This window comes from Streptomyces sp. NBC_00425 (assembly GCF_036030735.1).
Taxonomy (GTDB): Bacteria; Actinomycetota; Actinomycetes; order Streptomycetales; family Streptomycetaceae; genus Streptomyces.
This window is the reverse complement of sequence record NZ_CP107928.1, coordinates 172441-229289: the sequence shown is the minus strand read 5'-3', so window position 1 is coordinate 229289 and position 56849 is coordinate 172441. Positions and strand designations below refer to the sequence as shown.

General features: G+C 69.6%; 50 protein-coding genes and 7 pseudogenes (2 of these 57 only partly in view). 33 read left to right on the top strand and 24 right to left on the bottom strand.

Features of this window, described 5'->3' with window-relative positions; genetic code table 11:
- Window positions 1-843: the 3' portion of an MFS transporter gene (locus OHS82_RS00895; RefSeq protein ID WP_328432991.1), read on the top strand. It extends 501 nt beyond the left edge of the window; only the last 843 of its 1344 coding nucleotides appear in the window; the start codon falls outside the window, past its left edge; its stop codon occupies window positions 841-843.
- A 217-nt stretch (window positions 844-1060) separates the two neighbouring features.
- On the top strand, window positions 1061-1648 hold the full coding sequence (locus OHS82_RS00890) for a hypothetical protein (protein ID WP_328432990.1): 588 nt from the start codon (window positions 1061-1063) through the stop codon (window positions 1646-1648).
- Window positions 1649-1895: 247 nt separating this feature from the next.
- Here the strand turns inward: OHS82_RS00890 and OHS82_RS00885 are convergent, their stop codons facing one another.
- On the bottom strand, window positions 1896-2498 hold the full coding sequence (locus tag OHS82_RS00885; RefSeq protein ID WP_328432989.1) for an ArsR/SmtB family transcription factor: 603 nt from the start codon (window positions 2496-2498) through the stop codon (window positions 1896-1898).
- A 121-nt stretch (window positions 2499-2619) separates the two neighbouring features.
- On the opposite strand from OHS82_RS00885, the gene OHS82_RS00880 reads away from it, so the two are divergent.
- The 3 genes from OHS82_RS00880 to OHS82_RS43325 all read left to right on the top strand — a co-directional run bounded on the left by OHS82_RS00880 (window position 2620) and on the right by OHS82_RS43325 (window position 3874).
- Window positions 2620-3027 carry a hypothetical protein gene (locus tag OHS82_RS00880; RefSeq protein WP_328432988.1) on the top strand — a complete coding sequence of 136 codons (408 nt, stop codon included), beginning with the start codon at window positions 2620-2622 and terminating at the stop codon, window positions 3025-3027.
- Window positions 3020-3292 (top strand): hypothetical protein, encoded by a 273-nt coding sequence (locus tag OHS82_RS00875; RefSeq protein ID WP_328432987.1) that lies wholly within the window; start codon window positions 3020-3022, stop codon window positions 3290-3292. Before OHS82_RS00880 ends, OHS82_RS00875 begins: the two co-directional genes overlap by 8 nt.
- A 267-nt stretch (window positions 3293-3559) precedes the next feature.
- The gene (locus OHS82_RS43325) at window positions 3560-3874 is read left to right on the top strand and encodes a DUF6087 family protein (RefSeq protein WP_443041116.1); all 315 of its coding nucleotides are present in this window, start codon (window positions 3560-3562) and stop codon (window positions 3872-3874) included.
- Window positions 3875-3943: 69 nt separating this feature from the next.
- Here the strand turns inward: OHS82_RS43325 and OHS82_RS00870 are convergent, their stop codons facing one another.
- On the bottom strand, window positions 3944-4159 hold the full coding sequence (locus OHS82_RS00870; protein WP_328432986.1) for a hypothetical protein: 216 nt from the start codon (window positions 4157-4159) through the stop codon (window positions 3944-3946).
- A 229-nt stretch (window positions 4160-4388) separates the two neighbouring features.
- Between OHS82_RS00870 and OHS82_RS00865 the strand changes: the two genes are divergently transcribed.
- Window positions 4389-5672: a hypothetical protein gene (locus OHS82_RS00865; RefSeq protein WP_328432985.1), complete on the top strand. Its 1284-nt coding sequence runs from the start codon at window positions 4389-4391 to the stop codon at window positions 5670-5672.
- Window positions 5673-7416: 1744 nt separating this feature from the next.
- The gene (locus tag OHS82_RS00860; protein WP_328432984.1) at window positions 7417-8148 is read left to right on the top strand and encodes a DsbA family protein; all 732 of its coding nucleotides are present in this window, start codon (window positions 7417-7419) and stop codon (window positions 8146-8148) included.
- A gap of 378 nt (window positions 8149-8526) precedes the next feature.
- Here the strand turns inward: OHS82_RS00860 and OHS82_RS00855 are convergent, their stop codons facing one another.
- Complete coding sequence (locus tag OHS82_RS00855; RefSeq protein ID WP_328432983.1) at window positions 8527-8868, bottom strand: putative quinol monooxygenase; 342 nt, start codon at window positions 8866-8868, stop codon at window positions 8527-8529.
- Between the two features lie 95 nt (window positions 8869-8963).
- Here OHS82_RS00855 and pdxR point away from each other — a divergent pair, with 95 nt between their 5' ends.
- Together pdxR and OHS82_RS00845 are read left to right on the top strand one after the other, a co-directional pair.
- Window positions 8964-10382: a MocR-like pyridoxine biosynthesis transcription factor PdxR gene (gene pdxR / locus OHS82_RS00850; RefSeq protein WP_328432982.1), complete on the top strand. Its 1419-nt coding sequence runs from the start codon at window positions 8964-8966 to the stop codon at window positions 10380-10382.
- Between the two features lie 431 nt (window positions 10383-10813).
- Window positions 10814-11503 carry an SDR family oxidoreductase gene (locus OHS82_RS00845; protein ID WP_328432981.1) on the top strand — a complete coding sequence of 230 codons (690 nt, stop codon included), beginning with the start codon at window positions 10814-10816 and terminating at the stop codon, window positions 11501-11503.
- Here the strand turns inward: OHS82_RS00845 and OHS82_RS00840 are convergent.
- The 6 genes from OHS82_RS00840 to OHS82_RS00815 all read right to left on the bottom strand — a co-directional run bounded on the left by OHS82_RS00840 (window position 11439) and on the right by OHS82_RS00815 (window position 18210).
- On the bottom strand, window positions 11439-13253 hold the full coding sequence (locus tag OHS82_RS00840) for an ABC transporter ATP-binding protein (protein WP_328432980.1): 1815 nt from the start codon (window positions 13251-13253) through the stop codon (window positions 11439-11441). The genes OHS82_RS00845 and OHS82_RS00840 overlap by 65 nt on opposite strands.
- Before the next feature lie 142 nt (window positions 13254-13395).
- Window positions 13396-15159 carry an ABC transporter ATP-binding protein gene (locus OHS82_RS00835; RefSeq protein ID WP_328432979.1) on the bottom strand — a complete coding sequence of 588 codons (1764 nt, stop codon included), beginning with the start codon at window positions 15157-15159 and terminating at the stop codon, window positions 13396-13398.
- 140 nt (window positions 15160-15299) lie between these two features.
- Window positions 15300-15425, bottom strand: a complete 126-nt coding sequence (locus OHS82_RS00830) for a SapB/AmfS family lanthipeptide (protein WP_328432978.1) — start codon at window positions 15423-15425, stop codon at window positions 15300-15302.
- A gap of 103 nt (window positions 15426-15528) precedes the next feature.
- Entirely contained in the window at window positions 15529-16149 is a 621-nt protein-coding gene (locus OHS82_RS00825) for a hypothetical protein (RefSeq protein WP_328436004.1), read from the bottom strand.
- A 7-nt stretch (window positions 16150-16156) separates the two neighbouring features.
- Window positions 16157-17305 carry a phosphotransferase gene (locus tag OHS82_RS00820; protein WP_328432977.1) on the bottom strand — a complete coding sequence of 383 codons (1149 nt, stop codon included), beginning with the start codon at window positions 17303-17305 and terminating at the stop codon, window positions 16157-16159.
- The gene (locus OHS82_RS00815) at window positions 17275-18210 is read right to left on the bottom strand and encodes a class III lanthionine synthetase LanKC N-terminal domain-containing protein (RefSeq protein ID WP_328432976.1); all 936 of its coding nucleotides are present in this window, start codon (window positions 18208-18210) and stop codon (window positions 17275-17277) included. Before OHS82_RS00815 ends, OHS82_RS00820 begins: the two co-directional genes overlap by 31 nt.
- A gap of 954 nt (window positions 18211-19164) precedes the next feature.
- Here OHS82_RS00815 and OHS82_RS00810 point away from each other — a divergent pair.
- The 6 genes and pseudogenes from OHS82_RS00810 to OHS82_RS43320 all read left to right on the top strand — a co-directional run.
- Window positions 19165-19887: a hypothetical protein gene (locus OHS82_RS00810; RefSeq protein WP_328432975.1), complete on the top strand. Its 723-nt coding sequence runs from the start codon at window positions 19165-19167 to the stop codon at window positions 19885-19887.
- 1170 nt (window positions 19888-21057) lie between these two features.
- Window positions 21058-21714, top strand: a complete 657-nt coding sequence (locus OHS82_RS00805; RefSeq protein WP_328432974.1) for a PadR family transcriptional regulator — start codon at window positions 21058-21060, stop codon at window positions 21712-21714.
- Window positions 21715-21927: 213 nt separating this feature from the next.
- Entirely contained in the window at window positions 21928-22668 is a 741-nt protein-coding gene (locus OHS82_RS00800; RefSeq protein ID WP_328432973.1) for an ABC transporter ATP-binding protein, read from the top strand.
- On the top strand, window positions 22665-25532 hold the full coding sequence (locus OHS82_RS00795; protein ID WP_328432972.1) for an FtsX-like permease family protein: 2868 nt from the start codon (window positions 22665-22667) through the stop codon (window positions 25530-25532). Before OHS82_RS00800 ends, OHS82_RS00795 begins: the two co-directional genes overlap by 4 nt.
- A 957-nt stretch (window positions 25533-26489) precedes the next feature.
- On the top strand, window positions 26490-26957 hold the full coding sequence (locus tag OHS82_RS00790) for a MarR family winged helix-turn-helix transcriptional regulator (protein WP_328432971.1): 468 nt from the start codon (window positions 26490-26492) through the stop codon (window positions 26955-26957).
- 182 nt (window positions 26958-27139) lie between these two features.
- Window positions 27140-27325: pseudogene (locus OHS82_RS43320) on the top strand (IS5/IS1182 family transposase); the annotation flags it as partial.
- A 47-nt stretch (window positions 27326-27372) separates the two neighbouring features.
- Here the strand turns inward: OHS82_RS43320 and OHS82_RS00780 are convergent.
- A complete protein-coding gene (locus OHS82_RS00780) occupies window positions 27373-28344 on the bottom strand; it encodes a GlxA family transcriptional regulator (protein WP_328432970.1) in 972 nt (323 codons plus the stop codon).
- Between the two features lie 126 nt (window positions 28345-28470).
- Between OHS82_RS00780 and OHS82_RS00775 the strand changes: the two genes are divergently transcribed.
- From OHS82_RS00775 to OHS82_RS00765, 3 genes are all read left to right on the top strand, one after another.
- On the top strand, window positions 28471-29457 hold the full coding sequence (locus tag OHS82_RS00775) for an NADP-dependent oxidoreductase (protein ID WP_328432969.1): 987 nt from the start codon (window positions 28471-28473) through the stop codon (window positions 29455-29457).
- Between the two features lie 305 nt (window positions 29458-29762).
- A complete protein-coding gene (locus OHS82_RS00770) occupies window positions 29763-29984 on the top strand; it encodes a hypothetical protein (protein WP_328432968.1) in 222 nt (73 codons plus the stop codon).
- 146 nt (window positions 29985-30130) lie between these two features.
- Window positions 30131-30253, top strand: a complete 123-nt coding sequence (locus OHS82_RS00765; RefSeq protein WP_443041115.1) for a hypothetical protein — start codon at window positions 30131-30133, stop codon at window positions 30251-30253.
- 267 nt (window positions 30254-30520) lie between these two features.
- On the opposite strand, the gene OHS82_RS00760 is transcribed toward OHS82_RS00765, so the two are convergent.
- Window positions 30521-30988: a MarR family winged helix-turn-helix transcriptional regulator gene (locus OHS82_RS00760; RefSeq protein WP_328432967.1), complete on the bottom strand. Its 468-nt coding sequence runs from the start codon at window positions 30986-30988 to the stop codon at window positions 30521-30523.
- A gap of 102 nt (window positions 30989-31090) precedes the next feature.
- On the opposite strand from OHS82_RS00760, the gene OHS82_RS00755 reads away from it, so the two are divergent.
- From OHS82_RS00755 to OHS82_RS00740, 4 genes and pseudogenes are all read left to right on the top strand, one after another.
- Window positions 31091-32317, top strand: a complete 1227-nt coding sequence (locus OHS82_RS00755) for an amidohydrolase family protein (protein ID WP_328432966.1) — start codon at window positions 31091-31093, stop codon at window positions 32315-32317.
- Between the two features lie 119 nt (window positions 32318-32436).
- Window positions 32437-33209 (top strand): annotated as a pseudogene (locus OHS82_RS00750) (DDE-type integrase/transposase/recombinase); the annotation flags it as partial.
- A 352-nt stretch (window positions 33210-33561) separates the two neighbouring features.
- On the top strand, window positions 33562-34551 hold the full coding sequence (locus tag OHS82_RS00745) for a magnesium and cobalt transport protein CorA (protein WP_328432965.1): 990 nt from the start codon (window positions 33562-33564) through the stop codon (window positions 34549-34551).
- A gap of 700 nt (window positions 34552-35251) precedes the next feature.
- Window positions 35252-36559 carry a PP2C family protein-serine/threonine phosphatase gene (locus tag OHS82_RS00740; protein WP_328432964.1) on the top strand — a complete coding sequence of 436 codons (1308 nt, stop codon included), beginning with the start codon at window positions 35252-35254 and terminating at the stop codon, window positions 36557-36559.
- 666 nt (window positions 36560-37225) lie between these two features.
- Here the strand turns inward: OHS82_RS00740 and OHS82_RS00735 are convergent.
- A complete protein-coding gene (locus OHS82_RS00735) occupies window positions 37226-37459 on the bottom strand; it encodes a hypothetical protein (protein WP_328432963.1) in 234 nt (77 codons plus the stop codon).
- 488 nt (window positions 37460-37947) lie between these two features.
- On the opposite strand from OHS82_RS00735, the gene OHS82_RS00730 reads away from it, so the two are divergent.
- Window positions 37948-38166, top strand: a complete 219-nt coding sequence (locus tag OHS82_RS00730) for a hypothetical protein (protein ID WP_328432962.1) — start codon at window positions 37948-37950, stop codon at window positions 38164-38166.
- Between the two features lie 441 nt (window positions 38167-38607).
- A complete protein-coding gene (locus OHS82_RS00725) occupies window positions 38608-38811 on the top strand; it encodes a hypothetical protein (RefSeq protein WP_328432961.1) in 204 nt (67 codons plus the stop codon).
- 172 nt (window positions 38812-38983) lie between these two features.
- Here OHS82_RS00725 and OHS82_RS00720 read toward each other — a convergent pair whose 3' ends face one another.
- Complete coding sequence (locus OHS82_RS00720) at window positions 38984-39475, bottom strand: hypothetical protein (RefSeq protein ID WP_328432960.1); 492 nt, start codon at window positions 39473-39475, stop codon at window positions 38984-38986.
- Between the two features lie 314 nt (window positions 39476-39789).
- On the opposite strand from OHS82_RS00720, the gene OHS82_RS00715 reads away from it, so the two are divergent.
- Entirely contained in the window at window positions 39790-40098 is a 309-nt protein-coding gene (locus OHS82_RS00715) for a hypothetical protein (RefSeq protein WP_328432959.1), read from the top strand.
- 72 nt (window positions 40099-40170) lie between these two features.
- Here the strand turns inward: OHS82_RS00715 and OHS82_RS00710 are convergent.
- Window positions 40171-41209 (bottom strand): annotated as a pseudogene (locus tag OHS82_RS00710) (transposase); the annotation flags it as partial.
- Window positions 41210-42560: 1351 nt separating this feature from the next.
- Here OHS82_RS00710 and OHS82_RS00705 point away from each other — a divergent pair.
- Complete coding sequence (locus tag OHS82_RS00705) at window positions 42561-42896, top strand: helix-turn-helix domain-containing protein (RefSeq protein ID WP_328432958.1); 336 nt, start codon at window positions 42561-42563, stop codon at window positions 42894-42896.
- Between the two features lie 60 nt (window positions 42897-42956).
- Here OHS82_RS00705 and OHS82_RS00700 read toward each other — a convergent pair whose 3' ends face one another.
- Window positions 42957-43088, bottom strand: a complete 132-nt coding sequence (locus tag OHS82_RS00700; protein ID WP_328432957.1) for a hypothetical protein — start codon at window positions 43086-43088, stop codon at window positions 42957-42959.
- 99 nt (window positions 43089-43187) lie between these two features.
- Here OHS82_RS00700 and OHS82_RS00695 point away from each other — a divergent pair, with 99 nt between their 5' ends.
- Window positions 43188-43778, top strand: a complete 591-nt coding sequence (locus OHS82_RS00695) for an alpha/beta hydrolase (protein ID WP_328432956.1) — start codon at window positions 43188-43190, stop codon at window positions 43776-43778.
- A gap of 35 nt (window positions 43779-43813) precedes the next feature.
- Here the strand turns inward: OHS82_RS00695 and OHS82_RS00690 are convergent.
- A pseudogene (locus OHS82_RS00690) lies at window positions 43814-44359 on the bottom strand (ATP-binding protein); the annotation flags it as partial.
- Window positions 44360-44767: 408 nt separating this feature from the next.
- On the opposite strand from OHS82_RS00690, the gene OHS82_RS00685 reads away from it, so the two are divergent.
- Window positions 44768-45652 carry a helix-turn-helix domain-containing protein gene (locus OHS82_RS00685; protein WP_328432955.1) on the top strand — a complete coding sequence of 295 codons (885 nt, stop codon included), beginning with the start codon at window positions 44768-44770 and terminating at the stop codon, window positions 45650-45652.
- A 120-nt stretch (window positions 45653-45772) separates the two neighbouring features.
- The gene (locus tag OHS82_RS00680; RefSeq protein WP_328432954.1) at window positions 45773-46738 is read left to right on the top strand and encodes an SMP-30/gluconolactonase/LRE family protein; all 966 of its coding nucleotides are present in this window, start codon (window positions 45773-45775) and stop codon (window positions 46736-46738) included.
- Between the two features lie 228 nt (window positions 46739-46966).
- Here OHS82_RS00680 and OHS82_RS00675 read toward each other — a convergent pair whose 3' ends face one another.
- The 3 genes and pseudogenes from OHS82_RS00675 to OHS82_RS00665 all read right to left on the bottom strand — a co-directional run.
- Window positions 46967-47188, bottom strand: coding sequence for a hypothetical protein (locus OHS82_RS00675; RefSeq protein ID WP_328432953.1), 222 nt, complete (start codon window positions 47186-47188; stop codon window positions 46967-46969).
- A gap of 456 nt (window positions 47189-47644) precedes the next feature.
- Complete coding sequence (locus OHS82_RS00670; RefSeq protein WP_328432952.1) at window positions 47645-48025, bottom strand: VOC family protein; 381 nt, start codon at window positions 48023-48025, stop codon at window positions 47645-47647.
- Window positions 48026-48091: 66 nt separating this feature from the next.
- Window positions 48092-49295: pseudogene (locus OHS82_RS00665) on the bottom strand (PHP domain-containing protein); the annotation flags it as partial.
- 181 nt (window positions 49296-49476) lie between these two features.
- Here OHS82_RS00665 and OHS82_RS00660 point away from each other — a divergent pair.
- Complete coding sequence (locus OHS82_RS00660; protein ID WP_328432951.1) at window positions 49477-49722, top strand: hypothetical protein; 246 nt, start codon at window positions 49477-49479, stop codon at window positions 49720-49722.
- Between the two features lie 365 nt (window positions 49723-50087).
- Here OHS82_RS00660 and OHS82_RS00655 read toward each other — a convergent pair whose 3' ends face one another.
- Complete coding sequence (locus OHS82_RS00655; protein WP_328432950.1) at window positions 50088-51044, bottom strand: sigma-70 family RNA polymerase sigma factor; 957 nt, start codon at window positions 51042-51044, stop codon at window positions 50088-50090.
- 10 nt (window positions 51045-51054) lie between these two features.
- Window positions 51055-52264, bottom strand: a pseudogene (locus OHS82_RS00650) (NAD(P)/FAD-dependent oxidoreductase).
- A 490-nt stretch (window positions 52265-52754) separates the two neighbouring features.
- On the opposite strand from OHS82_RS00650, the pseudogene OHS82_RS00645 reads away from it, so the two are divergent.
- Window positions 52755-53171: pseudogene (locus OHS82_RS00645) on the top strand (transposase); the annotation flags it as partial.
- An 18-nt stretch (window positions 53172-53189) separates the two neighbouring features.
- Here OHS82_RS00645 and OHS82_RS00640 read toward each other — a convergent pair.
- Window positions 53190-53519, bottom strand: a complete 330-nt coding sequence (locus OHS82_RS00640) for a hypothetical protein (RefSeq protein WP_328432949.1) — start codon at window positions 53517-53519, stop codon at window positions 53190-53192.
- A gap of 218 nt (window positions 53520-53737) precedes the next feature.
- Here OHS82_RS00640 and OHS82_RS00635 point away from each other — a divergent pair, with 218 nt between their 5' ends.
- Both OHS82_RS00635 and OHS82_RS00630 read left to right on the top strand, forming a co-directional pair.
- A complete protein-coding gene (locus tag OHS82_RS00635; RefSeq protein ID WP_328432948.1) occupies window positions 53738-54055 on the top strand; it encodes a hypothetical protein in 318 nt (105 codons plus the stop codon).
- 26 nt (window positions 54056-54081) lie between these two features.
- Window positions 54082-54354 (top strand): hypothetical protein, encoded by a 273-nt coding sequence (locus tag OHS82_RS00630; protein WP_328432947.1) that lies wholly within the window; start codon window positions 54082-54084, stop codon window positions 54352-54354.
- Window positions 54355-55056: 702 nt separating this feature from the next.
- On the opposite strand, the gene OHS82_RS00625 is transcribed toward OHS82_RS00630, so the two are convergent.
- Together OHS82_RS00625 and OHS82_RS00620 are read right to left on the bottom strand one after the other, a co-directional pair.
- Entirely contained in the window at window positions 55057-55620 is a 564-nt protein-coding gene (locus OHS82_RS00625; RefSeq protein ID WP_328432946.1) for a hypothetical protein, read from the bottom strand.
- A gap of 838 nt (window positions 55621-56458) precedes the next feature.
- Window positions 56459-56849, bottom strand: partial view of a PadR family transcriptional regulator gene (locus OHS82_RS00620; RefSeq protein WP_328432945.1) — the 3' portion only. Its footprint extends 143 nt past the window's final position; 391 of the gene's 534 nt are visible here — the last part of the coding sequence; its start codon lies off the right edge, out of view; its stop codon occupies window positions 56459-56461.

Genomic DNA, 56849 nt, shown 5'->3' with positions numbered 1-56849 from the left:
CTGGCCACCCTGGTCTTCATCCCGGTCGCGGCACTGCCCGAGGACCAGCTGCTGTCGTGGGGCTGGCGGGTGCCGTTCTGGATGAGCATCGCAGTCGCCGCGGTCGGTTACGTGATCCGGCGGAAGCTGGAGGAGACCCCGGCCTTCGAGGCGCAGCAGGCCACCGGCGAGGTCGTGAAGCTGCCACTGGTCATGCTGCTGCGTGAGCACTGGGCGGATGTGCTGCGGGTGATCGGGGGCGCGCTGATCGCCTCGGTCAGCACCGTCTTCACCGTGTGGGCGCTGGCGTACGCGACGAGCGACGCGGTGGGCATGGACCGTTCCTCGATGCTGTGGGTCGGCGCGCTCGCCAATCTGGTCGCGCTGGGGGCCATCCCGGCGTGGGCCACGCTCTCCGACCGCATCGGCCGCCGGCCGGTGTACCTGATCGGCGCGGTCGGCAGCGCGGTGGCGATGTCCGGGTACCTGTGGGCGATCTCCACCGGCTCCTACCCGCTGATCCTGGTTCTCGGCATCCTCGCCTTCGGCGTGGTCTACAGCGCCGCGAACGGTGTGTGGCCCTCTTTCTACGGCGAGATGTTCTCAACCCGGGTGCGGCTGTCGGGCATGGCGATCGGCACCCAGATCGGTTTCGCCGTGGCCGGTTTCGCCGTCACCTTCGCGGCGCAGATCGCCGGCCCGGACGGGGACGACTGGTCCTCCGTCGCCCTGTTCACGGCGGCGCTGTGCGTGCCGCCGGTGATCGCGGCGCTGTCGGCCCGGGAGACCGTGAGGATCCCCACCGAGCAGCTCGGCGAGCGGGGGGCCCGCGAGGTCCCCCAGCCGGAGACGGTCACCGCCTGAGCGCACCCCCCGCCCCCCGTTATGTTTTCCGCGGTCCTGCCAGAGGGCCGCTGGCCTCCGGGCCCGGCATGGCTGTTCCCCCTGTCGAACCGATGACCTGAGGGGTGGTGTCACCGGGTCTGGGAGGCGCCGTTGGAGACGCTGATGGGAGGTCCGACTACCGCCCGGCCCGGCGCAATGCCCGGCCGCTTGCGGGCGGCAGGTCTGCATAACGTGGATGCGCGCATACGCCGCCAACGCCCTGGCCAGCACGGCACAAACCCCCCGCCACACCCTGGAGGGCGCCGCAGCGCCCAGAGCCCTCCTCGACCTCGTCCGCACCTCGGGCACCCGCCACGACCAGTGTCAGGCCGCTCGCGGCCTGACACTGGTCGTGGCGACCACGCTGGAGCCGCTGCGCGAGCACGGCCCGACCGGGCCCGCGTTCTGGCGCTTCGGCCGCGACGTCGACCAGAACCTCTGGGACGCGATCGGCAACCCTCGCCGGGATGCAGGCCTCGCCCGCCGTGCCGAAGTGGGGCGGCGCCGTCTCGCGCAGAAAGCCGCCGAACGCGAGGCTCAGCGCCCGGTGTGCACCGACTGCGGGACCAAGTTCACCGACGACCGGTGGAAGGCCAGCAGCGCGGTCGACTGGGGCCGCGGGGACAGCCACCCGCACCTGTGCGACGACTGCAAGGCGCGCGTCCACGAGGCGGCGCGACAGGCGGAACAGGCCGAACACGAGTGCCAGAAGCAGGAGTGCCAGGAGGCGGCGGCGGCGCAGGACTCGAAGGCCGGCGGCTGGCTCGGACGCTGGCGCAGCTGACCCCGGCAGCGCGGGGGTTTGCCCAGGACCATCTGGGCAAACCCCCGTTGTCGGTGGCGGCTGCCCCGACTCTATCGAGGCTTTGGAGGGCATCGAGGGGCCGGAACTGGCAAGCTCAGAGAAGCCTGCGTCAGGTACGACGAGAAGCGGCAGGCCGAACGTCTGCGAGCCCAAGACGGCCGAAGCGAGGGTGGTGTCATTGCCCTGGGCTGACCTCGCTGCCAGGACTCTGTGGTCTGGTGCGGCGCTAATCGTTGTCCGGCTCGGTTGGCAGGGTGGGCCGGGGGCCTTCGTCGGGCACAACTACCAGCCGTACAGCCATTTGCCGTGAGTCGGGTGGGTGGTCACCGGGCTCCGTCAGGTATTTGCGCAGAAGCGCCTGGTACTCCTCGACGAACGTGGCGACCTGCTCCTTCGTCATCCGCAATCCGGCGCGGTAGATCTGGTTCCAGCCTGAGGAGGAGTCGTACCCGGCGTACGCGCTCACGACCAGGCTCAGGTCATGGGTCATCTTGAGTGCGCCGATCTTCACCGCGGCCTCGCGTTCGTCGGCCGTCAACTCTAGGCCCGGCGGCGTGAAGATGTCCGTCATGAGCGACTTCCACCAGCGTTCCCGGCCGGCGGACCGCTCCTCGATCTCGGCGATCAACTTAAGGTCGGCGAGCTTGCGCAGGTGGTAGCTGGTGGTGCCGGTACTTTCGCCGAGCGCTTTGGCCACGCTGGTGGAGTTCGCTTCGCCGTGCTCTCCGAGGTAGCTCAGGATGTCGCGGCGCACCGGGTTGGACAGGGCCTTGTAAAAGGCTTTGAGGTCCGGGCCGGTGAGCACTCTCTTCTCACTGCGCTCGACCATGCCGACCAGCGTACTGCAGAGACTCTCTGCAGTCATTGCAGAGATTGTTTGCAGAATATCTCTGCAATCGCTACCTTGGTTCGGGAGGGCGCCAGCAGGTGCCCGGACGCTGGGGGTTGAGATGCGGGAAGACCTGGTCGGGAGGGCGTTACTGGCTGCGGGGGTGGCACTGGTGCCGTGGCTCGCGGTGCTGTGCACGACGCTGCCAGACGCCTATCCGGCGCAGCACTGGCGGGTCGCCTGGGTCGGCTTCGATGCGTTGGAGATCGCCGGTCTACTGACGTCGGCGGTGCTGGTGCGGCGTAGTGACCACCGGGCGCCGCTGGCGTCGATCGCGACGGCCGTGTTGTTACTGGTCGACGCATGGTTCGACGTCGTGACGGCCGGGCGAGACGTGGTCTTCCCATTGGCGCTGGCCTGCACGCTGGAGCTGCCCCTGGCGATATTGTGCGCTGTCGCCGCGCTGCGGCCGCCAGGGGTGGCTTCCGTTCAGCCAGCCGTGGTGCAACGGGCGGCCGTCCATGTCTGACTCGTTGGATGCCCGGACGCGGGACGAGATCGACGACCAGGTCGCGGAAGCCTTCGATGCCTACCTGGCCGACCGGCTGACTGAACCGGGTCCACTGGGCGCGTCACTGACATCGGGACGCAGCGTCGGGGTAGTGCTGGGCACCGTCGGGTTGGGTGCCCTCGCCACGGCGCTGACGCCGACTGGAGGCGCCGTCGTCTGCTGGATCTGGGGGGCAATCGCAGTGATCGATCTCGTCTGGTTGCTGACCGCGCGCCGTCGTTGACGGTCCGTGGACCAAGCTCTCGCCGACCCTCCGATCGCACTCGGCCCATAGAGTCCGGTCTCCGAGCAAGGCAGAGCTGAGAGCGAAGAGGGGCGTGGGCACTCTCTCCCACGCGAGCCCACAGCGGATAGACCAGTCACCTGCGCCGCTGGTTAGCGCAGAGAAGGGTCACGACCTCCTGCGGACAGGAGGCCTTCCTCGACGGCCACCAGCGCCCCCTCCCGGCGCTCGAGCGCTGGGACCAGCTCCTGCACCACCGACCCGGACGTGGATGACGAGCCGTTGGACGAGTGGGCTGCGCGCCGTGAGGCCCACCGGCCTAAGCCCGGTAACCGCAAGGCCGTTCCCCTTGGTGAAGGCCCCGAGCGCGGTGGCCATGTCGACCCGGGCGCCCCTCGTGGGACGCTGGAGTGGGACGGTCACCAGTGCGTCCCCCCGGGTGTAGCCGAGGATCACGCTGCGGCCGGGCAGGAGTCAGACTCGCGGGATGCGGCGGAGCGTGTTTCTCTCTCGCGGTTCTCTGTCCTGCCGCCCGCCCCTGAGCGGCCGTTCAGGCCCACGCAGGTGTTCCGCCGGCCTTGAGCCGGTATGGCAGCAGGCCCGGCTTCCAGAGGGGAGGGGGGAAGCCGGGCCCGCTGGTCTGGGCGGCCGTCAGCCGCCGGGGCGTGCTCGGTGGTCTCCAGGGGCTCGGCGTCCGCTGGATTCCGAGACGCGGAGCAGGTCGGCGGTCACGACGCGGTAGGTGCGTCCCGCCGGGATGACCTTGCACGGGAACTTCCCGGCCCGAACCAGCTCGTAGAACTTGGGGCGGCCCAACCCGAATGCTTTCTTCACCTGCCCGATGACGCGGCGCAGTCCGACCGGCACGACCCGTGTTCCGTTGCGCTCTCATAAATCCTCGTGCGCCGGTCTGAGCCACCTCGTACGATGCCGACGCTCGAACATCAGTGCATATCGGAGGCATTGGAGGTCACACTTGACTATGTGTTTCGGCACGCGATCGCGTGCCGTTCTCGCATTTCTGGGAGCCGTCGGACTGACCCTGGCCCTGACCGTCACCGCGTCGCGCGCGAGCGCGGTCGGCAGGACTCCCACGGTGCCCACTGATCTGTTCAACAGCCACAAGAACTGCTCGACCGACGCGGACCGACCCACATATGTCTCGGCAGCCACGGGTCTCGACGTCGAGGGCATCCCGGGAACCACCGACACCGCCGGCAACTCCCTCGTTACCGCGCAGTACCGGGTCTGGCCGGTCGTCAGCCCGAGCAGCATCACCACGGTCACCCGTCTCAACGCGCTCCCCGGCATCGAGGCCCCGGCCACTCTGCCGGCCGCTGTGCTCGCCGACGGGCAGACCTACGCGTGGCAGACACAGACGGTGGCCGACGACACGGCCTCGGACTGGTCGGCCACCTGCTACGTCACGATCGACAACACCCCTCCCGTGACCGGGCCCACCATCTCCTCGGCCAACTACCCGCCGGACGTGTCCAACCCGGGTGGCGCACCGGCCGAGTTCACCCTGAGCGCCGGCGGCGACGACGATGTCACCGGATTCGAGTACGCCTGGCTTCAGCCCCTCCCGATCATCGGCACTGTCAACATCGGCGATCACGGCATTCCGCAGGTCGTGGACCCGTACTCGAATCCCCAAAACTTCATGCGCGCCGACGTCCCCGGCGGTTCAGCCACGGTCAGCCTGGTGCCGCCGAGCGGCTCGGGTCCGAAGACCCTGTGGGTGCGAAGCCTGGACCGGGCCTTCAACACTTCGGAGATCACCAGCTACATGTTCTTCGTCGGCCCCACGGCACCAAGCGTCACCCCGGCCGTCCCATCGCCCGAGTTCGGAGAGCCGACCGAGTTCACGCTCCGGCCCGCGCCAGGACTCCAGTCCAGGAATCCGGTCGTCAGCTACTCCGTCGACACTATCGGCGGTCAGATCTACGGCAAGCCCGTCGAGGTGGCGGCGGAGACGGACGGCACGGCGAAGGTGACGGTGGTCCTGGACGGCATCTACGGCGAGGCTGTCCAAGTGACCAGCAAAAGCGCGGACGGCTGGGTCTCCGACATGGGCCGGTGGAGCAGCACCTACGACACGACTCCCACGGTCGTTTCGGACGTCTACCCCGAGAACGGTCCGGGTGGCGGAGCAGGTGTCCGGGGCTCCTTCACGTTCGCGCCCAAGGTCAAGGACGTCGCCGCCTACACGTATACCTTCAACGGGGGACCCGAGGTCACGGTCACCGCGGGCGACGACCTCTCCGCGAGCGTCGACTGGATCCCTGCCACCGACGGCTTCTACGACCTTATGGTCTACGCGACCACCAGTTCGGGCACCCAACTGGCTCCCTACGACTACTACTTCACCGTGAACTGAGACGGCGAACCGCGGTCAGAAGGACAGCGCGCCTGCCACGGCCGAACAGCGAGTGGCCCCCCACCCCTCAGGGGTGCGGGTCGCCCGAGCCGGCTCGCTCCTGAAACCGCTGCAAGGCGAACGGGCGCCGGCGCCGGACAGTACCGGCGCCCCCTACGGACCGCGGGCAGGAGGCAACTCGCTGGGACACGACGCTGGCTCCGCGACGTAACAGCACGCACCATGGCGGTGAACCGTCGACCGCGGAGCAGCCGCGTCAGTACCGCCCCGGTGGGGGCCACTGCCAGTCCGTCGGCCACTGCGGGTTCCCCTACGACCGTCTCCTCGAGCGCGGTCTTCCCGCCAGGGGGCCGTCGAGGGCGCCGCGGCCGCGAAGGTCGGACAGTCACTGCCCCACGGCCCGGTCGAGCGCCGTGAAAGGTTCGGCGGAACGCGGCTTTCCAGCTTGGCGGCACGGGCGCGCAGGTCGGTCGGTGAACTCATCGCCCTTGCTTTCCCGCCGGCCTAGCTAGCCGATGACCGCCTGGGCCTCGGCCAGGGTCATAGCGTGCCGGTCGCCGGGCTGCGCGATGACGATCTTCGTTGCTCTCGTTGGTCCAGTCGACGTCGGAACGGCGCTGTTCGGGCATGGTCGGTGCCTTCATTTCTCGGTGGAGCGTTCAGTGTGGGCAGCAGCGCTGCCCAGGAGCTCCTGCCGGCCCTTTTGGCCCGCGGTGCCTTGATGGGGGAGGTGATGCCGTTGGTGCTGCGGCCGGGGGGCGGCAACGGCAGCGTAGAAGGGGTCGAGCAGATCGCCCGGGTCCTCAGAACAGGGCTTCCAGTCGTCGGGAAAGCTCCGCGAGCCGTGCCAAGTCCGCGGTCGCGCATGGCAGTTCGGCCAGTGCCGAGGCACGGGACCACGACGAGTGACTGGTACGCCCGAACAGGGCCAGGCCGGGGCGGCCGTGAGCCCACAACCGCGCAGAAGAAGCCGGCGGTGCCGCTCCCGGCGTAGTGGTGCGGGCTAAACAGGCTGATGCCGAGGCGGAGGGGACGACCCAGGCGGATGTCTCCCGGACGGCTACTGGCCGGGGTGGACGGCTTGGACGCCGGTGCCCGCGTACGCCTTGGGCGTCAGCGTGAGGAGGGACCGCCCGGCCTGGTGGGCCCCCGATGGTGTCCCGAGTGGGGGAGCCGCGACGCCGGCGGCTGAACACCGCGGTGCTGCCGCACCGGCGTCGCCCTGGCGCCGTCCGACAGTGGCCGACATCGCTGACCTGCACGGCTGATGCGACTGTGCGCCGCCGCACCCCGCTTCCATGGGGCGGGGCCCTGGGCGGACGCATTCTGCCGGGCGGCGGGTATGCGCGATGCACGCGTCTGGTACGCGCGATGCACGCTCGACGTGCGGTGCACGAGGCGGCGCTGGGCGGCCGCAACGGACGGTCAGCGCTGTAGACGGTGGACACGGACGACAGGGGCGCGTGCCCGTCCCCGCCCACACCTCTGCCCGAGCTCCACCTCGCCCGGCGCCGCCTACACGGGGCCGTGGAAGCGACTTGGCTCCACCGTGAGCGCCGCCTGATGGGCCGCGACGACGGGAGCAGGGAAACCATCGCCCTCGCTGCGCAACCACACCAGACACGCGGACCGGAGACTGCGCCGGCAGAGAACCCGCGGGGCGGGCCTGGCGAGGGGTATTCCTGGTGCGCTTGTCGTACGGATGATCTAAGTTCGCCCTGTTCTCAAGGGGAGGGAATGACGCATGGTGCGTAAGGGGCGGTGGGCTGTGGCGTGCGCGGCCGCAGTGCTGATGTTGGTGGGGTGTGGGCAGCGACACGCGCGGTACGGGCCTGACTTCGAGAGCACAGAGGAACTGCCGGAGAAACTCGGTGCGGACGGCACCACCATCACGGTCGGAGATCCCGACGCGCCGGTGACAGTGCACCTGCATGAGGATCCCCGCTGTCCGTACTGCGAGGAGTTCGAGACCGCCGGCGGTGGTCCGCAACTGCGGGAAGCGATGCTCGACCGCAAGGTCAGAGCCGAGTACACCCTCGCCTCCTTCCTGGATGACCGGGTCGGCGGCACCGGGTCGAAGAAGGCGGTCAACGCGCTGCGGGCGGCGCTGGAGGAAGGCAAGTTCGTGGAGTACCACGAGGTGCTCTACGCCAACCAGCCCGAGGAGAGCACCGACGGCTACACGGATGCCTACCTGCTTCAACTGGCCGGCAAGGTCAAGGGTCTGCGCGGCCCGGAGTTCGATGCGGCGGTGACGTCCATGAAGTACCGCGGCTTCGTCACCGACTCCCAGAAGGCCTACGAGAAGGCCGGGGGAGTACAGGAGCCCGAAGGCCCCGGTACACCCACCGCGCTGATCAACGGCAAGCGGATCCCGCTGCAGTACAACGGCCTGCTCCTGGAGCGAGACGCCTTCGCCGAGCTGCTGCAGAAGATCTACCACCAGCCCGGAGAGTGGGAGGACACCAAGCTGTAACCCGCCACGCGCCGCCGGCTCAAGCGGCTCAGCACGCAAGAACGGCTATGCCGCAGTGCCGCCGGGAGCCCGTATACGGTGCCATGCCACCACAGGGTCACTTTGCAGAGACTGGCGACAGGTGGCGTCTGTGGCACAGCTTGTGCGAAGCCGCCCTGGGGTGAAGGCGCACGGCAGCTGCTGGGCCGCGGTACTGGAAACGCCCCTTACGGCAAACCCCGCGCACAGACCACCCTTGAGCGCTGGCACCAGATCCACAACTACCAGATCCTCCGGCGTTCGCGCCCGCACCAGGATCCGCTCCGCTCACCGGCCACGTCGTCGATGGCCAGCGGTGAGAAAGGGCCGTTGATCGGACACTCCTGTCCTGGGGACAAGTCAGCCTTGCATCACCGGACTCGCGGAGGCAGATTCCGCGATGCGGCGTAGAAATCTGACGTGAAGCTCACCATCGAGGAGATCGTCCAGTCGGGCCGCGAAGTCCTGTAGGTGTGCGGTCTCGAGGTTGGCCGCGTGCTCGGCACGGCTGCGCCAGATTTCGTAGAAGCAGAACGAGGCTGGATCGTCCACATCGACGTGCAGGTCGTAGGTGACGCAGCCCGGCTCGCACGACGTGGGTCTCACGAGCGCTGTGAGCGCCTCGCGAAGAGCCTCCTCCTTGCCGGGCCTGGCCCGCAACTGGGCGATGACTGTCAATGCGTCGGAGGTGGTGTGCTGCATTGGGGTGGTGCTCCTGTTCGTGGTGCGGGGGCTTATGGCCACCAGCGGTAAGGACGACGGTAGAGACGAATGGTCCGGTACTACAGTCCTTTTCTGTGGATATTCACCGGACCAATCAGGCGACGGGCCTCCTCGTCGAGCTGGCCGAGGCCAGGGGGCCGCTGCACGAGCGCTTGACGAGCGCGATCAGGGCCGCAATCGTGGAGGGCCGCCTGGCACCGGGCCACCTGCTGCCCCCGAGCCGCGCGTTGGCCGCCGAACTCGGCTGTTCCCGGTGGGTCGTCAACGAGGCGTACACCCAACTCGCCGCCGAGGGCCAACTGCAGACACGGCAGGGCTCAGGCACACGTGTCACCGCCCGTCCGGCCACGCGCGACCCGGTCCGGACAGCAGTACCCCGGTCGGCTGCCCCGCTGCCGGTGGTGGCCGACCTGCGGCCGGGCGCCCCGGATGTGGCCGCCTTCCCCGCATCCGCGTGGATCCGGTCCCTGCAGCAGGTCCTCACCACCTCCGACGGGACATCGGCGGTCTTCCCACCGGCGGCAGGAACGCAGCGGTTGCGGGAGGTCGTCGCCGCCTACCTGAACCGGGTACGCGGAATGAAGGCCGAGGCTGACGAGGTGCTCATCACCTGTGGCACGTCACATGGGGTGGCGCTCGTGGCGCGGGTCCTGGCCGCACGCGGGGTGCAGCACCTGGCCGTCGAGGAACCTGGCTGGTCCCGTCTGCACCAGGTCGCCGCCGCCGCAGGCCTGTCCACCGAGCCGGTCGCCGTGGACGCCGAGGGCCTCGACGTCGAGATGCTGCATCGAACGGGCACCCAGGCGGTGCTGTGTGCACCGGCCCACCAGTTTCCCACCGGCACGGCCCTGTCCCCGGCACGCCGGCGGGCTTTGCTCGCCTGGGCCGCGCAGCGTGACTCCGTGATCGTAGAAGACGACTACGACGCCGAGTTCCGCTACGACCGCAGACCCATCGGCGCGCTGGCCGGCCTCGACCGCAACCGCGTGATCTATCTGGGCTCGGTCAGCAAGACCCTGCATCCAGGGCTGCGCCTGGGCTGGATGGTCCCGCCGCCCGCACTGCGCCAGCCGCTGCTCGACGCCCTCGATGCCGCAGCCGCAGGCCCCAGCACCCTCGATCAGCTCACTTTCGCCAGGCTCGCCGACACCGGCGACTACGACAAACACCTACGCCGCGCGCGCAAGACCTACCGGGCCCGCCGCGACGCCCTCGTCGCCGCGTTGGGCAGCCACACCGTCATCCGGGACTGCGGTCCTGTACAAGGCATCGCCGCAGGCCTGCACCTGCTGGTCCCCCTGCCCACCGGGTTTCACGACCACAAGATCGCCGAGCACCTTGCGGGCCGCGGGATCGCCACCGTCGGCCTCTCCCGGTACACCACTCGGGTCCACTCGCCGGCCCTGGTCGTCGGCTACGGCCGGCTCACCCCGGCCCGGGCGCAGTGGGTTGCCGACCAGATCGCGGAGGCCCTCCTCGAACCTCGCCACTGAGCGCAAGCCCCTTGGGTTTCCATCCCGTCGATCCGCAAGGAGACGTCCTCGGGCTGCGGCACAGGCGAACACGCCCTCCTGGGTCCGCAACCGGATGCCGGCCGGTCGGGGACGGCGAACCCACGATCCGCCAGCAGCGGGGGGAATTCCCGGATCGCGCGGCCGATCGTGGAGGACCTCCACCTCGTAGCTGCAGGAACTGCCGCGTCCGGCGCGGGTCCTGCCCGCGGGCCAGGGCCCGCGCCTGGGCGACCTCGGTGCAGACCTCCTCCCCGGCCACCAAGCCGAGCAGCTGCTCGGCCAGGAACACCGCCCGGGTCAGGGGCCGACGCACGGCCACCGCCGACCGCGGCGGCGCCTGCTGCACAACGCACCCGCAACTTACCTACGCGGAAAGGGATGTGATGCTGATTTAGGGTATGTATCACTCTATGGGAGTTCACCTCATCACAGGTGCTGGTTCGGGGATCGGTGCGGCGGTGGCGGCGTCTTTCGCTGCCAGGGGGGAGGAGTTGTGGTTGCTGGCGCGGGACGAGGCGCGGGCGCACGAGCTGCGCGCGCGGTTCCCCGAGAGCCGGACGGTGGCGGCCGATCTGTCCGAACCGGCCTCGATCCGCCCCGGGTTGGCAGCCGGCGCGCTCCCTGAGCGTCTGGACTCGCTTGTGCATGTGGCCGGAGTGGTGGAGTCGGGTCGAGTGGACGAGTTGAGCCCGTCGGTCTGGCAGGAGACGCTGGCGGTGAACCTCGTCGCCCCGGCGGAGCTGACCGGAATTCTGCTGCCCGCGCTGCGCAAGGGGCGGGGGCATGTCGTCTTCGTGAACTCGGGCGCGGGCGTGCACGCGCCGGCGCGGTTGAGCGCCTACGCGGCGTCGAAGTTCGGCCTGAAGGCGCTGGCGGAGTCCTTGAGGGCCGAGGAGTACGCGCACGGTGTGCGGGTCACCACGGTGTATCCCGGGGAGACGGACACGCCGATGCAGGTCAAGCTGCACGATCAGTTCGGTCTGCCCTATGCGCCGCAGGATCATATGAGTCCGGCGTCGGTGGCGGCCGCCGTGGTCATGGCGCTGGATCTTCCGCAGGACGCGACGATGAGTGATCTGATGCTGCGTCCGGGGCGCTGAGCCGGGCGTCGTCGTCGGCACCGATGCGATCGGCGCCGACGGTGACGGCCGTGCCGGTTCGCCAGTGGCCCATCAGGTCGGCGTAGAGCGGGACTTCGGCCAGCAGCGCGTCGTGGGTGCCGATGCTCGGCCGGGTTCCGTCCAGGAGGAGGACCCGGTCCGCGCGGCGGGCCAGGGACATGCGGTGCGCGACGGTGACGACCGTGCCGGGCCTGCGGCGGAACGCCTCCTCCACCCGTCGTTCGAGCGTCGCGTCCAGATGCCGGGTCGCCTCGTCGAGGACGACCAACCGGGCGCTGGACAGGTAGGCGCGCGCCAGGGCGACGAGGGCGCGTTCCCCACTGGACAGGGCACCTGGGTCGATCAGGGCGTGGGCCCCTCCGAGCCGTTCGACCAGCGCGTCCATCCCCAGCTCCGTGACCGCTGCGGCCAGAGCGCTGTCCGTGGTGCCGGGCTCGAAGTAACAGAGGTTCTCGCGCAGGGTGCCCGCGAAGACATAGGGGCTCTGCGGTGCGAGGACGCGGGCGCGGGCCAGGTCGTGTGGAGCGATGCGTTCCAGCGGCGCGCCGCCCAGGACGACTCGTCCGCGGTCGGGCGGCAGCATGCCGGTCAGGACTTCGGCCAGGGTCGACTTTCCGATCCCGGAAGGCCCGACGACCACCAGGTGCTCACCGTCGTCGATCGTCAGATCCAGCCCGTCGAGCACCGGTTCGGCGTCCGTCCCGTACGCGAAGACGATCTCCGACAGCGTCACCGAGCCGTCGCAGGGCTGCTGGGCGGACCGGGGGTCCGGGCCGGGCGTCGGGCGGTGGGCCGCCTCGGCGAGCCGTTCCGCGGCTACTGCCAACCGCAGCCAGGATGCGCCGAGCCCCTGCACCAGCAGGCGGATCGCGGGTTCGAGGGTGGCCAGGACGTAGGCGAGGACGCCCACGATCTCGCCGGCGGTCACCCCGCCGGCATGCAGACGGGGCGCGGCCAGGACGACGAGCAGGAGGGGGCTGTGCGCCCCCAGGGCCACGATCAGCCGCCGCAGCGCGCAGACCGAGGCCAGAACCCTGGAGGCTCGAAGGTGCCCTCCGACCGCGTCGAGGACTCCTTGTTGCGCGTGCTCGTGCGCCCCGCAGGCGACCAGGTCGCGCAGGGCGGTGACGGTGGCGACCGCACTGCCGGCGAGTGTCTCCTCGGCGTCGAACGCCTCGCGCTGTCGGCGCACGGTGGCGGGGGCCAGGACGGCGAAGAGGACGAGGGCGACCAGGAGCGGTGCGGCGACCAGGGGCGCGGCGGCCGGCGAGAGGACGGCGGTGCCCGCGATGACGGCTGCGACCGTCAGGACGAACTGCCACAGCAGCATGAGCTGTCCGGCCAGCGCGTCGCGCACGGCCTCCACCTGCCGGGTGAGGCGGGCGACGACCATGGCCGCGTCGCCGTCGTGAGGGCCGCCCGGGACGACGGCGCGGTGGAGTACGCCCGTGACGACGTCCCGCAGCAGCCGGTCGCGCAGCGGTTCGACGATCTCGGCCAGCCACGGGTAGCTCTGCCGGCTCGCCCAGGCCCCCGCGAGGGCGCTCAGGGCGAACACGCCCAAGGCGATGGACGCTGTGCGGGGCCGGTCCATCAGGAAGCCGCGGTCGACGGCCCACGCGAGGGCCTTGCCGCAGACGAGCGCCGGGGCGGCGGAGAGCAGGGTCCACCAGGTCAGCCGGAGCGCGGCGGCACGGTCGGCGGCGAGGGCGTGGCGGAGCAGGCGCACGGCTGTTCCGTGGGCCGCGGTGAGGGAAGAGGAGGCCTGTGGGGGGTGCGGGCGGGGTCTATCGGCCCTATCGGCCGCGGTGGGAGTGCGTCGATGCGCCGCCGCCGGTCCTCGACGGCGTCCGGCGGGCCGGTGCTCCACGTCAGTCATTGGCGTCCTCCAGGCCTTCGAACAGGGTGCGATAGGCCGGCAGCCGCCAGAGTTCGTGGTGGGGGGCGAGGGCTGCGATGCGGCCTTCGTGCAGCCACGCCACCAGGTCGGCACGGGCGGCCGTGGCCGTGCGGCGCGTCACGACGAGCCGGGTGCGGTCGCCGTACGCGTCGTCCAGGACGCGAAGAACCGCGGCCTCCGTGGCGGAGTCCAGGCTGGAGGTGGCATCGTCCAGGACGAGCAGGCGGCTGTCCCGGGCCAGGGCGCGTGCCAGTCCGAGGCGTTGGCGCTGGCCGCCGGACAGCGGCGCGTCGGCGAGCGGGGTGTGGTAGCCGGCCCGCAGTCGGCGCACGAATCCGTCGGCCTGTGCAGCGCGTGCGGCCGCGTGGACCCGCTCTTCTGAGAGCCGCCCGGCGGGACGCAGGGCGTCCAGGATTGTGGCGCCGGTGAGCTCCGGGTCGCAGAAGGCGAAGGAGACCGCGGCGCGCAGGTCGGCCGGACGGATCTCGTCCAAGGGCATGCCGTCGAGGCGGACGACGCCCAGGTCCGGCGCTCTCAGGCCGCCTGCCACCGCTGCGAGCAGGGACGTTCCCGCGCCGGAGCGTCCGACGAGTGCGACGTACCGCCGTGCGGGCAGGACGAGGTCGAGTCCGTCGAGGACCGCGCCCTGCGGGGCGCGTACGGTGATGCAGCGCAGCTCGACGCGTCCGGGTCCCGGGGGCAGGCTGCGCAGGCCGGGCGGCTGTCGGGGAACGGCGAGCACCTCGAGGACCCGCCGGCGCCCCGCGCGGGCGCGGGCGAGGTCCAGGAGGCTCTGGGCGGTGCCGAATCCGCCGAGCCCCAGCGTCGCGTAACCGAGGGCGGCCACGAGGTCGCCGGGGCCCAGGGCTCCGGTGGACAGTTCATAGCCGGCGACGGCTATCACGGTGATCTGCGTCGCCGGGGCGAGCAGCCCGGTGGACCAGGCGACGCGGCGCTGGCTGTCCCACAGCGCGCGTCCGTGCCGGCCCAGCTCAGGCAGCGGTGCCAGGACCCGCTCGATCTCGCGTTCGACGGTTCCGGCGGCGGCGATGGTGCGATGGCCTGCCAGGGCGTCCAGCAGCCGGGCGGCGACGGCGGCCTGCGCGCTCTGGTAGCCCGCGCCTCGGCGCACGGTGCGCCGCAGGTGGCGGCGTAGCAGCAGCCAGCCCGCGGGCGCGGTGATCAGGAAGGCGGCGGCGAGTTCCGGGGCGAGCAGCCCGAGGGCGAGCACGGAACCGGCGGCCATGGCGAGTTGGGCGACGGCGTAGACGGCGGCCTGGGCGCTCAGGCCGGCCTCGCCGGCGCTCGCGGTGAGACGGGCCACGAGGTCTCCGGTCGAGGTCGGTCCGGCGGGGTGAGGGACGAGGTTCACGACGTGGCGCACCAGCGCGCGGCGCAGACGGGCGGTCGCCTCGGCGGTGGCTCGCGGGCCCGCGTACTGCGCGAGGATCTCGCCGGCTGTGAGCAGTCCGAGCACGGCAGCGAGCGTGAGGAGGCCGGGCCCGGTGCCGACGGACAGGGCCTGGTCGACGGCTGCGGCGAGGACGGCGGGCAGGACCAGCGCGGCGGCCGAGCTCACGGCCACCGCCGAGGCCAGGAGCAGGGACCACACCCACGGCCGTGCGCAGTCCGGCGTGCGGCCGCGCGGCTTACGGGCGTTGTGCGCGGCGGCGGCCCCGGACGTACGATCCGGGGTTGCGCTCCACTGCGGCCGGTGTCGGCGGTCCTGTCCCATGCTGGGCTCCTACGGGCGCTCGTCGTAAGGTCGGTGGGGCGCGCAGAACGCCGGCCCGGGCTGTCCCTCAGCCCGGGCCGGCTCTGTTCAGCGGGTCGGCTCACCCCACTGCGCGGAGGGGGACGTCCCGCGCGGTGCGGTCAGAGGCACAGCAGCGTGCTGACGGTGCTGTTGGTGCAGTTGACCGCCGACAGGGAGCTGAGGACCGACAGGTACTCGGTGGTCTCCTCGGTGGTCTCCAGGGCCTGCAGGCTGAGGATGGACATGGTGATCTCCTATCACTGTGATTGGTGCTTTCCGGCGATCGCCGGATCTGGGCCGCGACGTCGTGTGTCGCGGGTGCCGCGGCGGTGCGCGGCGGGCAGACCGTCAGGGAGACGGACCGCGGGAGAGGTCAGTGCGTCGGCAGCGGTCCTGCGTATGCGTCTGCGGCTGCAGCCGCGTCGGCGTCTGCGTCTGCGTCTGGAGAGCCTTGGGGGGTGCGGGGGCCGCGACCCGGTGACCGGTCCAGAAGGGCAGCGCAGGGGTGTCGGCGAGGGCCGACCCCAGGGCCAGCAGGATGCCCGCGGACCCGGTGGCGAGGTCCATCGAGAGGCGCAGCAGCTGCTCGCCGGGAAAGGCCGCGTGCCCTTGGTGGGGGATCAGATGCCACACGAGGCGACGGATGTGCCGTCGGATCAGCGGATCGTCCTCGCCGCTGCCGTCCCGGAGCAGCTGGAGCAGCAGGATCAGCCCCGCTCGTCCGTTGAAGAGGCCGGGTTGCACGATGAACTCGGGCTCCGCCGCCAGACGGATCTGCTCCAGACTGCGTTGCCGTCCGGGATCGGGCCGGTGACGCAGTGCCGCGTGCAGTGCCGCGGCGATGCCTGCGCTGCCCGTCTCCAGGTAGGGCAACACCCGGGTGCCCTCATCGACCTGAAGGGTTCCGTCTTCGCCCAGGACACAACGGGCCAGGTCGAGGCGCAGGGCCCGCTCGGCCAGGTCGAGCAGGCCGGTGTCACGGGTGCTGTCGTACAGGCTCAGGAAGAACAGGGCCGCGCCGGAGGGGGCCGTGCAGGAGACCTGGACGTGTGCCGGACGCGGCGACGGCTGCGTCGGCCGGCAGCCGGGCTGCGAGACGCTGGGCGACGTCGAGGGCGGTGGCCTGCAAGGAGGCGTCTGACATAGTGCCGGCGAAGTGCAGCAGTGTCAGGCCGATGCCCGGCAGTCCGCCCGCGAGGTCGCTGCCCAGAGCGTCGAGCGGCTCCTTGAGGAGCCGGTCGAGAAGGTTGTGCGCCTGTCGGGTGCACCCGAGTTGGTCCAGGGTGAACGCCACTCCGTGGGCTCCGGTGTAGAGACCGGGCCGACAGGGTCTGCGCGCGACGGCTTCCAGCAGCCATTCGATATGGTCGCCCGCGACGGGCGCTCCCACGGTGTGCAGGGCCCACAGCACGCCCGCGGCGCCGTATGCGAGGCCGAGTCCGTCGTGGGTGAACTGGGCGGGGTCACCTGGGAAGAGACGGTCGGTGCGCTCCGGGGTGGCGCTCGCCTTGATGGCCCCGGCGAGGGAATCCCTCAGAGCGGGCCAGTCCACGCGATCGCCGCTGAACAGTCTCGCCAGTCTGCCGAAGTCCGTTTCGGCCTGCGATGCCCCGACGGAGGGTGACCTGGCGGGTGTCGGGTCGGGCTCGCGCTGCCGGCCGTGCTCCGCCGCGGCCGGCAGCGCGAAGCGTCTCCATGCGGCGTGGGTCAACTGCTCGCGTTTTCCGGGGTCCAGCGCGGTGAGCTGGATGAGCGGCATGAAGATCCACAGCCGGAGAGCCTCGAGAGCGTGGTCGTCGATCGCGTACCCGGCGAGGTCGGCGGGGGCCGCGAAGCCGGCCGCACCGAGCCCCGGTCTGACGAAGTCGTCTGCGGGCGAGGCCAGTTCGAAGTCGACGAAGCACACCCGGCCGTCGGGACGGACTATCAGGTTACGCGGGTGGAGGTCTCCGAAGACGACGCCGCGGGCGTGAATGGCGCGCAGCCCTTCCTCGATCTTCGCGAGGACGTCCAGTGCCTCGTCCCGAAAGCGCTCGATCGCTCCGGGCCCGGGGTCGGGATGAATCAGGGGGTAGCGCTGGCCGAACCATCTGTTCAGCGGCTCACCGGGTATGTACTCCTGCACCGGAAGTGGTGCTCCCAGGCGATGTGGTAGCCGAGCGCGGCGGGAACGAAGGGCACGCCCTTCAGGCGGTGCAGGATGTCGCGCTCTCTGCCGAGCCGCGACACCGCGTCGTCGCCGCGCTGATCGAGACCTGCGTCCGGACGGGCCTCCTTGAGGACCACCTGGTCGCCGCCGGAGGTGTGTCGTGCGAGGTAGATGCCTCCGCCGTTGGAGAAGTGCAGGGCGCGTTCCACGGTGTAGGGGAGGTCGGCCATGCTCGTCGCGGCCCGGTCGGCGAGCGCCTGCGCCAGCACAGCGGGGACGGGGGCCCAGTCGGGCACCTCGAACACGGCGCGCCGTACGTCGGGGCGCAGTCGGCCGGACGGTTCGCGCAGGGCCAGGACGAGCTCGCCGCTGTCCGAGCGGCAGAACTGCTCGGTGAAGCCGCCGTAGCGCAGATACAGCGGCCCGTTGCGCCATCGCAGGTCGCTCAGGATGTACGGGCCTCTCAGGCCGGAGAGCGCCTCGTCCAGGTCGGTGAGACACCGTTCCAGTTCGGGTTCGTCGACCGGATAGAGGGTCATGAACTTGCCGCTGGACCCGCGTGAGGCGTATTTCGCGTTCTGCGTCTGCACCAGTGCGGGACTGCGCAGGAACTTGTAGGCCACGCCCTGCTGAAGGCAGTAGGAGCTGACGACGGAGAGGATGTGCTCCGCGTTGTCCAGGCAGGCCGACACATGGATCTTCCAGCCCTGGTCCGGCAGTTCGACGGCGGCGGGCGTGCGCCCCACCCACACCTCTCTCGCGGAACCGACCCAGCCGGCAGGTAACGGATCCCCCACCGCGGCGAACTCCTCCGAGGTCGCCCACCGCACCGGTGAGTCGTAGAACGTCTTGTCCGCGTACGAATACGCTTCATAACGCATGTCCATAACGCCCCCCAACTCAGCGAAACAGCCTTCTCGGACGAATGCAGTACCTACGGCGTACCTGCCCCACTTCCTTCAGAGGTGGTAGGGTGGCCGCTTTTTGTCCTGTGATGTGAAGGTAAGGTACGGCCGACTCCGCTTGGCAGAGCGCATTCGGCGCGCACCTCGGGGCGCGCGAAGCCCGGGCACCTCTTGGTCGCGCCCTCAATCACACCGCGCATATGCGTTCGAGCCCTGACGGGGGCAAAGGCCGGTCGAACGTGTTCTGACGCATCCAGGCTGCCGCCGGCGCCGTTGCAGTGTCCTGCGCAGGGCGAGAGCACCCGCGACGGCTGCGGCCAGCAGCGCACCGGCCCCCAGCACCGAACGCAGCACCAGCGGCCCGTCTCCCGGAGCCGACGCCGGCGTCTCGGACGCTGTGGCGCCGGGGGAGGAAGCAGCACCCCACTCCGACGCCACACCCGAACCCGGCGAGACTGCTGCTCTGACTGACTGCCGGGCACCGTGATCTGCTGCCCTGCATAGATGACGTCCGCATCGGTGATCGGCGGCAACCCGTGGGGCTGCGGTCTGCCCTGCAGATGGCGCAGGCGGTGTACCGGTTCTACGCATTCGTCGCGGCCCGGCACGGGCGGTGGGTTCAGGAAGCGATGCGCCGGCCGGTGCCGCCACGCTGCGGTATGCCATGCCCATGGACCGCCCGGGTCTGTCGGGCCAAGTCCTGACCTGTGCGAACGGCTGGGTTGCAGTCTCTGCGGGCTGGTTCGCTTTCACCGTGGTTCCCCGCTCGTTCTGGTGCGCTTGTGGTGCGGGCCCAGGCGCGCCCGTCGGCGGCTAAGATTGCCAGCCCCCGTCAGCAGGCCACGGCCTCGACGGGGCGGCGTCCGGCGGACCTGGAAGACAAGCCTGTTCCGGCGCCGCTGTATGGGCGCGGATGAAGGAGACAGTTGCGTGGACGCCCTATCGGTGACGCTGGTCTCGGCGTTAACTTCAGGTGCAATCTCCATGGGGCTCGTGTGGCTGACCAGCCGTCAGCAACGACGCGACAGCAGACGCACTCAGCGCGAGACCCAGAACCTCTCGTATCTCAACCCCCTCAGGTGGCACGCCGCTGAGGCTCATCACCGGCTCTCGCTCTACGCCACCTCTGTCGACCGGCATGGCTTCTACCGACCGGCTCAGGTCCTCAACGACCCCCAGGAGATGGACGGAAAGAGCCCCGCCTGGTTTGCCGGGGCGGGCATCGCGCTGGTTTCAAGCGTCTGGATGACTTCCTGCCTGTTCGCCCAGATGACTCGCACGCGTCGCGACATACCTTTCCTGCGTTTGCCGGGTAAGGACGACACAAGACTTTCCGCCTTGATGTTGAAGGTCCATGTAGCTTTCGCCGCCTGTGACGTCTACTACGCGACACAGTCAAGCATTGGTACCGACGTCATTCTTGAACCTGAAGGACGGCTCAGGAGCTACAGAGAATTTTGCGACATACTTTCGCAACCGGATCGGAGGGTGTGGGCAGACCCCCTCATCTGGTTCCACCTTGCCATCGCCAACGGGGAGCGCCGCCCCAACCTCCAGCGCGCCTTGGACGCCCTCCAAGAGTTATCTGGGTTCCTCGACGACAGCCTCGCCGGCGGCGCGTCCCTGCAAGCGCGCTGGGACGCGGAGAACTAAAGAACAGGCCGCGGTCAGTTCGTGATGATGGCCAACAGGCCCTTAGCTTGGCAAGCGACGGCGCTTGCGCGGTCATAGGGGAGCCGACCTGGGCAGATTCGTTGTCAGGCGGCAGGTGTGAGGGACTGGTCGCACCGATGTCGACCGTGGTTGTCCGCTCTGCAGGGCACGCTATGGGCACGGCGCAGGGATGGGGGAGATCAGGGCCTCCGGTTGGCCGCCAGAGACCGGGAGTGGCTCCGACTCGAACGGCAGCCGAGTGAGGCCGTCGCGACTGCACACATGGCGTCATTCGGATGCAGGGGCGCGCATCAAGCATCCTGCTGCGAGTTGAGGACTCCTTGGGCCTCGATGCGCACGTGGCCGATCCGCACGAGGGCGAGGGCGCTAAGCGCAGTGCGGAGCGCCGGCGCCTTCGGGCCGGAGGCCGCCGCCGAGAGGCACCCCTCCGGGTCGCCCACCGTCCCGTCCGTCCCGCGCCCGCCAGCTCCCTCGCGCCCGGCCACGGCGACGGTCTGCCCCCGCACCGCCCCCTCACGCCCCCGCTCCGAACGGTTCCGCGGCCACGAACGCCACACCCACCCCGCCCGATCGCCCGTCCGCCCCGTCGGCGTCGCCTTCCTCCGGACCCTCCGGACCCTCCGGACCCTCCGGACCCTCCGGACCCGCCCGTCCGGCGGCCCCGAGCCGTCGGGGCCGCCCGACGTGCCCGCGCCCAGCGACTCCGCCGCCCCCGAGGGCGCCGGCGGGGGAGGGCCGGGAGCGGCCCGGCCGACCGGCCGCCCCCTCCGGCTCGCCGTCCTCCACGAGCCCGGTGAAGCCCGCTCGTACTAAAACGGCAACAGAGGAGGAGCCCGCCGAGGAGTCGGACGAGGGGGTCGAGGCGGTACCCGAGATGGACGCCCCGGCCGCCGAGAGCTCGCCCGCGGGGCTGCCGACGTCCGCTCACCGGACCGGCGCCGATGCCCCCCTCGACCGCTCCGACCGGCGGATTCCCGTGTTCACACTGGGCGTGGGGCTGGCTCTGGTGGGCCTCGGCTCGGCTTCCTCGGGGTGCGGATGCGCCGCCGCTGAGCGGCTCGCGACGGCCCGGGTCCCCCTTGAGTCGGACCTCCGGTGTCCGCCTCAGGACACTTGTCCACGCGGGCTTACTCGGTATACATACTCGGTATGTCCATCCGTCACGGGCTTCTCGCCCTCCTCGAACGCGGCCCGCGCTACGGCTCACAGCTCCGTACGGAGTTCGAGTCCCGCACCGGCTCGACCTGGCCGCTCAACGTGGGTCAGGTCTACACGACGCTCAGCCGGCTCGAACGCGACGGCATGGTCGTGCAGGACGGCGAGGACGAGGCCGGCCACCCGCTCTACGCGATCACCGACAGCGGTCGCGTCGAACTGCGCAGCTGGTTCGAGCACCCCGTCGACCGCACCAGCCCGGCCCGTGACGAGCTGGCCATCAAGCTGGCCATGGCCGTCGGGGCGCCCGGGGTCGACATCCGTGACGTCATCCAGTCCCAGCGCCGGCACACCGTGAAAGCCATGCAGGACTACACCCGGCTGAAGGCGCAGGCCCTCGCCGCCGTGGAGAAGAACGGGGCCCGGGAGCGGGACGACATCGCCTGGCTCCTCGTCCTGGAGCAGCTGATCTTCCAGATTGAGGCCGAGGCGCGCTGGCTCGACCACTGTGAGTCCCGGCTGACCCGTCTCTCGTCGACCGCCCCGGCGGCGGGGCCGGAGCCGGCCTCGCCGGGGGCGGTAGCGCGAGCGGCGGGGACGGGGGCGCGGGCGAGGGCCGGGGCAGACGAGGCCGCACGCCACCGCTCGTGACGTCCGCCCCACACGACCGGCCCTGAGCACGCGAACAACCGGACCCACAGGGCCGACCGAGTCCACCGGCTCCACCGGCTCCACCCGACCCACCTGTAGCACCTGAAGACTCCGAACCACCCGACCAGACCCATACCGTACGCACGGCGTCGCCAACGACCGTCCGTCGCATCGACGTCCGGCCGCTCGCCGGCGTACGCCCGAGGGGGAACCATGTCCACACAACAGCAGCAGCCCGTGCTGAGTCTGCGGAACCTGACCCGCGTCCACGGCTCCGGCGCCACCGAGGTGCATGCCCTGCGCGGCATCGACCTCGACGTCCACCCCGGTGAACTCGTCGCCGTCATGGGCCCGTCGGGCTCAGGCAAGTCCACCCTGCTCACCATCGCCGGCGGCCTCGACAACCCCACCTCCGGGCAGGTCTTCGTCGAGGGCACCGACATCACCGCCCTCGGCATCAAGGGGCTCGCCGCCCTGCGCCGCCGCAGCATCGGCTACGTCTTCCAGGACTACAACCTCATCCCGGCCCTCACCGCCGCCGAGAACGTGGCCCTGCCCCGCGAACTGGACGGCATATCGGCCCGCAAGGCCCGCACCGAGGCCCTCGCCGCCCTCGCCGAGATGGACCTCGGCCAACTCGCCGACCGGTTCCCCGACGAGATGTCGGGCGGCCAGCAGCAGCGCGTGGCCATCGCCCGCGCCCTCGTCGGCGACCGCCGGCTCGTCCTCGCCGACGAGCCCACCGGCGCCCTCGACTCCGAGACCGGCGAGTCCGTGCTGGCCCTACTGCGCTCCCGCTGCGACGCCGGAGCCGCCGGCATCATGGTCACCCACGAGCCGCGGTTCGCCGCCTGGGCCGACCGGGTCGTCTTCCTGCGGGACGGCGACGTCGTCGACCAGACCATACGCAGCGACGCCGACTCGCTCCTGACCGGTCGGGCGGCCCAGCGGTGACGACCTGGTTCCACTCCTGGCGGGCCGCGCTCCGCATCGCCCGCCGTGACGCCTGGCGCTCCAAGGGCCGCAGCATCCTCGTCCTCGCCATGATCGCGCTGCCGATCCTGGGCGTGAGCGCCCTGGACCTGACCCTGCGCAGCGCCGAACTCACCCCGGCGCAGCGGATGGAGCGCACCCTGGGTGCCGCCGACGCTCTCTTCTCCGACGCCCGAACGGCCGGCGTGGCCATCCTGCAGGACCCCATCGGCGAGCAGCACACCCCGGCGGGGGACTACGACTCGCCGGGCAAGTCCTGGCCCGACGGCCCGACCGATGTCACCAAGGCCATCCCGGCCGGTTCGACGGTGCTGACCGACAGCATGGGCACCGCCAAGCTGACCACCACTCACGGTCTGCTCCAGACCGAGGTCCGTGAGCTGGCCGCCGCCGATCCCGTCGCCCGGGGCATCATGCGGCTGCAGGAGGGCCGCTTCCCCGACGAGAACGACGAGATCGCCGCGACCACCCGGTTCCTGGAGAGCAGCGGGTTGTCCGTCGGCTCCACCCTCACCGCCCGCGGCTTCGACCGCACCTATGTGATCAGCGGCTCGTACGAGTTGCCCAGCGACCTCACGGCACAGCAGGTCAACGCCCTGCCGGGGGCCTTCCTCGCGCCGTACGCCAAGGCGGTCGAGAAGGCCGGACTGCCGAAGCCTGACATCTCCACCACCTACCTGGTGAAGAAGGCCGGTGGTCTCACGTGGAACACGGTCCAGGCGATCAACGCCAAGGGCGTCCTGGTCACCTCGCGCGCCGTGGCCCTCGACCCGCCCGCCGACTCCGAGGTACCGCTCTACCAGAAGGAAGGCTGGGCCAACTACGAGCGCAGCGGGGCCGCCGACGCCGCCGATCTCGCCGCCGTGGGCACGGTCGTCGGTCTGGCGATGCTGGAGATCTGCCTGCTCGCCGGTCCCGCCTTCGCCGTCGGCGCCCGTCGTTCCCGCCGCCAGCTTGGCCTGGTCGGCGCCAACGGCGGTGCCCGCAGCCACATCCGGGCCATCGTGCTGAGCGGCGGCCTCGTCATCGGCGTCGCGGCGGCCCTGGTCGGCATTGTCCTCGCCCTGATCCTGACCGTCGCCCTCCGGCCGCTCCTCGAGGACTACATGGGGCAGCGGTTCGGCGGCTTCACCGTCAGGCCGCTGGAGCTGCTCGCCATCGCCGCGCTCGCCGTCCTCACCGGCCTGCTCTCCGCGATCATCCCGGCCGTCACCGCCTCCCGGCAGACCGTCCTGGCCTCCCTCACCGGCCGTCGCGGCGTGCGCCACAGCAACCGCGTGCTGCCGCTGATCGGCCTCGGCGCCTTCCTGCTCGGCGCGGCCGTCGCCCTGTACGGCTCGGTCGTCTCCGACCAGTTCGTCCTGGTCGCCAGTGGCTCGGCCATCGCCGAGCTGGGTGTGGTCGCCATGACGCCCGCCCTGGTCGGCCTGTTCGGCCGGGCCAGCCGCTGGCTGCCGCTCTCGCCGCGCCTCGCCCTGCGGGACGCCGTCCGCAACCGGGGCCGTACGGCACCCGCTGTCGCCGCCGTCCTGGCCGCCGTCGCGGGCACCGTCGCCGTCTCGACGTACGCCGCGAGCCGCGACGCCCAGAGTCTGGCCGAGTACCGGGCCAGCCTGCCGTACGGGGCCGGCGCCGCGCTCGTCACCGAGGAGGGAGGCCGGGACGTCCCCGCGGTCCGCGACGCCGTACAGCGAACGCTGCCCGTCGACGTCCGCGCCGACGTGTTCCGGATCGCCGTCGGCAAGCCCGGCTGCGCCCCGTATGGCGAGGGCGAGGGCTGTGGCCGCTTCGAGGTGGTCACCCCGCCGGCCAACGAGTGCCCGCTGTGGGGCAGCACCCCCGACGGCTCCGACCCGGCGGAGAAGTACACCAAGGAGCAGCGGCGCGCGTTCGCCAAGGACTGGCGCTGCCTCTCGCGCGACAGCAACGGCATCTACGTCGAGGGCGGTCTCCTCGTCGCCGACGCCCCGCTCCTGAAGGTCCTCGGCATCGACGACCCGGGCGCGGCCAAGGCCCTCGCCGACGGAAAGCTCCTCAGCTTCCACAAGCCCCAGGTCGACAGGAACGGCACCGTCGGCATCAAGCTGATCACCGACCCGAAGGCCGCCGACCGCGCCCTCGAGCAGAACAAGCCGGTCCCGGGCGAGCTGAAGTCGTTCCCCGCCTACCAGGTGGCCGGCTCGCCCGACTCCTACGGAGTGCAGAGCGTGCTCAGCCCCGCCGCCGCCAAGGCCGCAGGACTGACCACCGTCCCCCTCGGCGCCTTCTTCAGCACCGACCGGATTCCCAGCACCGAGCAGCGGCAGAAGCTCGACGCCGAGATCGCCAAGCTCGGCAGCAACGTCGAGCTGACCGTGGAGCAGGGCTGGGTCGACAAGAACGGGCTCGTCCTGCTCGCGCTGACCGTCTTCGCCGGCCTGGTCACCATCGGTGCGGCCGGCATCGCCACCGGTCTCGCCCAGGCCGACGCGGAGGCCGATCTCAAGACGCTCGCCGCGGTCGGAGCCCCGCCCCGGGTGCGCCGCATGCTCAGCGGCTTCCAGTGCGGTGTGGTCGCCGCGATGGGTGTGGTCCTCGGCTCGGCGGCCGGAGTCCTGCCCGCGGTCGGGCTGCGGCTCACCGAGGAGCGCGAGCAGATGCGCTTCTACCAGGAGGCTCTCGACAATGGCTGGGGCGGTGCCGGTGACGCCCCGCCGTACGTGCCGATCGTCGTCCCCTGGGAGACGCTCGCCGCCCTCCTGGTGGCCGTGCCCCTCGGCGCCGCCCTGCTGGCCGCGCTGGTGACCCGCTCGCGCGGGGCGCTGGCCCGCCGCGCCGCGCACTGAGCCTCCGTCGCCGGACCGTGCCCCTGGACGAGGGTGGATCACCCTCGTCCAGGGGCACACCGCGTGGGAAGCATGCGTGCGCGAGACGGCGGCATGGACATGCCAAGGAATGACAGGTCGCAGGAGAGCCCCCAGGTCCTCATCCTGGGTCAGGACGGGATGGTGTTCGCCAGCCGCCGCACCAAAAGCGTTGACCGCCGCGTCGGCCCCGTCAGCCGCCGGGCCGCGTTGGCACACCCTCTCCATCCAGCCCAGCCCGCCACCGCGCGTCGCCCCGGAGAGCCTCAGTCCCAGCAGCCAGTCTTCGCCCCGTCCGCCTCGGAGCCGACCTCGATCGCGAATCCGGAGCCGAGTCGAACTCCGGCCCGGCGTCGTAGTCGTACGCAAACTTCAGCTCGCGGGCCGTCGTGAACTGCACGGTCAGCAGGAGGGCGTCACCGTCCCCGCCCCTGGTGAAGCACAGTCCGCCCTCAGTGTCGGCGATGTCCGGGTCCACGGGGTCGGGCTGCAGGCGCCAGCCGTCCGCCTTGGCGGTGGTGCGGTAGAAGTCGACGACCTCCTGCCGGGAGCCGGGGAGGCATGGATACGTTCGGCGTACAGCCAGGCGCCGCCGCTGTCGTCGACGCATTCCGCGTACACCGAGGCAAGGTTCTTCGGGGCGGCCGCCCCCCTTCGGGACGGATTCCAGGATCGGTGGGAGCGCAGGTCCTTCAGCCGCGCCGCGGTGTCGTCACAGGTGTTGAACGGCGAGAGCGCGGAGCAGCAGGTCGGTCCGGCGGCGAGAAGGGCGGTGGCCAGGAGCAGTGCAGAGCTGCGGACCAGAGGCAAGGTTCCTTTTTTCCCGCCCCACGCCCGGAGGTCACCTGCTTGATCTCAACTGCACTTGAGGTCATACGGTCCCCCCATGACCTGCACGGTGTGCGGGCTCCACGCTGAAGCACCTTGAGGGGATACCCCATGACGACCCAGCAGTTCTCCGACATCGATCTCGCCGGACAGCCCGCCGCGTACTGGACCGGTGTCGCCTACGAGGCGCTCATCGCGTATACCCGGGCCCAGCAGGCCGAAAAGGGCTACACCCAACCCCAGTTCTGGCTGCTGCGCAACTTGTCGGCGAATGACATCTCGCCCGACGGCGGGGGGATGACCTTGCCCGAGTTGCGAGAGGTCATGTCTTCCTACATCCGTCCCGAGGACGACCTGGCGGCAGAGGCCGAGGGGCTCCTTGAACGTGGCTGGCTGACCCAGGACACCAATGACCGGCTGTGGCTCACCCCAGAAGGGGAGCAGGCCCGCGTCGACCTGGCCCGCAACGCCCCCGCGATCCGATCCGCCCTCCACGAGGGCATCGACGATGCGGACTACGTCACCACGGTGAAGGTGCTCCAGCGGCTGATCCGCAACGCGGGCGGGACGGTTGCCTGATGGACCGCAAGCCCGGAGCGAAGCGTCCCGGGCCGGATAATCAAACCGATCTTGGCGGGACAGCCTTAGACACCTGCGCGGCGCGCGTCTTCGGCCTCCATGCCAATATCGAGTAGGCGCGGTTCTCAAACGCGATCTCACAGTCGAATTCACGGATATCGATTACATCGAATCCGGATTGTCGGGGGTCACGCGGCGGACGGCCTCCGGGCTTCGACACGGCTCGATACAAAGCCCGGAAAACGGTGGGGCGGGCGGTGAACAAGCTGAAGCCGTTCAGGGCCGTCGCCACGCGGTATGACAAGCGCGGTTACGTCTACCTGGGCACTGTGATGGCAGCTGCGCTTCTGATCTGGTTGCGGAGCTGAACGTCAGGGCCTCAGAAAGCGCATAGCTGAGCCATGCGAACCGTCGGTCAGCCAGCTGCCTGTTGAGGGCGAAAGGTGCGGCGGTACGCCTGCGGGCTGACACCGATGGTGGCGTGGAGGTGTTGGCGCAGGGAGGCGCCTGTGCCGAATCCAGCCCGGTGGGCGACCAGGTCGACCGGCCAGTCGGTGGTCTCCAGGAAGTGGCGCGCGAGGTCGACGCGTTGCCGGGTCAGCCACTGTCCGGGCGTGGTGCCGACCTCGTCGCGGAAGCGGCGGCTGAAGGTGCGCACGCTCGTGTTGGTGTGGGCGGCGAGGTCGGCCAGCGTGAGCGGTTCGGCCAGGTGTTGCATGGCCCATGCCCGGGCGGCGGCCGTGCTGCCGCTGGACGGATCGGGGACGGGGCGCTGGATGTACTGGGCCTGGCCACCGTCGCGCCACGGCGGTACGACGCAGGAGCGGGCGACCTCGTTGGCGATGTGGCTGCCATGGTCGCGGCGGACGAGGTGCAGACACAGGTCGATGCCGGCCGCCACTCCCGCGGAGGTGAGGACATCGCCGTCGTCAACGTAGAGGACGGCGGGGTCGATGCGGGTGCTGGTGAACATCCGCTGTAGTCGGTCGGCTTCGCGCCAGTGAGTGGTGGCGGAACGGCCGTCGAGCAGGCCGGCGGCGGCCAGGACATAGGCGCCGGTGCAGATCGCGACGATCCTCGTTCCGGGGCGGATGGCGGCCAGGGCGCGACGTAGCGGGCCGGGCAGACGGCCCTCTTCCCGGATCGGTCCCAGTCGGTGAGAGGGCGGGACGACGATGGTGTCGACGGTGGCCAGCAGAGAGGCGTCGTGGGAAACGGAGAGGTCGTAGTCGCCCTCGGTGCGCACGGAACCGCCGTCCAGGCTGCAGGTGGCTACGGAGTACAGCGGGTTGCCGTCCCTGTCGCGGGCGGCGTTGAAGACACGGGCGGGGATGCCGAGCTCGAAGGGGACGACGCCGTCCAAGGCCAGAACGCCAACACGATGCATGGCCAGATCCTTTCAGTACATGGCCATCACGCCACCACCGGGGTCGCTGTCGACCAGCCAGTCTTGGGCCGTGCCGGGATCGCCGGCACGAGAACCCGATACGCCCCCCGGAGAAGGAACCCCTTCATGCCCCAGCCCATCACCGCCCCTTCGACCATGCGCGCCGTGTCCCAGGACAGGGCCGGAGCCCCCAACGTCCTCAAGGTCATCGAGACCGAGCGACCGGAGCCGGGCCGGGGCGAGATCCTGGTCCGTGTGCGCGCGGCGGGCGTGAACCCCGCCGACTGGAAGACCCGCGAGCGCGGCGTGTTCGCCACCGGAGCGACGCCTCCCTTCACCCTTGGCTTCGACGTGGCCGGAGCCGTCGAGGCCGTCGGCGCCGGCGTGACGATCTTCCATCCCGGCGACGAGGTGTTCGGGATGCCTCGATTCCCGCACCCGGCGGGCGCGTATGCCGAGTACGTCACGGCACCAGCCCGCCACTTCGCCCCGCGCCCACGCGGCCTCGACCCCATCCAGGCTGGTGCCATGCCGCTGGCCGCGCTCACCGCCTGGCAGGCCCTGGTCGACACCGCTCATGTCCAGCCGGGGCAGCGCGTGTTGATCCACGCCGCGGCCGGCGGTGTCGGTCACCTGACCGTGCAGATCGCCAAGGCCCTTGGCGCGTACGTCATCGCCACCGCCAGCGCCGCCAAGCACGACCTGCTGCGCACGCTCGGTGCCGACGAGCTCATCGACTACCGTACCCAGGACGTCGCCGGCACCGTCCGCGACGTCGATGTCGCCCTCGACAGCATCGGCGGACCCAACTGGACACGCTCCCTGCGCACCCTGCGCCGGGGCGGCATCCTCATCTCCCTGCTGCCGCCGGACCACACCTTCCCCATCCGGCAGGCTGAGAAAGCCGGAGTACAAGCCGTGTTCATGCTCGTCGAACCTGACCAGCAGGGGCTGCGCGAGATCAGCACCCTGGTCGAGGACGGCCGCCTGCGGGTGATCGTCGACGCGGCATTCCCCCTCGAACGAGCTGCTCAGGCACACGCGTTGGGTGAAACCGGCCGCACCACCGGGAAGATCGTCCTGACAGTCGCATCTGACCCCGAGCAACCCTGAGGATCTCTCCCAGAGCGTGCCGGGAACGGCGATCTGCTGATCGGGGAGACACTGCCCTAGAAGCTAAAGCGCGGCGTCCACCGCTCGGTTCAGGCCCTTGAACGCGACATCCGAGGCTGGCTCGCCGACTGGAACGAGCACCCCAGACCGTTCGTCTGGACGAAGTCCGCCGACGAGATCTTCGACAAAGTCGCCGCCTACTGCCGACGAATCTCTGACTCAGATCACTAGGAGCTGTCCGGCCGATCATTGGTCGGTGCGCACGGTCGGCGGTGGTTGTCTGCGCGGTCCCATAACCTGCGCCCATGACCACCGAGCAGTACCTCTCGACGATTGACGCGTTGGCCGTGCAGCCGTTCCCGGAGGTGACCTATGTCGACGCCTCTGGGGGAGGTGGCCCAGAGCATCATGTGCGCGAACTGCTGGTCAGTCAGGACTTCTGGGATGACGACGACGGGCAGGCCTGGGTTGAGGCAGAAGCCGAACTGCAGGCCTGCCTCGATTGGGCAGGCGTCCCAGCAGCATGATCGCCTAATCGAAAGTGGTGCCGGGCCTCAACAGCCTAGAGGTCTCAGTAGACCCGGCTGGCCGGAGGCATCGCAGCCTGATGCTCGAGCGTCGAGAAGCATCCGCTCCACCGAGACGCCCTTAACCCCGGATTAGGCTCCGTTCAGTGGAGACCTTCTGGATCATCGTCATGGCCGTCCTGTGGGGTGCGGGCGCAGGCCTGCTCATACCGCGCGCCGTGCCGGCTCTCCGTGCCGCCCGAGGAGCCGTGGCGGGCAACGTCTCCTGACGGACACCCCCTCGCGGGGATCGCCGGCGGTTGGCTGGGGCGGGCCCGGTGCACCGGTGGCGACTCCTGCGCCCCCAGCGCTTCCCCTCATCGCCGCCATCAGCTTCGGCCTGGTCACTTCTCTGAACTAGGTGTATTGACCACGAGCGTTGTTGACAGTGATCCAGGGCTGGTTTCGTCTACTTTTCGCGATCCTGCGCCAGGGTGTTGACTCGGCGGGCGGCGTAGCGGGCATCGTCGCCACCGTTCTCTGCGATCCAGTTCGCGTCAATCCTCGCTGCGACGGATCAGCCGGGCAGACCAGGCGCTGGCGTCCCGGCTGTAGCGGATGAGGTACTGGGCGAACTGGGTGCGCTCGGTCGGCTCCCATGCGGCGGTGATGTGTTCAAAGGTCTCGCGCTGCTCAGAGGCGAAGCGGTGGCGCTCGGTTTCGCCGGCCTGCGTGAGTTCAAGGACAGTGCGTCGGCCGTCTGCCTGGGATGCGGCTCGCCGCAGCAGCCCGTCGGCAATGCAGGCGGCAATGGTGCGGCTGGCGACGGGCTGGGTGACGCCCATCTCGGTGGCGATGCCCCCCACCGTCATCTCGCCGGGCGCATCCGCGACCACGTTCAGGACGAGGTTGCGGGTCAGATCCCCGCGCCCGCCCGGGGCGCGCCGCCGCAGTCGCGACAGGGCAGGTCCGACCTGATCGAAGAGGCCCTTGCCGGTCTCCGGAGGTGTTGACGAACTGCTCATGCCGCCATTCTAGGGAGTTTCGAACGGCACGCATAACCATGCCGCCATGCATGTGTATAGCGTTAGGTATACATTGGGAGTACTCCAGGATCGAGGTAAGCCATGTCCATAACCGCTATCACCGGTGCCCGGGTCTTCGACGGCGAGAAGACGCTGGGGGTGACCACCGTGCTCATCGAGGGCGGACGGATCGCCAGCATCGGCGGCAATGCCCCAGGAGGGGCCGAGATCGTCGACGGTAGTGGCGCCACGCTGCTCCCGGGCCTGATCGACGCCCACGTCCACACCAGCCGGGACGCGTTGGCGTTGGCGCTGCGGTTCGGTGTGACGACCGAGCTGGAGATGCAGGGCACCAATACGCGGGACAACCGGGCCCACATCAGCGAGGACGACGCCGTTGCCGACGTGCGTTCCTCCGGTTTCGGCATCACCCCTCCGGGCGGCCACCCCAGCGAACTGTTCCCCGAGGGCTTCCGTCCCGGCCCGCCCGCAGGCGCGAAGCCGACCGGACCGCCGCCGCTCATGCCGTTCTCCGCCACCCCCGAAGAAGCGGTTGCCTTCATCCCGCAGCTGATCGAGCGCGGCTCGGACTACATCAAGTTTATGGTTGACGACGGCAGTATCGAAGGACACCCCGGCCTGCCAATGCTCGACCAGGCCACTTTGAACGCCGGCGTGGCCGAGGCCAAGAAGCACGGCATGCTCACCATCGCCCACACTCTGACCGCGGATGCCACCCGCATGGCCATCGAAGCGGGCATCGACGGCATGGCCCACCTCTTCATGGACCAGCCCCACACCGACGAGATCATCGAGTTGATCACGAGTGCTGGAGTGTTCGTCGCTCCCTGCGTCGTCCTGAACGCTTCCATGATGGGCATCACCGGCAGCGACCTCGCCGACGACCCGCGCGTCGCCTCCCGCCTTGATGCCGACTGGGACAAAGCCCTGCGCTCCGCCTTCGGCCACTACCCCCAGGGCAAGATCGAAGACGTCCTGGCCACCGTCAAGGCCCTCGCCGACGCGGGCGTGGACCTGCTGGCCGGCACCGACGTCTCCTTGCCCCTGCCCTTCCTGGGCGGCCTCGCCCACGGCGCCAGCGTCCACCACGAACTGCAGTACCTGGTCCGAGCCGGTCTCACCCCCGCCCAGGCCCTCCGCGCGGCCACCGCCACCACCGCCCGCCGCTTCGGCCTCGAAGACCGCGGCCGCATCGCCGAAGGCATGCGCGCCGACCTCCTCCTCGTTGACGGCGACCCCACCACCGCCATCTCCGACTCCCTCAACACCCGCGCCGTCTGGCGCCGCGGCAGCCGCCTCGCGGCCTGATCTCACCTCCCTCACCCACCCCCACAGGCCGCCGACCATCCGGTCGGCGGCCTCATACATGGCCACACTCCCCGCCTGAGTCAGACGGCTGATCAAGCCGCACCACAACAGACGTCTTCGTGTCTCACCCCCATGCCCGACTGACCGTCCACGGCAGACGACTCCTGGTCGACCGGGCCCGGGCCGGCAGACCCGTCGCCCACGTCGCTGATGAGATCGGCATCTCCCGCACCACCGCTCACAAATGGGTGCGCCGCTGGCGAGCCGAGATCCCCGCCGACGTCGAGGAACAGGTCTGTGCGCTGCGGCGCAAGCGGAAACTCGGTCCGGCCCGGATCGGCCCGATCCTGGGAATACCCGCCTCAACGGTTCACCGTGTCCTGACGCGCCTCACGGCCTGAACCGGCTGCGCTGGATGGATCGGCCCACGGGCCAAGTGATCCGTCGCTACGAACGCGAACGGCCCGGCGAGCTCGTCCACGCCGACATCAAGAAGCTCGGCAACATCCCCGACGGCGGTGGCCAGTGGATCATGCCCCGGCAGCAAGCCCTCGCTAACCGGCAGGCCACCACCGGTGTACGCAAGGGCGGCAGTCCCGTGATCCGCTCCAGCCTCATCCACACCGCCATCGACGACCACTCCCGACTCGCCTACAGCGAGGTCCTGACCAACGAACGCAAGGAGACCGCCACAGCGTTCTGGCGACGCGCGAACGCCTTCTTCAAGGCACACGGCATCAACGTCGAACGCCTCCTCACCGACAACGGCTCCTTCTACAGGTCCAGGCTGTTCGGGCAAACTCTGGGCGCCGCAGGCATCGTCCACAAACGCACCCGGCCGTACCGACCGCAGACGAACGGCGAGGTAGGGCGCCTAAAACGCACCCTGCTCGCCGGGCCTCGGGGAAGACGATCGGCCCCGCCGTGATCCCGGCGGTGGCTCGGTTTCGCGGATGCGGACAGCGGTCGTTCCCGCTCGGCAGCATTTGAGCACGTCGGCGCGTCCGGCGCTCCACCTCAGGAACGGGCCCCACCTCCTCGGGCATGGGCAGTAGCAGCACAGCGCCGGCGATCACAGCGGACGATCCCCCCGGTCGGCGATACCTTGGCCGGGTTCCACTCGTGCTCTGGCAAGCAGCCCTCCCGTGCGAAGGTCTGGGGACCACCGGGGCGGACAGCTGCTCGCAGCCAGCCGTGGCACTTCCAAAAGCATGGAATGCTGCTGCGGAAGCATCCGTTAGGGCATGGAATGCGTGATCTACCAACTGCACACGGGGGCCTGCGAGCGGATCGACTGCCAGCAGGCGGACGCAGGATGCCAGGCCGTCCTGGACCGTCTGGCGGTGCTGAAGCCGGAGGAATTCGCCTGGGTCCGTATGGACGAACCCCGGCCGGAGGAACTTCAGCGGCTGGGCGAGTATGTGGAACTGCATCCGTTGGCCGTCGAGGACGCGGTGCAGGCTCACCAGCGGCCGAAGCAGGAGCGCTACGGCGACGTGCTGGCGGTGGCGGTGAAGACGCTGTGGTTCGTCGAGCAGACCGCGGATGTGGAAACCGGTGAGGTGATGATCTTCCTCGGTCCGTCGTTCGCGCTGACCGTGCGGCACGGCGCGAACGATCCCACCGCGGAGGCCGCCCGCCGCCTCGAGGAACAGCCTCACATGCGAGAGCTCGGACCCGTCAGTGTCCTGCACGCAGTGACCGATGTGATCGTCGACGCCTACGCCGAAGCCGCCGCCCAGGTCCGCACGGACCTGACACAGCTGGAACGGTGCGTGTTCTCACCCGCCCGTGATGACCTGACGGAGCAGATCTACTCGCTCAAACGGGAGGTGGTGGAGTTCGGGGACGCCGTCGGGCCGCTGCTCCCGGTCGTGCAGCCGTTCACGACGGCGCGGGAGGAATGGCCTCGGCAGGTGGTGCCGTACTTCCGTGACGTTGCCGACCACCTCACCCGCACCGACACCGAGGTCCGCGCCCTGGACGACCTGCTCGCCTCCGTTCTCGACGCCCATCTCGCGAAGGTGGGCACCTGGCAGAACGACGACATGCGGCGCATCAGCGCGTGGGCGGCCATCCTCGCCATCCCCACCATGGTCGCCGGGATCTACGGCATGAACTTCGCCCACGTGCCCGAACTCGACTGGCGCTACGGCTACCCCGGCGTGCTCGCCCTGATGGCTTTGGGGTCGGGCCTGCTGTACCGGGCGTTCCGCCGCAACGGCTGGCTATGACACCGAACCACGTCAGGCGCCGACCGCCCGCTCCGCACTTCGGCCGCCACCACGCAGGGGAGGCGCACCTGCACGACGGGTCTGCGAGGCCGGCTAACTGGTCGGGCGCAGCCGGTAGAAGGGAACCGAACCGGTGGTACCCGCCCGGCAGCGGAAGAGCAGCGGCACAACATGTGGGGCGCCAGGTGCAGACTGGCTGGCCTGACCGTGCAGAGTTCAGATGGCGCCGCCCTTTCCGCTTGTTCGGGGTGGTCGCAGTCGACTCGGGGAAGTTCGACCACGGCCACCCCGACGCCGGCATGCGGGGCGAGGCCACACCCACAGGCGCCGCCTCCGCCTTCCCCCACCACGCGACGGCATGCCGCCCCATACGGCTGACGATCCCAGACCCAGCCTCGACGATCGGCTTTCTCGTGGAGCCGACGAACGTGGCAGCGCCGCCCAGACGCCGTGCGCAAGACCATCCAAAAGCCCGGCAGTTGCAGGGTTGTGCAGCCGCTCTTGCTGCGCCGAGGTGATCAGGCTTTTGCTCTCCTGTAACTATGGTCAGAAAAGGTGCCAGCGGTCATCTGCGGCGCCGCCCGGGTGAGGGCTCCCGGTTCCCCCGACCCCGGAAGACGGTCGTCACACCGCCACTGAGCCCACCAGCAGTCCTGACAACAGACCTCCATAGAGGGAGATCTGGCGGGAAGGAGGGAGCATGGACGATTTCGAGGTGGACCAGGTGGTCCAGCGGGCTCTGGACCGGCTGACGCTGCTGGCGGAGACGACCACCGCCATGACCAGCACGCTCGACTCCTATGCCGCGGTGCAACGGGTGTGCCGGATCCTGGTGCCCCAGTTGGCGGACTGGTGCGCGGTCGACCTCCTCGACGACGACGGCCGCCCCCGCCGGGTCAGCGTCGTCCACCGCGATCCCGGCATACTGCCAGTAGGCGGCTTGTCCGGGCCGCTGCCCGCCATTCCGGAAGACCCCAGCGACCCGCTGTCACGCGTGCTCATCGGCGCCGGCCCCTTGCTGCTGACCGCAGCCGACATCTCCAGCCCCGACAAGGCCGCAGACCCGCTGCACGCCCGTCAGCTCGAGCTGTTCGAGCAGCTCGGCGCCCACACTGCCGTGGTCGCCCCGGTACGCGCCCGCCGGCAAGTCCTCGGCGCCCTGACCATCGGCCGCTCCGCCGACCGCGCACCCCTCACCCACGACGACCTCGCCATGGTGGAAGACCTGACCCACCGCATCGCCCTGGGCGTGGACAACGCCCGGCTGCACCGCGAGCCCCAGCACATCGCCGAACGCCTCCAGCGCTCCCTCCTGCCCAGCCTCCCCAAGATCGGCCCACTGCAGATGGCCGCCCGCTACACACCCGCCGCCACCACCGCCGAAGTCGGCGGCGACTGGTATGACAGCTTCCCCCTACCCGACGGCAGCACCACCATGATCATCGGTGACGTCACCGGCCACGACCTGCGTGCCGCGATCACCATGAGCCAGCTGCGCAACATGCTGCGCGGCATCGGCTGCGACCGCCAAGACGCTCCCGGACACATCCTGCGCCGCCTCGATGTCGCTCACCACTCCCTCTATCCCCACGCCACAGCCACCTGCCTCTACGCCCTCCTCGACCAGGACGACAACGGCTGGACGATCTCCTACTCCAGCGCCGGGCACCCGCCACCCCTGCTGATCACCCACGAAGGCGACACCCACTACCTCAAAGGCGGACGCGGTCTCCTCCTAGGCGTCGACCCCGACCTCCCACGCCATCACGCCACCCAAACCCTGCTCGCCCGCTCCACCGTGCTCATGTACACCGACGGCCTCATCGAACGCCGCGGTGAAGACCTCACGCACGGCATGACCCGTCTACGACAGCACGCCGCCGCCCTCGCCCGCGAAGACCTCGACACCTTCTGCGACGAACTGCTCGCCGGTCTGAGCACCGACCACACCGACGACATCGCCCTCCTCGTCGCGCGAACACCCGCCCGATCACAGCAACTCAGTTAGCCCGTGACCAGGCCGAGCCAGAGAGCGCCCGATCAGATGGCTCGAGGCGTGGAGGACACCCTTCGCACGCCGGCCTGCCCGCGGCCAGGGCACGATGCCGGGCGAATTGGTCAGGGCGGCGTAGAGATCGTCATAGCGGTCTCCCGGAGCGTCGAAGCGGGGCGGGAGCTCCTGGACGACCCTGACGACGCTGCCACCGGACTGGTCTCGCCGGCGGTGTAGTGGCGAACCGCGGGGAGGTGGGAACGTAGATGCCCACGCGCAGCAGGAAGGACCCTGGGGGGAAACCCCAGAGCCCTTCTGTGTCCGGACAGGTCAGCCGGTGGTCCGTACGCCTTTCCAACCGGGCCCCCGAGTCCGCGTCCACGCGGACGCCTTGAGCCCGGCGCGGGCACTTCGGCGACGTCCTCGATGGCGGAGTCGGCGGCGGTGCGGCGGTTGCGGCCAGCACCGCGGCGAGACCTCGCGGCGACCTCCGGGGCGATCGCCGCGAGGGCCTCGGCGAGCATGTCAATTGCATCGGCCGCGTCCTCGACGGCGCTCCAACTCCCCGCCGCGACCGCGTCTGAGGGCCTCGAACCCGGTTCTGGCTCCTCCGGACAGCGTGGCTCCCTCGTCGGCGGCCCGGCCGAGTGATCACGCTCCGGACCCGGCGTCAGCGTGGGCTCAGAACTTGATACAGACCGGGCCCTCGTTGACGTTGATCAGACCGTACTGCTGGACGAAGGAGTTGCAGGAGAGGGTGCTCTGGCCCTCGCCGTCGTCGTACGTCCTGCCGGTGCTCTGGGCGCCGGCTTCTGCGGAGCCGAAGTCGATGCACACGGGGCCCTGGTTGACGTTGATCAGGCCCACCTGAGAGGTGAAGTCGTTGCATCGCGCGTCCAGCACCTGCTGGACCACGTCGTCTCCGGAACCTTCGCCGGCCGAAGCCACGCCGGAACCAGCCAGAACCGCGGCGGCAGCCAGCACAGTGGCCGCAACAGCCGTACGTATACCCATCATGGTCTTTCTCCAGACTGTGGGGGACATGAACAGTGATCACTCCAGCAACATCTGGAGATAGCCGCACGCTGGGCTGCGCCATCTGGGCCACCATCTGGTCGGTGGACGACCCACACCGCGACCGACCTGATGGCGTGGGCGTCCGAGCAGCTGCTCACACACGAGGACTGGCGCCGCGACCTGCCGCTGCTCGCCGCCGTCAGCCCGGCAGCGGGAGCTGCTTCGATTGGGTCCGCAGCAGCCGATGACATGATCCGATTCCTTCGGGGCAGGCGAGGCGTGTGTTGTCCGTCCGTCTCCAGCTCGTTGGACGGGTATGTCATGCCCTGAAGCTGGCGGGCTTCCATGTCGTCGATCAGGGGGGCGACGCCGCGCCGGGGCAGAGGGTGAGCGAGGCGCCCGGAGGCGTGCTGGTGAGCTGGACGATGTCGCACGGGTTCACGGCGCTGGCAGCACATCAGCGTGGGGCGTCCCGCGACGGGATGCGGGTGGCGGTGCAGGCCGCGGTGGCGGGCCTGCTGGTCCAGCGGGGGCACACGGTGGTGGAGACGCCGGAGGGGAACGGCATCGTGGTGCTGGCGGACGGGCCGGCGGCCGGTGTGTGATCGCCTGTCCGAGATCTCACCCGGTCACAGCTGACGGCCGGCAGCGTCCCGCCGGGGTCGTCGGCCAGCACGATCGCCGTGGTGATCCGCTTGCCCACCGGTTCGCGGTGGATGGCGAAGCTCTGGCCGTAAGGCGTGCGATTGGTTCAGGAAAGGGCGCATGCCACGGCTCCGACCGCGAGGAGCAGGTCGAACGCAGGGCTGGGCCAACGTCTTGATCGCCGTGTGGGCGTGCTGCTTGTCCTCGGCGTTGTGGATGTCCTGGATGGCCTTCGTCGAGCCGTCGGCGCGTCCCCTGACCAGGGTGAGCACGCAGGCTTGGGCTCCTCCGGGCGGACGTTGAGGTGGATGCCGTCGACCCAGACGTACACCCGCAGCCCACCCGTCAGAGCATCCACCGCTCATCCGCCCAGCCCTGAGTCATCCTGCCTTCCAGCATCAGTGGCTCGGGCACGGCTGCTGCCCGACGGGGACGACGGCGGTTCCGGCGACGAGCGCGCGGCGGCTCTCAGCGTCTGGGCCACCACCCCGCCCAACCGCACGCCGGGGTTCTGCCTCACCGACGGCCGTGACCGCGCGGGCGCCTACGCGAATGCCGTCGCCGACCAACTCCCTTGCACGCAGGTGACCGTACCGACGACGTAAATCGAAGCGGACCAGGAGAAGGAGGAGGCGGAGGGGTCGGAGCGGCGCCGCGGGGACTCGGCGGAACCGTGGATTGCGATCGCCTTGTCGCCGACCATCGGCCCATCCGTTGCCGTCACTGCCCTGGTTCGGAATCCATCAGAGCGTCCCCGGCCCCGCCCCGAGCCGTCGATCAGAACCCGGAAGGCGCCCCGATGTTCGTGCTGATCTTGCCGTGCTGGGAGTGCGACCCGTAGGCGACCCTGATGAAGATGTTGGAGCTGCGGCCGTTCAGCGTGGCGGTCTTCGTCGTCCAGACACCGTCGCACTCGCTGAACGAGGCGCTCTTCCCCGAGTCGGATGCGATCGCGTTCGCCTTGGCACACACACCGTCGGTGTCGTCGTCGAGCAGCTGGAACTTCACGGTCTGCCAGTACACGTTGTCGTGGATGTTCTTGCCCCAGGTGACCGTGCAGTTCCTGGTCCTGGCGTGGACCGTGCCGCCGCTGTCCGACACGTACAGCGATGCACAGTCGACGGTCCTGGTGCGGTCGCCGGTGTCCGCGGAGGCCATTGTCGGCACGACGGCCGCACCGACCAACGACACGGTCAACGCCAGACCGGAGACGGCCGCGAGCCTCGGCCGTGACGGGCGGGGCGAGGATACGGACGAGGAAGCGGACATGAAAGTCCCCTTTCTGGAATCACTGATTACTGGGATCACCACGAAGGCCATGCCCGCGCGGGCTCTCAGAGGTCGCGCGGCACATACGTGCATCGTGCGGCCAGGACCTTGCGGAAACCTTGTGGCACGCGTGCCGCTCCCGGTACGGCGCCCAATGGCATCACTGACCTCGTGTGCCTGTACCGGCAAACGGTGGCTCAACGGAGCGAGGCCCGGCGGAGGACCGTCTTCGACTCCGACAGAGCTCGACTCGAACGGAAGGAATCCCCGTGCCCGCTATCCGCCTTCCCTGGCGACCGACCACGCCGCGGCTCATGGCCGTGACAGTCGCGGCCCTGCTCGGGCTTGTCGGCTGGTACCTGTTCTCGGGCCGAGGCGCAGGGCTGCTGCCCCAGGACAGCTGGGGACCGTGGCAAGAGAAGCGGGTGCACCACTGGTCGGTATGGGTGCGGGTCAACTCCTGGAGTGACGCCGCCGAAGCGGACGGGCACTACGGCAAGGCGGACGACTTCACGCTGAAGGCCTACGGCACCTCGGCCACCGCCACGACCGCGATGGAAGGCGTCCGCTTCACCCTGGCACCCGACGGCGAGCTCACTGTTGACGGGCCGCGCGCAAGCTGAGCGACGTGTCGACGCCGATGTCACAGAAAGGCTCCAGATCAGCGGATATGAAACAGCTTCTCAACTTGTTCTTTATGGTCTGAGTCGGTTTCGTTCGGTGATGCTCTCGGGTCGTTTCACGGTTTTGCCCACGTCGTAGCGGGTGGCGGGCCGCCGGTTCTTCGAGCCAAGTGTCCTGCCAGGGCCTGGGGTTGCGGGTTTCGGTGCACGGGCCGGGCAGTGCAGGTGCGGGCGGAGGTTCCGAAACCCCCGGCGGACTCGGGCCGGGGTGAGCCGGCCCTGCTCGGGCTTCTCCCACGGCCGCCGCAAGTCGGCGGCGGCCTCGCGCAGAAGGCGGATCTGGGTGTGCGCGGCGATGATCAGCCAGGTCCAGCGCTCGCCGGCGCCTCGGGGGTTCGCAGCTTCGGACGGGTCCACCCGAGAGTCTGTTTCATCAGCCTGAAGAGGTGCTCGATGTCGAACCTCTTCAGGAACGCCTGCCAACGCACGTCGACGTCCTCGCCGCTCAGGCCCGTGACGGACGACCAGAGCCAGAGCGGGAGCGGGTCTCCGCCGCCGGGAAGGCGGTCGACCTGGAGGCGGATCAGGGTGCCTTCGATGAGGGGGAGTCGCCGGTGTGGTCGATCCAGGCGGAGCGGGTGGTCAGGCGGGGGTGGATGTGGTCCCAGGCCATCGCGCGGGCGGTGCCGTACCGGTCGGTGACCTGCAGCGTGGCTGCGTCCGGCTCGCCCCAGGTCGCCGGCTTGGCGAAGCGGAGCTCCTTGCCGTGCTTCGGCGGTCGGCCGCCCTGGGGATAGGCCAGGGCGTACTCCTTGGGGGAGGGCGTCGGCCGTCGCATGACGCGGTCGAAGCGCATCCGTCCCAGAACCTCGATGGGGAGGCCGTCGAGGAAATGAGCCATGCGCGGGGCGTCGTAGCCGGCGTCGAAGACGATGAGGATGTCGCGGTCGCCGAGGTGCCAGCGGCCCATCTCGATCAGGTCCGTGACCACCCGGCGGAGCTGGGCGGCGGTGACCTCCGCGACGTCATCCTCGGGCCCGAGACGGACAGCATCCAGCAGCTGGCACCAGGACCTCCGGCCCGACTCAAGGGCGGCGACGAACGAGTACGGCGGCACCATCCCAGCCACGTCCGACGGCCTCCAGGGACCCGGTGTGGGGCTGCTCCGGCCCGGTCCCGGGGAGGTCCTGACCATCTCCCAGCCCCACCGGCACGCTCCCGGCGCCAAGACTACGGCCCGGCGCCCCGGCCCGCACGGTACCGGCCGCCCTGTTCAGCGACCCGCTGTCCGCCGCCGCACTCCCGCTGCCCGCCTCCCGCCGGCCGGCCCGGCCGCCGCTGGAGACACTGACCTGGCAGGCACCGCCCGCCGAGAGGCAGGAGGACGCCTCATGACGTCGGCCGAACTCATCCTCGCCGGGCCCGGCAGCGGCCCGGCCGTTCGGCGTCGGTGCCGCGCCGGACATCGTCTCCGCCGCCGGCGAGCGGATCTCGGCCTCCGCCGCCCGCACTCTCCCACGTCGTCCCGCGTACCTCCCGCAACGCCCGGGCCACCCGCTGGCCTTCGTACGCACTGTGCGCCACCTACGACTGGGCGGAGAACGGGCCGAACGCGGTCCTGTCCTACCTGTCCGACCTCGGCGACCGCGGCCACCCCGCGACCTCGATCGAGGCACACTTCAGCACCCTGCGCGCGGCGCGCCATCCAGAACGCGCCGCTGTCGGAGGGGCCAGGGGTCTGCTTGTTCGCCTTGGTTCGTGATCGACTACCTCGCGGCCGGACCCGCGAAAATCTGTGTTGGCTGGAGTAGACATTGGGTGTCGGGCCGGTTATGGTTTCTGTCGTAGACGAGATCGTGAAGGGCCCGGCAGAGATGAACTGCCGGGCAGCAGTACGCAGGACGGTGCGGCGGTGGAGTTCCGAAGCCAGGGTTGTCGCAGGACGGCGACGGGACTGACGGCCGGACCGGGCGGCCCGCAGTGATCAGGGGCCGCCATGAGCAGGACCGCAGTACAAAGCAGTGCAGTTTTCCAGTGGTTCCCCGGTAAAGGCGTCTGACTGCGGGCGCGCGTACCGGGAGGTTCGGCAGTGGGGTTCTAAGCCAGAGCAGATGCAGGACGGGCGACGGGGCTGGCTGCCGGAGAGTGGCGCTTGTTCCAGGCCACCAGCAGGACCGCAGTACCGGTTTGGCAAGTGAAAGATCAGAGGAAAAGGACGGAGGAGCCGAGCGCCATCAGGATCGCCCGGACAAGTAGTGGGTCCGGGTACCGCAGGACATCGATAGTGAGGTGGTCTCCGGTCACGCATCCGCGATCCCCGCATCCCCGGCAGTGCTCAGGCCGGGCGCGCGGTAACAGAAGGCCGGCGAATTACTAGGGCCGGCAGATGGTGTAGTCGTTCCTTCGGGGCCCTGGTGCGATATGGCACCAGGGCCCCTCCACGTGTTCCACAGAGAGGTGCAATGACAGCAGACGATTCCTTCGGGCGTCTCGATGACGACGACTACCCCGCCTACACCATGGGCCGGGCCGCCGAGATGCTCGGCACCACCCAGGGCTTCCTGCGCGCCGTCGGCGAAGCCCGCCTCATCACCCCGCTGCGCTCCGCAGGCGGACACCGCCGCTACTCCCGCTACCAACTGCGCATCGCCGCCCGCGCCCGCGAACTCGTCGACCACGGCACCCCCATCGAGGCCGCCTGCCGCATCATCATCCTCGAAGACCAACTCGAGGAAGCCCAGCGCATCAACGCCGAACGCCGCCGCGCAGCCGAAGCGTCCACACCACCCGCGGCCTGAGGCACAGCGCGGTCATCGCCTCAGATGACAGACAGGGTGTACGGGCGGGCAGCGCGTGCGTCAGCTGTCATGGTTCGCAAGGTTCCCCATCGCCCACACCTCGGACGTCAGATCGTCCCTTCCCAGGTCACGCCACGGCCCGGCCAGCTTCGCCGCGTCGGGGCAGTGGTGCAGGGCGTTGTCGACGGTCAAACAATTACCCAGGGCTCATGGTCACGTAATTCAGGTGGTGGTTGTGGCGGCGTTCGAGCACCGGGAGTCAGGTGATCTACTGACTAGTAGTCTGCGGCCATGTCTGATCCCGCCCCCTTCGCCATGCCCACCCGTTTCGACGGAGGCCGAGATCGTGTCGCGGTTGTCGTTCCAGGTGTCGGCTACTCGCCTGCCCGCCCGTTGCTGCACTTCGCCCGGAGCGTCCTGCTCCAGCACGGCTGGACGGTCCAGGAGCTGTGGTGGCAGATCCCCGATGGGTTTGCGCAGTTCACGGTGGACGATCGGATCGCATGGGTGGAACGGCAGGTCGCCGGGGCCATCGAAGCAGAGGCGGGGGCTTGTCGGCTCGTCGTCGGCAAGTCCTTGGGCTCCCTCGCCTGCGGCATCACAGCCGACAGCAACATCCCGGCAGCCTGGCTCACCCCGGTTCTGACCAACAACCACGTTGCCGCGGCTCTCCGGCGAACCATGGAGCCGACTCTCCTCATCGGCGGAAGTGCCGACAAGCTCTGGGATTCACGAATTGCTGCGTCTCTGCGACACGACGTCCTGGAAGTGCCCTTGGCGGACCATGGCCTGGAGCTTGTGGACGATGCCGCAGGATCGGTTGACGTCCTGCGGCAAGTCGTCTCTCGGCTGGACCGCTTCATCGGCTCGCTCGACAGCTGAGGGCATGTAGCACGATCGTCTCGGGGGAGTTCCGATCAGCAGCTGGCGGTGGTGTCCGGTTTGCCGGTGGGGCCCTTTGGTCGCTTGTTGGGGCGGTAGCTGGGGCCGTTCATGATGACCTGGTGGCTGGAGTTGATCAGCCGGTCCAGCAGGGACTCGGCGACGACCGGGTTGGGGAAGAGGGGATACCAGTCGCTGGGCGCCCTGTTGCTGGTGATGATCAGGGACCGGCCCTGTCGTTCGGAGACGAGTTCGTAGAGGTCGTCGGCTTGGGATGCGGACAGCTGGCGCATGGCGAAGTCGTCGAGGATGAGCAGGTCGGGGCGGATGAGTTCGCGGATGCGTCGGTTCCAGGTGCGGTCCGCGTGGCCGCCGGCTAGCTCGGCGAGGATGCGGCTGGTCTTGGCGAAGCGGGCGTTGGCGCCCTGACGGACGGCTTGGTGGCCGAGGGCGTGGGCAACGTGTGTCTTGCCGACGCCGACAGGCCTGAACAGAATGACGGACTCGCCGGAGTGGAGCCAGCAAAGGGCGGCCAGGTCGAGGATCTGGGTGGCCGGCAGCTTCGGGGAGGCGTTGAAATCTATGTTCCGACGCCCAGCGTGCCGAGCTCACGGGGGTGGGGCTGTTACTCACTTTCGAGTGACGGTCCGTGCCGTGCTGGGGTGGCGTGACCTGGCAAGCTCGAGGGCCTCGGTCAACGCCCCCAAGGGGGCCGGAGCTGTCGTGCCGTCAACATCACGCATCCGCGACATAGATGGAGAATACAATCAAGAGTTATAGAAATGGGGGCAGCAGGTAACACAGGCCATGTTTCCCTCCCAACTCCCACGCGAAGATCAACGCTCATGTCCACCGCGCCTGTCGCGAATCCCCGCCTACGTGCCCATACAGCAAGGCGTCCAACAACACGGGCCAGGGAGCCAGACCCGCTGGTGCCTATCCCAGACAGGGTGAGGCTGTGCAGTGCGGATCGGCTGATACTCGGAGCCATGAACGGGACATCACAGCTGGGAGATTTCCTGCGGACGCGGCGCGCGCAACTCCGGCCCGACGAGGCCGGGGTGCCCACCTATGGCGAGCGGCGGCGGGTACCGGGACTTCGTCGCGAGGAACTGGCGCTGCTCGCCGGCGTGAGCGCCTCTTACTACGCCCGGCTGGAACAGGGGCACTCGCTGGGCGCTTCACCGGAGGTGCTGGACGCAATCGCCCGGGCCCTGCGGCTCGAAGAGTCCGAGCGCCTGCACTTGCACGATCTGGCCCGGTCGGCCAAGCCCCGCACAGGGCGGCGCCCCGCGCCGGAGCGCGTGATCGAGGCGACTCGTCAGCTCCTGGACGCGCTGGCGGACGTTCCCGCCATCGTGATCGGCCGACGCAGTGACGTCCTGGCGTGGAACCGGCTGGGACACGCACTGTTCGCCGGACACCTTCCCCTCGGCGCCCCGGACACAGCGGCGGAACGCCCCAACATGGCCAGGCTGGTGTTCCTCGACGCCCACACCCGCGACCTGTACGTCGACTGGACGGGCAAGGCGAGCGCGGTGGTGGGGAACCTGCGTCTGGTGGCCGGCCAGTATCCGCAGGACGGCGCGCTGCACTCACTGCTAGGTGAGCTGAGCGCGAAGAGCACGGAATTCGCCTCGATGTGGGCTGACCACCGGGTCAAGGCCTGCACGGTCGCCGAGTACGAGATGCGGCACCCGCTGGTCGGCTCGCTCACCGTCATGCAGCAGACCCTGAGCCAAGGGGAGGGCCCCAGCGTCGTGGTCGCCACCACGACGGCGGGCTCGCCCTCGCGAACAGCCCTTGATCTCCTCGCCCAGGCCATCACCCCGCCCGGCCCGGCCCGTTCGGTCAGCCGGCTCAGCACCGGCTGACCCCACAGCACCAACCTTTCCCCACGGTCGGACCGCACCCGCGGGTGCTGATCCCTGCCAGATCCACCCTCATCCTTCGGCGTGCCGCTGCCGCATGCCCGAAAACAGTGAAGGAACCCCGTGTTCACCAAGCTCTCCAAGACCGCCGTGTCGGGGGCCGTCCTTGCCGTCGCGGTCGTGACGGCCACGCCGGTACCCGCGTCGGCCACCTCCGATCCGCTTCGGTGCGCCCGGGCCGCGGTGCACTTCGACCTGGCCACGGGCCAGACGCCGGAGAACATCGCACTGGCCCCGGACGGCACCGCGTATGTCACCCTCGCCAAGGCCCGCCAGGTCGCCGCGCTCTCCCCCGGCGGCAGCGTACGGATCCTGGCCACCCTGCCCGGAACTGCGGACGGCGGCGTCCATACCCCGGCGCTGGGCTTCCCACTGACCACCGGCATCGTCCGCGCCGACGAAGGCACCCTGTACTTCCTGTACGCCACCGGTACCGCGGACCTGACCGGCGTATGGCGCCTGCGCCCGGGCGGCCGTCCGCAGCGTATTGCTGCGCTGCCCGCCGCCGGCCTGCCCAACGGGCTGGCCCTCAACGCCCGCACCCGCAGCCTCTACGTCACAGACTCCGCCCTCGGCACCATCTGGCGCGTGCCCACCGGTGGCGGCACGGCCACCGCCTGGTCCACCGACCCGGCGCTGGCCCCCGCCGGGTTCCTCGGCGCCAACGGCCTGAAGATCCACAACAGGGCGGTCTGGGCCACCAACCTCGACAAGGGCACCATCCTCCGCATCCCGATCCTCGCCGACGGTAGTGCAGGAACGGCCCGGGTTACCGCCACCGGTCTGACCGGGATCGACGATTTCGCTTTCACAGGCCACGGCGACGACCAGATCCTCGCCGCCCTCGACACCGTCAACCAGGTCGCTCTGGTCCGGCCCGACGGCACCCACATCACCGTCCTGACCGCCGCCGACGGCCTCCAGGGCCCGACCTCCATCGCACTGCGCGGCAACACCGTCCACGTCCTGAGCGCCGCCTACCTCACGGCGAAGGACCCCAACCTCATCCTCGCCCGCCTCAACGACTGAGCCGCCTCACGGCACGGCCCCGGCAGACCGCATGCACCCCAAGCTCGGAGCCGCGATTCTCGTAGGGCTCGCAGTCGTCACGGCGCTCTACCTGATCTACGAGAAAGCCCCCACCGTCTACCCGCTGGGCAACAACCCCATCCCGCCGACGACGTCCTCCGCTTCGACCTCGTCGACATCGCCGTCTTCGGTGGCATCGCCGTCCCCGTCGACATCCATCGGTTCGCACTAACTCGCTGACGTCTCCTGCCCCCGGCCGCCCAGTTTCCGGCGCCGGGGGCCTGTCGGGGGTTCGGCTGGCACCGCCTCGCCGTGTTCCTGGTCCTCGTCGAGTTCTTCGTCGACGACGTCGGCAAGTTCGACGGGCAGAAGCCGCAGGAGCCGCTCCTCCTCCGCCGTGGTCCTTGTGCTCATAGGTCCGGTGCCGAGCGGACGGCGGGCAGTGCTCATGGCGGGCAGTCTGCCGGTTCGGCGGGTCCCTTACCTGCGACCCGAGGTACGTCTTCTTGGTGACCTATGGAGGGAGTCGGCAAGCTGCGAGACCAGACCCAAGTTGTGGGAGGTGCCCTCGGACCAGTGAGGAAAGTTCCGTGCCCTTGGCGTTCGACTCGCTAACCCATTCGGAGGGCAGCATGCGCGCCTAACCCCTCCCTCCGTCACTGTCCGGCCGGTGACGCCGTGGCGTACCCCGTGCTGATCCCGGCCCTGACGATCGCGCTCGCTGCCTTCATGGCGATCGCGTATTCCTGAAGATGTAATGCCCTGGGCTGGGCTCGGTCCCGTGTTCGAGGGGTCAGGCCGCGACCGGCCGGCACGGACATACCCCCGACATCACCCGCCGCGTCCTGTGCATCGAAGAGAGTGGAAGGGAAGCGCGGCGCTGGCCAGCAGGGCGAGCATGCGCAGTCAGCGTCTGACCAGGCAGAAGGGATGTCCAGCCGGATCAGTGAAGACCCGCGCCCTGGCCTCGTCATGGGGCTGATGATCAGGCTTGCCCGCACCCAGCTCCAGCAGTTGGGCCTCGGCCTCGTCCAGGTCGTCCTCGATCTCGATGTTGAAGCAGATATGAAGCTGCTGAGGAACGGTTTGGCCAGGCCAAAGCGGAGCTCTATATTCATCGACCCGCTGAAAGCCGATGAGGAGTCCGTCCTCACGGTGGAGACCAGCGAAGTCGGCGTCCGACTTCGGGTGAGGCTCGAGACCGGTGGCGTGCTGATAGAACGCCGCCAGAGCCAGCGGATCAGGACAATCGAGTGTTATCGCACCCAACTTCATCTGCAGAGGCATGGCATCTCCGGACCGATCGCTGGATCTTCTCGATGCACACCCTAGAGGTGCTTACCGCTTGCCGAGGGCGACGAACAGCGAATGGCTGACAATGCTCCCGGCGCCGGAGCCGCGCGCGGCAACCCGGATCCCGAGTGCCCGGCTGTCCGCGACGACCTGGGCCACGGCCAGGAAATAGCCCTCGAAGCCCAGTCGGCCGATGACGTCCAGCTCGTAGCCGAGCTGTCGTACGGCATGTTCGTCCCTGTCCAGGCTCCGGGTGACCATCCCGGTCTCACACCGCTGCGGCAGCAGCCGCGTTGCTGAACCACGCTCGGGGCCGGCGCCGACGACGGAGGGTTCGGGGAAGTGGGGCCGCCCGAGCCCAAGATCGGCCGGGGTGAGGGTGCAGGACTGGCCGGTGGCCTCGGTCTCGGCCAGCAAAACGGACCGCCCGGGCGGGGCCGTTGCCGACGGCCTGGGCGATGCGGTCGGCGGCCGCCGACATGGCGTCCGGGCCCTTCAGCCAGCGTTCGCCGGCATCTGGATGCCGGCGGTCGACGGGCCGCAGCAGCCGGGCTGAGTCGAGAACGTCGGCTAGTCGGTGCTGGTCGGGGTCGGCATAGCGGACCGCATTCGTCAGCACCGTACGGACGCCGAGCTGGTCTGCCAGGCCCACGGTGCGCGCGGCCAGCCGAAGCGAGCCCGCGCCAGTACCCTGTCGTTCCAGGTACACGGCTTCCAGCCGCAGCCGCTCTCCGGCCAGCCCCCGCCACGGCGCGAGCAGCTGCTTGGCGACGTCGGGGCGGCCGGCGGACAGGGCCCGTCCCGGTTCGGAGGCCGGGCCGAGCAGCACCACCAGGTCCTGGTTGGCGCACGCGCGCAGGGCGGCCCAGGACACGACCGGCGCCGCGCCGTCGGCCTCGCCATGTGCAGCGGAGACCAGGCGGCACAGCCGCGCCCACCCGGCCGCGTTCTGCGCGAGCAGCGTGATCCGCAGCGGCGGCTCGATCACGTGCGCGCCGCCGCGCACAGGCGTACGTGACGGGCCGGCGGTCGGGTCCTGGGGGGCGAAGGGGGCGACGTCGACACCGACGACGGGCCGGATACCGGCGGCCGCGGCGGCGATAGCGAAGCGGTCCGTGCCCGCGACGGTGTCTCGGTCGGTCAGCGCGAGCGTGGTCATCCCGCGCTCGGCGGCGCGCTGCACGAGAGCGCCGGGGAGGGAGGCTCCGTAGCGGGCGGAGTAGCCGGATGCGACGTGCAGATGAGTAAATCCACGACCCCACACCTCCAGCCTTTCGCTTGTCACTCCCTGACCTGCGGTCTCTTCAGGTATCCACCATAACTCGAAATCGCACACACGTGCGAATGGTGAAGGAAGGGTCTACCGCAGGGGATGCAGCGGGGTGCCGGCTGGCGAAGGCCGGACGGGCACTGGGCTGTCGGTGGCCACTGCCAGGATGGCTCGCATGACGATCAACGAAGTGAGCCGTCACGCCGTCACCCAACAGCGCATCGAGCAGGCACTCGACGACATGGGCGGCCGCGCCTTCGACCGGTGGCACGACATGGTGTGGAGCGCAGGCCGCTACGGCAAGGGCTCAGGGAACTCGGCGAGGAACCGGCCGAGCACCTCGGCGCACGCTCCGTGTCCGACCCCGCCCTGCAGACACCCGATTCGCGCACCGCCGCCGAGTGCGCCATGGGCGTGCTGAGCCTCGCCTGCTTCTCCGACGGCGACTTCGAGATCCCCCTCCCACTGACGATGAGGACCCAGCAACCAAGGGCTGCACTACGAAGAGAGGTACGAGCCGACCCACCCAGCCACCACGGCGCGAACGTGGATCGACGCGTTCGAATGGTCCGTCACAAGCGGACTGATAGGACACAACCCGGGTTCATCGGCCCCACACTGCTCCGGGACTACGCGCCGACCATCCGGGACGGCGCCCATCGACACCGGCGGCGAGGCGTGTCGCCGTCCATCCCTTGTGCACGCCGCCAGGGCGGGGTAGCAGCCGTTCAACGAGCTTCTGGCCGTGAACGTGGGCGCTGCGCCGGACGGCGGTCGGTGAGGGGCTCACCACTGGGTGATGAGCGGCGCGTCCGGTTCGTGCTGCCTCCAGTTTTCGGTGAGGCGGACGAGGCGGGCGGGGGCGGCGATGCCGCGCACCGATGCGATCTTGCCTCCTGCGATATCGAACGTCACGGCGCCGATGACCCGGTCGCCGATCACGAAGAGAATGGCCGGGGCGTTGTTGACGAGCGCGTAGTGGACGGCGGGCGTGCCGCCGGCGAGTCGCCGTTTCGCGGGGGTGGATTTGAAGCCGGCCCGTGCGACGGCGGCGATGCGCTGCGCGGTGTCGAACTGCAGCAGCTTCTCGGTCAGGCCGGCACCGTCGGAGATCGCGGTGGCGTCGTCGGTGAGCAGCGCGACCAGCCGTTCGGTGCGGCCCGAGGCTGCGGCGGAGAGGAACTCCTCGACGATCCTGCGGGCGGATGCCGGATCGACTTCCTCTTCGCCGACGCGGCGCGCACCGGTGACGCGGCGTCGGGCCCGGTGGAGGTGTTGCTGGCTTGTGGACTCGGTGAGGTCGAGGATCGCGGCGATCTCGGCGTGAGTGTGGGAGAACGCTTCGCGCAGGACGTAGACGGCCCGCTCGACGGGTGACAGGCGTTCCATGAGCGTCAGTATGGCGAGGGAGACCGATTCGCGCTGTTCGAAGGTGTCGGCCGGGCCGAGCATCGGGTCGCCGTCGAGGAGCGGTTCGGGCAGCCAGGCACCCGCGGTGCGTTCGCGGCGGGCCTGCGCCGAGCGGAGCCGGTCCAGGCAGAGGTTGGTGACGACCTTGGTCAGCCATGCTTCCGGCACCTTGATCCGCTGCCGGTCGGCGGCTTGCCAGTGCAGGAACGCGTCTTGCACGGCGTCCTCGGCATCGACTGCGGAGCCCAGCAGCCGGTACGCCAGCGAGGCCAGCCGGTTCCGGCTGGCCTCGAACTGGCTGGTGTCGAAGCGGTCGGTCGCGGTGTTGTCCACTTGGGTCACCCTAGGCGGCTACGCGAGGCGTTTTGTCGGCGGACGCGTGCGGCGCGGCGGCCAGGTGGTGCTTGCGCTTGGGCAGGCCGAAGGTCGGGTGTGAGGTGGTCCACAGCGACATCTTGAGGATGGCCGCTTTGATCCGGGCGGCCTTCCGGCCGCCCATGTACGTCGGCTTTGCCTGTCCTTCGGCGTCGACCATCTGCAGGATTCCGTCCCGCCGCCCGAGGCTGATGTGGTTGCCCAGGTACTCCAGCTTGGTGTTCGGGATCTTGCGGCCGGTCAGGTGTCCCACGATCGCGGCCGTGGCCTGCATGCCGGTGTAGCCGGCCGAAGCGCAGGACATCGGCAGGGGGCGGCCGTTGTCGCCGGCGGCGTAGGCGCTGTCGCCGGCGGCGTAGACGTTCGGGTGCGAGAGGGACCGCATGGTGCGATCGACGACGATCCGACCGTTCTCGGTGACCTCCAGCCCGCCAGCGGCGGCGATGCGGCTGACCGCGAACCCGGCCGTCCACACGGTGGCGTCGGACGCCAGGGCGGTGCCGTCGGCACACAGCACCCGCGCCGCCTCGACGGCTTCGACCTCGGTGTGCTCCAGGACGGTGATGCCCAGCCGGTCGCAAGCCTGACGCAGGTGGCTGCGGGCTCCGACGGAGAGGGGGGGCGCCCAGCTCGCCGCGGGCCACCAACGCCACCGACAGGCCGGGCCGCGTTTCGGCGATTTCAGTGGCGGTCTCGATGCCGGTCAACCCGTCGCCGACGACCACCACACGCCTGCTTTCGCCCTGCCTGTCAAGGCTGTTCAGGCGCTTGCGCAGGCGCAACGCCGAGGGCCGGCTGGAGACGTCGAAGCCGTGCTCGGCCGCGCCGGGGATGCCGTGGTCGGCACCGTGGCTGCCGAGCGCGTAGACAAGCGTGTCGTAGCCCAGCTCGCCTCCGCCGTCGGCGTCGGCCACGGCGACGACCTGGCGCTCGAGGTCGACAGCGGTGACATGGGCCAGGCGCAGCCGGACCCCCGTGCCCGCGAAAACCTCGGCGAGCTGGGGAGCGTCGATCTCCCGGCCGGCCGCGAGCTGGTGCAGGCGCAGCCGCTGGACGAAGTCCGGCTCGGCGTTGACCACGGTGATCTCGGTGTCCGCCGGGGACAACCGGCGGGCCAGGGTCCCGGCCACGTAGGACCCGGCATAGCCGGCGCCGAGGACGACGATGCGGTGCTTCATGTCTCGCTCCTGTCGGTTGGCTTGCTCCCGGCGACTTGAGCGGGACAGCACCCCGATTCCTGACAGGAACCGCGTGTGACATGGGTCACGGGCTGGGAGAAGCGATCCTCTGTCGGGGTCTCGGACCAAAGATCGTTAGTTCGGAGAACTCGCTGCATCCGTGCAGTTGTCCGGCTACGGCACGTCAGCGAGCGCACTGTGACGGGTAGGCGAGCAGACACCGATCGTGCCCCCGCGACCCGCTGGGCCGGCCTGGGACCCTCCGGAGACGGGCGACTCCAGGACTTCGTTGCCATGTCAACCAAGTGGGGAGATTGATCGCGCCTGGGGAATTTCACGCATCCGCATCACCGAGTAGCGCAGGGTTGGAACACCGCCTCTTCGCCAGTGGACGACGTCGACGGCCGCGCCGGCCTCGAAGAGCAGGCCCTCGAAGCGATCCGCAGCTGACGGACCTCCGTGCCGCCCCGGCCCCGGTCCACCGCCGGGGCCGGTGGCTCTCCTGATCACCCCGGGCCAGTGCGGCGACGCCCCGCAGCTGATCGAGGTTCTGGACCGGATCCGGGTTTCCCGCCCGCAGGGCGGACGTTCCCGGACCCGGCCCGACCACGTCAACGGTGACAAGGCATACAGCTCCCGTCGAAACGGCCGCTACCTGCGACGGCGCGATATCAAGCACACCGTCCCGGAACCGAGGGACCAACGCGCCAATCTTCGGCGCAAAGGCAGCGCGGGCGGACGACCCACCGGCTTCGACCCTGACCGCTATCGGCGCCGCGACGAGGTCGAGCGGACCATCAACCGACTCAAGAACTCCCGTGCTCTCGCAACCCGTTACGACAAGCGGGCCTATGTCTTCCACGGCACCGTCATCGCAGTAGCAGTTCGCCTATGGCTCAGGCCATGAAATACCGGGACCGATCTCTCAAAATCCCGGGGCAGGGACGAAGCTCGGCCACCACTGGGGCACGCCGCTGGGGCACAGAGGAGTGGAGGCGCCCTCCCAGAAGATCGAGGTGGCGCACCAGAAAAAACCGAGGAGGGTCACTGCGAGGGCAACGGCATGGAGGAGGGGACGGTCCCCAAGAAGGGCGCCCACCGCAACCCAGACCGGCAGCAAGACCGTCCAGAGGCCCGGGATGAACAGCCACAGCAGGAAGCCGCTGTTGACCGCGTTGTTCACCCCCACGTCACAGGCGTTCCACGACCTGCCCAGAAGCATGCCAGCGGACACCGCGAGAACCAGCGCCACCACCGCCCCGAGCAATCCATACAGCCGTCGACGCCCCACAGGCCCCCCGTTCGCCGTCCGCTGCGGGAATCACCGGATCCGCACCGCTCGTCACTGCCGCATCCACGCACACCGTCAGCGCTGGCCAGCAGGGATCGGGCGCCACTGGATCCTAGTAATCACATGATCCGCCGGACAGTGCCTGGAACGCTCAGCGGCCAACTATGACGCTCAGTCACAGCATGGCAGCGAGGGGTTACAAGTACCGGTATGGCGCGGGAGCGGATCCGGTGGCTGGCGGTCGTCGAGGCGGGCATCGGCGGCCCCGCGACACCGAACAGCTCAAGGCCCAGATCACCGGCCTCGAACAGCAGGTGGTGTGGGTAGCGAACCTCGTCGTGTCGGCTGGAGCGTCCGGCCTACCCGAGCGGAGTGTCGGCGCCGGTGAGGCCTTCGCCGGCGTCAAGCTTCGTGGCACGATCCAACGGGCGCATCCGCTGCGCGGGGTCAGGTCCAGCGCGTCGTCGAAGGCGAGGCGTTCGATGGCGGCGGCGACGTAGCCGGGCGCGGCTGCGGCCAGGGCCTGGTGCCTGGCCTCGTCGGCAGCGTCTGCCGCGGGCAGGCCGGCGGCGTAGGGCGCGGCGATGCGGTACGTCTCGACCGCCCGCGTTTTGATCCGCTCCAGAGCGGCCTGGGTGTTGGCGTCACCCTGGTCGGCGTGCAGGACGAGGTCCACCTGGTCGCGGCCGTCGGCGGCCAGGGTGTCCTTGGGCGTGCGGTTCAGCTTCTCCTTGAACTGGCCTGCCCCGTCTTTGACGTACGGGGTGGCGCCTCCAACGCGATGACCGTCACGGCGTGAGGGACATCCACCGCAATGCTGGTGGCGCAGTTGGTGAGGAGGTTTCTCAGGCCGTTCCTGCAGCCGTCGTCGTACCGGTCGTACGCGTCGAAGAGTTCAGCCTGGGCGACGAGCGAGTTGTCCCGGTCATTCCAGGCGGTACCGCGCATCCCGCCGGAGGAAGCACGGGACCGGTCGAGGTGAGTGCCGGCGGGGTACACGGGGCTGGTGGCGCGACCAAGCCGCCGCCGACGCCTGCCAGCTGCTCCTCGGAATCTGGCGGGCCCAACTACGCGACGCGGCCCTCTGACCCGACGAACTGAAGGTCGTGTTCGCCGGACGCACACCATCCCAGTAGCGCGGCACCTGCCCACCCACACCGGGCTTACCGCTATGATCCGGACCTTTACGCCACCGCCGGGTGATCCGTGCGTAGTACCGCCATCACCACTGCCCTGCTCCTCGCCGGAGGCGCCGTCGGCTGCTCGAAGTCGTACGACGAGATCGGCGAGGACTGTGTCGCCGCGTTGAAGGAACGCAGGAGGGTGACAAGGCGAAGCCGGAAGCCTGCGAGGGGTTGAAGGAGGACGACTATCAGGCGCTGCAGATGTCGCAGACCATCGACGACCTCGGGTGGACGGACGACGATGGCAACGTCGACGAGGACAAGATGTGGAAGATGCCCAGCCGTAGGGCGTACGTGCGAGGTCCCGTAAGGGTCCGTCATAGTTGCTCTTCGAGGTGGCCGAACTCATCCAGGAGCCAACGCGTACCGGCGTTGTCGGTGAAGTACAGGACAGGACGGTTCCTCTTCACCATGCCCACTTCCTCCCATCGAGGCGACTGGAACTGCAAGTGGCGTCCGCCGGCGAGCACGGGAACGGGAGGCTTTCGCCGCTCGTGATCAATCGTGAGCCAGGTCTCGGCTTCCTCGCCCCACTCAGCGTCGATCGATCCGCCGAACCGCACATTCACGTCACGGATCGGGGCGTCACTGTGGTTCATGACCCAGACGGCCCACCGGTTGACGGGGCCAAGCGTGACAGCGTTAGGCCCGTGGCCGTAGCGGTTGGCTTCGTCGTCGCCGAGAGTGGTGATGCGCACCTCCACCCGTCGGGCCTGCGCACTGCGACGGTCTGCAGCCTGTGCGTGCAACTCGGCACGCTCCAGCCCCAGGTTCGTCGACTGCTCGCCGATGAACTCACGCTGCTCCTTGATCTGACGCTGCTGGCTGAGCAGCGTCCACAGCGTGGCGCCCGCTGCGACAGCCGCGAAGGAAGAGCCCACCCAAGTAGCAAGGTCTCCTGCATTCATGGCACACCCTCAGTGAAACCGGCATACGTGCGCGACTACGATCTGGGTACCGTAAGCGTCACGCCAGGACGATCAGTTCGTGACTCGCCGGACCACGCTTCTCTGGCTTCGGGAAGTCGGCCTCACAGCAATGCCCATCACCCAGTCGGCCACACTCGTCATGGGTCACCAGTCACGGCTTGGCTGATACGCCCACTCCGCTCCCAGCTTCCGTAGTGCGTCGATGTAAAGGAGCGGTTTTTCTGATCAGGACTGGGTGGGTTGAGCTGGGCTGATCACTTTGGTGCTGCTCGTGATCTGGGGTGCTGGGGTGGGGGAGAGGGTCGGGTTCCTCTGGGTGTTCGGCACCTCGAGCTGCGGGTTTGTCAGTTCTCGTGTTGGCTGATCGGTCCTTGTCAGCTGCAGTGCGTGCAGGTCTCTTTGGTTGATCGTCGGTACGTGCTGGCGTCGTGTCGGGCTGCCGTCATGGGTACATGACGGTCCGTCCGGTCTCCGTGCTTCTGGCCGATCCGGAGCCCGAGCGGCGGGCACGGATACGGGCTTGCCTGGACCAGCTCGGCGAGGGGCCCGCCGTCATCTTCCACGGGCTGTGCCTCCTCCTGGACGAGGACCTGGGGCTGGAAGGGCGGCCGATGCGTGGCTGCGAGCGGCGGCTGGCCGGCCTGTTGGATGATCGCCGACCGCTGGGGCGCGCTCCGGCTCAGTGTTTTGTTCCGGCCGTGGGCACCCAGGGGAAGCGGGTGGGTGTGGTCGGGGAGGCGCTGAAGAAGGCGCTTGGGGTTATGCCGGAGGCGTTCGATTGCGGAGTGCGTCAGGGCGCCGTTCGGCTGAGCGTGTCGATGGCCTCGCGTAGCCATTGTCGTTCCGCTGTCCCGGTGGCCCGGGCGACGTACAGCATGCCTTCCCGGAACAGGTCCCCGGCTTCCTCCGCGCGCACCGGCTCGTCCTCCCGGTAGAAGAAACTTGATGGAGTCTCCAGGAAGTCCAGGCGGCGGCGCAGCACCGCGGCCTGCTGGGCAGGGTCGCCCAGGTGCCGCAGGAAGGCCAGGACCGTGTTGAACCGGACATGGTCGGTGATCTCGGCCTGCTTGGGCGTGCGCAACCGTGCCAGCAGCTGCGCGCGGCCTTCATCGGTCAGGGTCAGCACCCGGCGCGGGGCCGCGCTCGCGCCGTCTTCCGTGCGCTGGTCTAGCAGCCCGGCG

Coding starts and splice junctions, on each gene's coding strand:
- OHS82_RS00635 (WP_328432948.1), top strand. CDS start 53,738: ATGGCAGCGAGGGGTTACAAGTACCGGTATGGCGCGGGAGCGGATCCG.
- OHS82_RS00880 (WP_328432988.1), top strand. CDS start 2,620: ATGCGGGAAGACCTGGTCGGGAGGGCGTTACTGGCTGCGGGGGTGGCA.
- OHS82_RS00875 (WP_328432987.1), top strand. CDS start 3,020: ATGTCTGACTCGTTGGATGCCCGGACGCGGGACGAGATCGACGACCAG.
- OHS82_RS00780 (WP_328432970.1), bottom strand. CDS start 28,344: ATGCATCGTGTTGGCGTTCTGGCCTTGGACGGCGTCGTCCCCTTCGAG.
- OHS82_RS00800 (WP_328432973.1), top strand. CDS start 21,928: ATGTCCACACAACAGCAGCAGCCCGTGCTGAGTCTGCGGAACCTGACC.
- OHS82_RS00720 (WP_328432960.1), bottom strand. CDS start 39,475: ATGTCCGCTTCCTCGTCCGTATCCTCGCCCCGCCCGTCACGGCCGAGG.
- OHS82_RS00860 (WP_328432984.1), top strand. CDS start 7,417: ATGGTGCGTAAGGGGCGGTGGGCTGTGGCGTGCGCGGCCGCAGTGCTG.
- OHS82_RS00670 (WP_328432952.1), bottom strand. CDS start 48,025: ATGCCTCTGCAGATGAAGTTGGGTGCGATAACACTCGATTGTCCTGAT.
- OHS82_RS00685 (WP_328432955.1), top strand. CDS start 44,768: ATGAACGGGACATCACAGCTGGGAGATTTCCTGCGGACGCGGCGCGCG.
- OHS82_RS00890 (WP_328432990.1), top strand. CDS start 1,061: ATGCGCGCATACGCCGCCAACGCCCTGGCCAGCACGGCACAAACCCCC.
- OHS82_RS00740 (WP_328432964.1), top strand. CDS start 35,252: ATGGACGATTTCGAGGTGGACCAGGTGGTCCAGCGGGCTCTGGACCGG.
- OHS82_RS00755 (WP_328432966.1), top strand. CDS start 31,091: ATGTCCATAACCGCTATCACCGGTGCCCGGGTCTTCGACGGCGAGAAG.
- OHS82_RS00835 (WP_328432979.1), bottom strand. CDS start 15,159: ATGGGACAGGACCGCCGACACCGGCCGCAGTGGAGCGCAACCCCGGAT.
- OHS82_RS00790 (WP_328432971.1), top strand. CDS start 26,490: ATGACGACCCAGCAGTTCTCCGACATCGATCTCGCCGGACAGCCCGCC.
- OHS82_RS00760 (WP_328432967.1), bottom strand. CDS start 30,988: ATGAGCAGTTCGTCAACACCTCCGGAGACCGGCAAGGGCCTCTTCGAT.
- OHS82_RS00805 (WP_328432974.1), top strand. CDS start 21,058: ATGTCCATCCGTCACGGGCTTCTCGCCCTCCTCGAACGCGGCCCGCGC.
- OHS82_RS00885 (WP_328432989.1), bottom strand. CDS start 2,498: ATGGTCGAGCGCAGTGAGAAGAGAGTGCTCACCGGCCCGGACCTCAAA.
- OHS82_RS00830 (WP_328432978.1), bottom strand. CDS start 15,425: ATGTCCATCCTCAGCCTGCAGGCCCTGGAGACCACCGAGGAGACCACC.
- OHS82_RS00705 (WP_328432958.1), top strand. CDS start 42,561: ATGACAGCAGACGATTCCTTCGGGCGTCTCGATGACGACGACTACCCC.
- OHS82_RS00845 (WP_328432981.1), top strand. CDS start 10,814: ATGGGAGTTCACCTCATCACAGGTGCTGGTTCGGGGATCGGTGCGGCG.
- OHS82_RS00660 (WP_328432951.1), top strand. CDS start 49,477: ATGACGATCAACGAAGTGAGCCGTCACGCCGTCACCCAACAGCGCATC.
- OHS82_RS00715 (WP_328432959.1), top strand. CDS start 39,790: ATGGCCGTGACAGTCGCGGCCCTGCTCGGGCTTGTCGGCTGGTACCTG.
- OHS82_RS00695 (WP_328432956.1), top strand. CDS start 43,188: ATGTCTGATCCCGCCCCCTTCGCCATGCCCACCCGTTTCGACGGAGGC.
- OHS82_RS00855 (WP_328432983.1), bottom strand. CDS start 8,868: ATGCAGCACACCACCTCCGACGCATTGACAGTCATCGCCCAGTTGCGG.
- OHS82_RS00775 (WP_328432969.1), top strand. CDS start 28,471: ATGCCCCAGCCCATCACCGCCCCTTCGACCATGCGCGCCGTGTCCCAG.
- OHS82_RS00815 (WP_328432976.1), bottom strand. CDS start 18,210: ATGCGTTATGAAGCGTATTCGTACGCGGACAAGACGTTCTACGACTCA.
- OHS82_RS00745 (WP_328432965.1), top strand. CDS start 33,562: ATGGAATGCGTGATCTACCAACTGCACACGGGGGCCTGCGAGCGGATC.
- OHS82_RS00675 (WP_328432953.1), bottom strand. CDS start 47,188: ATGAGCACTGCCCGCCGTCCGCTCGGCACCGGACCTATGAGCACAAGG.
- OHS82_RS00770 (WP_328432968.1), top strand. CDS start 29,763: ATGACCACCGAGCAGTACCTCTCGACGATTGACGCGTTGGCCGTGCAG.